At 60.6% G+C, this 52,718-nt stretch carries 44 protein-coding genes; 26 read left to right on the top strand and 18 right to left on the bottom strand.

Annotated elements, in window-relative coordinates; all coding sequences use genetic code 11:
• Positions 1-180 precede the first annotated feature (180 nt).
• Genes aspS through MRX98_RS19055 form a run of 6 tightly spaced genes read left to right on the top strand, consistent with a single transcriptional unit; the run spans position 181 to position 7,638 of the window.
• The gene (aspS, locus tag MRX98_RS19030; protein WP_246913827.1) at positions 181-2,298 is read left to right on the top strand and encodes an aspartate--tRNA ligase; all 2,118 of its coding nucleotides are present in this window, start codon (positions 181-183) and stop codon (positions 2,296-2,298) included.
• Positions 2,299-2,308: 10 nt separating this feature from the next.
• Positions 2,309-3,526, top strand: coding sequence for an amidase family protein (locus tag MRX98_RS19035; RefSeq protein WP_246913832.1), 1,218 nt, complete (start codon positions 2,309-2,311; stop codon positions 3,524-3,526).
• 1 nt (position 3,527) lies between these two features.
• On the top strand, positions 3,528-4,961 hold the full coding sequence (gene gatB / locus MRX98_RS19040; protein ID WP_246913833.1) for an Asp-tRNA(Asn)/Glu-tRNA(Gln) amidotransferase subunit GatB: 1,434 nt from the start codon (positions 3,528-3,530) through the stop codon (positions 4,959-4,961).
• A 14-nt stretch (positions 4,962-4,975) separates the two neighbouring features.
• Complete coding sequence (locus MRX98_RS19045) at positions 4,976-5,971, top strand: P1 family peptidase (RefSeq protein WP_246913835.1); 996 nt, start codon at positions 4,976-4,978, stop codon at positions 5,969-5,971.
• 15 nt (positions 5,972-5,986) lie between these two features.
• Positions 5,987-6,283, top strand: coding sequence for a ribosome assembly RNA-binding protein YhbY (gene yhbY, locus MRX98_RS19050; RefSeq protein WP_246913837.1), 297 nt, complete (start codon positions 5,987-5,989; stop codon positions 6,281-6,283).
• 23 nt (positions 6,284-6,306) lie between these two features.
• Positions 6,307-7,638 (top strand): acyl-CoA dehydrogenase family protein, encoded by a 1,332-nt coding sequence (locus MRX98_RS19055; RefSeq protein ID WP_246913839.1) that lies wholly within the window; start codon positions 6,307-6,309, stop codon positions 7,636-7,638.
• Positions 7,639-8,417: 779 nt separating this feature from the next.
• Here MRX98_RS19055 and MRX98_RS19060 read toward each other — a convergent pair.
• Both MRX98_RS19060 and MRX98_RS19065 read right to left on the bottom strand, forming a co-directional pair.
• Entirely contained in the window at positions 8,418-9,221 is an 804-nt protein-coding gene (locus MRX98_RS19060) for a carbon-nitrogen hydrolase family protein (RefSeq protein ID WP_246913841.1), read from the bottom strand.
• 62 nt (positions 9,222-9,283) lie between these two features.
• Positions 9,284-9,757, bottom strand: coding sequence for a DUF1499 domain-containing protein (locus tag MRX98_RS19065; protein ID WP_246913842.1), 474 nt, complete (start codon positions 9,755-9,757; stop codon positions 9,284-9,286).
• Positions 9,758-9,769: 12 nt separating this feature from the next.
• Between MRX98_RS19065 and MRX98_RS19070 the strand changes: the two genes are divergently transcribed.
• Positions 9,770-10,114 (top strand): P-loop NTPase family protein, encoded by a 345-nt coding sequence (locus MRX98_RS19070; RefSeq protein WP_246913844.1) that lies wholly within the window; start codon positions 9,770-9,772, stop codon positions 10,112-10,114.
• 31 nt (positions 10,115-10,145) lie between these two features.
• Here MRX98_RS19070 and MRX98_RS19075 read toward each other — a convergent pair whose 3' ends face one another.
• The 6 genes from MRX98_RS19075 to MRX98_RS19100 all read right to left on the bottom strand — a co-directional run bounded on the left by MRX98_RS19075 (position 10,146) and on the right by MRX98_RS19100 (position 18,767).
• Complete coding sequence (locus MRX98_RS19075) at positions 10,146-13,757, bottom strand: bifunctional proline dehydrogenase/L-glutamate gamma-semialdehyde dehydrogenase (RefSeq protein WP_246913846.1); 3,612 nt, start codon at positions 13,755-13,757, stop codon at positions 10,146-10,148.
• Between the two features lie 459 nt (positions 13,758-14,216).
• Entirely contained in the window at positions 14,217-14,927 is a 711-nt protein-coding gene (locus MRX98_RS19080) for an ABC transporter ATP-binding protein (RefSeq protein ID WP_246913848.1), read from the bottom strand.
• A 74-nt stretch (positions 14,928-15,001) separates the two neighbouring features.
• On the bottom strand, positions 15,002-15,766 hold the full coding sequence (locus tag MRX98_RS19085; RefSeq protein ID WP_246913850.1) for an ABC transporter ATP-binding protein: 765 nt from the start codon (positions 15,764-15,766) through the stop codon (positions 15,002-15,004).
• Positions 15,763-16,722, bottom strand: a complete 960-nt coding sequence (locus MRX98_RS19090; RefSeq protein ID WP_246913852.1) for a branched-chain amino acid ABC transporter permease — start codon at positions 16,720-16,722, stop codon at positions 15,763-15,765. Before MRX98_RS19090 ends, MRX98_RS19085 begins: the two co-directional genes overlap by 4 nt.
• On the bottom strand, positions 16,719-17,624 hold the full coding sequence (locus tag MRX98_RS19095) for a branched-chain amino acid ABC transporter permease (RefSeq protein ID WP_246913854.1): 906 nt from the start codon (positions 17,622-17,624) through the stop codon (positions 16,719-16,721). The genes MRX98_RS19090 and MRX98_RS19095 overlap by 4 nt, the downstream gene beginning before the upstream one ends.
• Before the next feature lie 21 nt (positions 17,625-17,645).
• Positions 17,646-18,767, bottom strand: coding sequence for a branched-chain amino acid ABC transporter substrate-binding protein (locus MRX98_RS19100; RefSeq protein WP_246913856.1), 1,122 nt, complete (start codon positions 18,765-18,767; stop codon positions 17,646-17,648).
• Between the two features lie 424 nt (positions 18,768-19,191).
• On the opposite strand from MRX98_RS19100, the gene MRX98_RS19105 reads away from it, so the two are divergent.
• From MRX98_RS19105 to MRX98_RS19130, 6 genes are all read left to right on the top strand, one after another.
• The gene (locus tag MRX98_RS19105; RefSeq protein WP_246913858.1) at positions 19,192-20,262 is read left to right on the top strand and encodes a branched-chain amino acid ABC transporter permease; all 1,071 of its coding nucleotides are present in this window, start codon (positions 19,192-19,194) and stop codon (positions 20,260-20,262) included.
• A 59-nt stretch (positions 20,263-20,321) separates the two neighbouring features.
• Positions 20,322-21,197, top strand: coding sequence for a branched-chain amino acid ABC transporter permease (locus MRX98_RS19110; protein ID WP_246913860.1), 876 nt, complete (start codon positions 20,322-20,324; stop codon positions 21,195-21,197).
• 38 nt (positions 21,198-21,235) lie between these two features.
• Complete coding sequence (locus MRX98_RS19115; RefSeq protein ID WP_246913862.1) at positions 21,236-22,426, top strand: ABC transporter substrate-binding protein; 1,191 nt, start codon at positions 21,236-21,238, stop codon at positions 22,424-22,426.
• Positions 22,427-22,595: 169 nt separating this feature from the next.
• A complete protein-coding gene (locus MRX98_RS19120; protein ID WP_246913864.1) occupies positions 22,596-23,375 on the top strand; it encodes an ABC transporter ATP-binding protein in 780 nt (259 codons plus the stop codon).
• Positions 23,375-24,157, top strand: coding sequence for an ABC transporter ATP-binding protein (locus MRX98_RS19125; RefSeq protein WP_246913866.1), 783 nt, complete (start codon positions 23,375-23,377; stop codon positions 24,155-24,157). The genes MRX98_RS19120 and MRX98_RS19125 overlap by 1 nt, the downstream gene beginning before the upstream one ends.
• Before the next feature lie 63 nt (positions 24,158-24,220).
• Positions 24,221-26,023 carry an AMP-dependent synthetase/ligase gene (locus MRX98_RS19130; protein WP_246913868.1) on the top strand — a complete coding sequence of 601 codons (1,803 nt, stop codon included), beginning with the start codon at positions 24,221-24,223 and terminating at the stop codon, positions 26,021-26,023.
• 158 nt (positions 26,024-26,181) lie between these two features.
• Here the strand turns inward: MRX98_RS19130 and MRX98_RS19135 are convergent, their stop codons facing one another.
• Positions 26,182-26,637 (bottom strand): iron-sulfur cluster assembly scaffold protein, encoded by a 456-nt coding sequence (locus MRX98_RS19135; RefSeq protein WP_246913870.1) that lies wholly within the window; start codon positions 26,635-26,637, stop codon positions 26,182-26,184.
• Positions 26,638-27,212: 575 nt separating this feature from the next.
• On the opposite strand from MRX98_RS19135, the gene MRX98_RS19140 reads away from it, so the two are divergent.
• Both MRX98_RS19140 and MRX98_RS19145 read left to right on the top strand, forming a co-directional pair.
• Positions 27,213-27,791 (top strand): hypothetical protein, encoded by a 579-nt coding sequence (locus tag MRX98_RS19140; protein ID WP_246913872.1) that lies wholly within the window; start codon positions 27,213-27,215, stop codon positions 27,789-27,791.
• A 361-nt stretch (positions 27,792-28,152) separates the two neighbouring features.
• A complete protein-coding gene (locus MRX98_RS19145; protein ID WP_246913874.1) occupies positions 28,153-28,911 on the top strand; it encodes an arginase family protein in 759 nt (252 codons plus the stop codon).
• A 275-nt stretch (positions 28,912-29,186) separates the two neighbouring features.
• Here MRX98_RS19145 and MRX98_RS19150 read toward each other — a convergent pair whose 3' ends face one another.
• Positions 29,187-30,431, bottom strand: coding sequence for a lytic murein transglycosylase (locus tag MRX98_RS19150; protein ID WP_246913875.1), 1,245 nt, complete (start codon positions 30,429-30,431; stop codon positions 29,187-29,189).
• Positions 30,432-30,611: 180 nt separating this feature from the next.
• Between MRX98_RS19150 and MRX98_RS19155 the strand changes: the two genes are divergently transcribed.
• On the top strand, positions 30,612-31,202 hold the full coding sequence (locus MRX98_RS19155) for an NUDIX hydrolase (protein ID WP_246913884.1): 591 nt from the start codon (positions 30,612-30,614) through the stop codon (positions 31,200-31,202).
• 188 nt (positions 31,203-31,390) lie between these two features.
• Here the strand turns inward: MRX98_RS19155 and MRX98_RS19160 are convergent, their stop codons facing one another.
• The 3 genes from MRX98_RS19160 to MRX98_RS19170 are packed head-to-tail and all read right to left on the bottom strand — an operon-like array spanning position 31,391 to position 36,093.
• Entirely contained in the window at positions 31,391-32,527 is a 1,137-nt protein-coding gene (locus MRX98_RS19160; RefSeq protein ID WP_246913897.1) for an osmoprotectant NAGGN system M42 family peptidase, read from the bottom strand.
• Positions 32,528-32,551: 24 nt separating this feature from the next.
• Complete coding sequence (gene ngg, locus MRX98_RS19165; RefSeq protein WP_246913914.1) at positions 32,552-34,303, bottom strand: N-acetylglutaminylglutamine synthetase; 1,752 nt, start codon at positions 34,301-34,303, stop codon at positions 32,552-32,554.
• 17 nt (positions 34,304-34,320) lie between these two features.
• Positions 34,321-36,093, bottom strand: a complete 1,773-nt coding sequence (locus MRX98_RS19170) for an N-acetylglutaminylglutamine amidotransferase (RefSeq protein WP_246913916.1) — start codon at positions 36,091-36,093, stop codon at positions 34,321-34,323.
• A gap of 268 nt (positions 36,094-36,361) precedes the next feature.
• Between MRX98_RS19170 and argF the strand changes: the two genes are divergently transcribed.
• Positions 36,362-37,279, top strand: coding sequence for an ornithine carbamoyltransferase (gene argF / locus MRX98_RS19175; protein WP_246913918.1), 918 nt, complete (start codon positions 36,362-36,364; stop codon positions 37,277-37,279).
• Between the two features lie 18 nt (positions 37,280-37,297).
• Here the strand turns inward: argF and MRX98_RS19180 are convergent, their stop codons facing one another.
• From MRX98_RS19180 to MRX98_RS19190, 3 genes are all read right to left on the bottom strand, one after another.
• A complete protein-coding gene (locus MRX98_RS19180; RefSeq protein WP_246913920.1) occupies positions 37,298-38,173 on the bottom strand; it encodes an NUDIX hydrolase in 876 nt (291 codons plus the stop codon).
• Positions 38,174-38,211: 38 nt separating this feature from the next.
• Positions 38,212-39,600, bottom strand: coding sequence for a cysteine--tRNA ligase (cysS, locus tag MRX98_RS19185; RefSeq protein ID WP_246913922.1), 1,389 nt, complete (start codon positions 39,598-39,600; stop codon positions 38,212-38,214).
• Between the two features lie 110 nt (positions 39,601-39,710).
• Positions 39,711-40,214: a dihydrofolate reductase family protein gene (locus MRX98_RS19190; RefSeq protein ID WP_246913930.1), complete on the bottom strand. Its 504-nt coding sequence runs from the start codon at positions 40,212-40,214 to the stop codon at positions 39,711-39,713.
• A 217-nt stretch (positions 40,215-40,431) separates the two neighbouring features.
• Here MRX98_RS19190 and MRX98_RS19195 point away from each other — a divergent pair, with 217 nt between their 5' ends.
• From MRX98_RS19195 to hemW, 3 genes are all read left to right on the top strand, one after another.
• Positions 40,432-41,445 carry an HDOD domain-containing protein gene (locus MRX98_RS19195; protein WP_246913932.1) on the top strand — a complete coding sequence of 338 codons (1,014 nt, stop codon included), beginning with the start codon at positions 40,432-40,434 and terminating at the stop codon, positions 41,443-41,445.
• Positions 41,446-41,582: 137 nt separating this feature from the next.
• A complete protein-coding gene (locus tag MRX98_RS19200; RefSeq protein ID WP_246913933.1) occupies positions 41,583-42,017 on the top strand; it encodes a hypothetical protein in 435 nt (144 codons plus the stop codon).
• A 52-nt stretch (positions 42,018-42,069) separates the two neighbouring features.
• Positions 42,070-43,230 carry a radical SAM family heme chaperone HemW gene (hemW, locus tag MRX98_RS19205; protein ID WP_246913941.1) on the top strand — a complete coding sequence of 387 codons (1,161 nt, stop codon included), beginning with the start codon at positions 42,070-42,072 and terminating at the stop codon, positions 43,228-43,230.
• Here hemW and MRX98_RS19210 read toward each other — a convergent pair.
• On the bottom strand, positions 43,227-43,562 hold the full coding sequence (locus MRX98_RS19210) for an inorganic pyrophosphatase Ppa (protein ID WP_246913943.1): 336 nt from the start codon (positions 43,560-43,562) through the stop codon (positions 43,227-43,229). The two genes, hemW and MRX98_RS19210, sit on opposite strands and share 4 nt — an antisense overlap.
• Positions 43,563-43,662: 100 nt before the next feature.
• On the bottom strand, positions 43,663-44,661 hold the full coding sequence (locus MRX98_RS19215; protein WP_281432442.1) for a peptidylprolyl isomerase: 999 nt from the start codon (positions 44,659-44,661) through the stop codon (positions 43,663-43,665).
• A 173-nt stretch (positions 44,662-44,834) separates the two neighbouring features.
• On the opposite strand from MRX98_RS19215, the gene MRX98_RS19220 reads away from it, so the two are divergent.
• The 6 genes from MRX98_RS19220 (at position 44,835) to MRX98_RS19245 (ending at position 52,174) form a co-directional block, all read left to right on the top strand.
• Entirely contained in the window at positions 44,835-44,972 is a 138-nt protein-coding gene (locus MRX98_RS19220; protein WP_246913945.1) for a hypothetical protein, read from the top strand.
• A 120-nt stretch (positions 44,973-45,092) separates the two neighbouring features.
• On the top strand, positions 45,093-46,139 hold the full coding sequence (locus MRX98_RS19225; RefSeq protein WP_246913947.1) for a 3-deoxy-7-phosphoheptulonate synthase: 1,047 nt from the start codon (positions 45,093-45,095) through the stop codon (positions 46,137-46,139).
• Positions 46,140-46,616: 477 nt separating this feature from the next.
• On the top strand, positions 46,617-47,678 hold the full coding sequence (locus MRX98_RS19230) for a porin (protein WP_246913949.1): 1,062 nt from the start codon (positions 46,617-46,619) through the stop codon (positions 47,676-47,678).
• Between the two features lie 99 nt (positions 47,679-47,777).
• Positions 47,778-48,119 (top strand): hypothetical protein, encoded by a 342-nt coding sequence (locus MRX98_RS19235; RefSeq protein WP_246913951.1) that lies wholly within the window; start codon positions 47,778-47,780, stop codon positions 48,117-48,119.
• A gap of 1,061 nt (positions 48,120-49,180) precedes the next feature.
• Positions 49,181-50,173: an ABC transporter substrate-binding protein gene (locus MRX98_RS19240; protein WP_246913953.1), complete on the top strand. Its 993-nt coding sequence runs from the start codon at positions 49,181-49,183 to the stop codon at positions 50,171-50,173.
• Positions 50,174-50,203: 30 nt separating this feature from the next.
• On the top strand, positions 50,204-52,174 hold the full coding sequence (locus MRX98_RS19245; RefSeq protein ID WP_246913962.1) for a methyl-accepting chemotaxis protein: 1,971 nt from the start codon (positions 50,204-50,206) through the stop codon (positions 52,172-52,174).
• Positions 52,175-52,718: the final 544 nt, after the last annotated feature.

Here is a 52,718-nt window from a genome sequence, read left to right on the forward strand (position 1 = left end):
CTTTAAACTTTAAACTTTAAACTTTAAACTATCTTATGGTAGCTTGCCCATCGCTGTTGAACAGGGACAGGCACCGGACCGGCGGCGGAATTAAAGGACCACCCCCGGCCCCGCGTCAAAAAGCGGTTCACGTTGACTGTCCACCGTCACACAATCCACATGAGCAACGGACAGATCGCTATGACACACCTCAATCGTACCAACTGCGGCGCGCTGCGCCCGGCCGATGCAGGCCGCGATGTCACGCTGGCCGGCTGGGTCGACGCCCTGCGGGACCACGGCGAAGTGCTTTTCATCCATCTACGCGACCGCAGCGGCATCGTCCAGGTGGTCTTCACACCCGAGGCCGCCAGCCGGGCGGTTTGCGACACAGCAGCCACCCTGCGCAGTGAATTTTGCATCCGGATCGGCGGCAAAGTGGTGGCACGGGCGGACGGCACCGAGAATCCGGGCATCGCCACCGGCGCCGTCGAGGTGGTGGCCGACACCCTGACCATTCTGAGCGGTTCGGCGGCCCTGCCCTTTCCCATATCGGAAAAGTCCATGGTGGTCGGCGGCGCCGTCAAGGGGGACGAACCGGTGAACGAAGAGTTGCGCCTGCAGTACCGTTATCTGGACCTGCGGCGACCGACCATGCAGGACCACCTGATCAAACGCCACCGCATCGTCAAAACCATCCGCGATTTTCTGGACGATCAGGGTTTCATCGAAGTGGAAACCCCCATGCTGACCAAGAGCACACCGGAAGGGGCCCGCGATTACCTGGTGCCGAGCCGGCATTTTCCGCAAAATTTCTACGCCCTGCCCCAATCGCCCCAGCTGTTCAAGCAATTGCTGATGGTGAGCGGCCTGGAGCGCTACTTCCAGATCGTGCGCTGCTTCCGGGATGAGGATCTGCGCCCCAACCGGCAGCCGGAGTTCACCCAGTTGGACCTGGAGGCCTCCTTCATCGACGAAGCCTTCATCTACGATTTGATGGAAGCGCTGACCGTGCGCATGTTCCAGGTCGGAGGCATCGATCTGCCGCGGCCCTTTCCCCGCATCACCTGGCTGGATGCCATGAACCGCACCGGCTCGGACCGTCCCGATCTGCGCTTCGACATGACCTTCCGCGATGTGACCGACCTGTTCGGCGAGACCCGCTACGGCATCTTCCGCCGGATCCTCGAACGGGGCGGCTGCATCAAAGGAATCAACGTCAAGGGGCAGTCGGAGCGTTTGAGCAAGAACGTGCTGCAGAACGAATACGCCAAGGAGATCGTGCCGGGTTTCGGCGCCAAGGGCATGACCTGGATGCGGGTGATCGAAGGGGGGCTGGAGTCCAACATCGTACAGTTTTTCAGCGAGGCGGAACGCCAGGGGGTGCCGGCGCGCTTCGAGGCTCAACCGGGCGACGTGCTGCTGTTGATCGCCGACCCCTCCTGGTCCCTGGTCTGTTCCGCCCTGGGGCAATTGCGGCTCCACCTGGCCCACCGCCTGGGGCTGATTCCGCCGGACAGCTACAAACCCATGTGGGTGACCGATTTTCCCCTGTTCGATGAGACCGACGACGGCGTCACCTCCTGCCACCATCCCTTCACCATGCCGGACCGCACCGATTTCGATCCGCAGGACCAAACCGACCTGCTGGCCTTGCGCTCGCGGGCCTACGACCTGGTGATGAACGGCGAGGAGCTGGGGGGCGGCAGCATCCGCATCAATGACATGGACCTGCAGCAGCGCATTTTCCAGGCCCTGGGTCTCAATGACGCCGAAGTGTCTGAGAAGTTCGGCTTTTTCCTCAAGGCCCTGACCTTCGGCGCCCCGCCCCACGGCGGCATCGCCCTGGGCATCGATCGGGTGGTTTCCATGATCCTGGACACCCCTTCCATCCGCGAAGTGATCGCATTCCCCAAGAACCGCAGTGCCTACTGCCCCCTGACCCAGGCGCCATCACCGGTGGCGGCGGCCCAACTGCAGGAACTGGGGCTGCTCGACCTGGGCGGCGCCTGTGATCTGCCCGGCGCCGAAGCCCGGCAGGATCCCCTGGAAAATCTCTCCTGGGTTTCGCGCATCGGCTTCGCTGAAGCCGAACGGCCGGCGCTGACGACTGCCGTGGCCGAAGCCCGCGCCTGTGCCCAACGACTCGGGAAGGAACCCGCCACCGAGGCACCGCTTTTCACCGTGGCCCCCGTCACCAACCACACCCGCCCGGGCGCCGTCGCACGGACCCACCCCTTGGCGGAAAACGGCGCGCTGCTGCAGAATGCGCCCGCCGTCAAAGGCGGCTACTTCAAAGTGGCCGCCGTACTCGATTGAGAGGTTGCGCATGTCCCAAACCCATACCCAACACACGCCGGCCGTGCCGGATAACCCTGCCGCCGGACCGCTGGCCGGCAAGCGGGTGGCCCATCAACCCAATTGGTCCGTGCGGGGCCACCTTTGCAGCGCCGGTTGCCGGGCCCTGGAAGGCTACCGGGCCCTGGAAGATGCCACCCTGATCGCCCGTCTGCAAACAGCGGGCGCCGTCCTGGCCAACCCGGCCGCCATGGCCGAGCTGGGGTTCGGTCTGCACGGCGACACCACCGTCCAACCGGTCGCCCAGGGAGCAGCCGACCTGGCCCTGGTCAACGACACCCTGGGCGAGGCGCGAGTGGCCGCCGCCGCCCACGGTATGTTCGGCTTCAAACCCAGCTATGGTCGCGTCTCGCGATGCGGCATGATCGACCTGGTCCCCTCAATGGCGTGTCCCGGGTTCATCGCTGCCGGACCGCAAGCCATTCTGGACGCCCTTGCCGCCGTGGCCGGCCCCGACCCCGCCGACGTCGCCATGCCCGACGACTGCCGGGAGATCCCGTTCGACGCCAGGCCGTCCGACACCGATCCGTTGCAAAACGCCGGCGTGATCATCCAATCCCTGGCATCCCTGGATGGGACCGCCCGCCGCGCTTTCGAGGCCGCTTTGGCCCGCCTGGCCGCGGCGGGTGTGGCCGTTCAAGAGATCGATCTGCCCGACTACCCCCTTTTCCGCGACACCCATCAGGTCATCGCCGCCGTGGAAGCCTCATCCAGCGCCGGCAAATTCGACGGCGTGCGCTACGGCTACCGCGCGCCGACCGCCAAGCATTGGAACGAGATGTATCTGGAGACCCGCAAGTCGGCCTTCGGACCACTGCTCAAGGCACTGCTATTTCAAGGCGCCTACTTGCAGTTCGACAACTACGCCGCCTTCGAACAGGCCGCGCGCCTGCGCCGCCGCCTTGTCGATGCCCTCGCCGGCCATTTGAAGAAGGTGGATCTGCTGGTCATGCCCACGCGCAATCCGGCGACCGATGCGGCCACGGCCACCACCATCGCCGCCATCTACGACGCCTTCGCCTACACCCTGCCGGCCAATCTCGCCGGCTTGCCGGCCCTTCACCTGCCCGGCCCGCAGACGACGGACGCACAAGACCCCGGCCTGCAGCTCATCGGCCGGCGCCTGGACGATACCCGTCTGCTGGCCCTCGGTGTCCGGATGGCCGATTTTGAAAAGGAGGGCCGGTAAAATGGCATACGAAGCGGTCATCGGCCTTGAGATCCACGTACAGCTCAATGCCGCCACCAAACTGTTCTGCGATTGCCCCAACCGTCCGGGTGACGATCCCAACCGCAACATTTGCCCGGTCTGTCTCTGGCTGCCGGGGGTGGCACCCCAATTGAGCCGGACCGCCCTGGAAAAAGGGGTGCTGGCCTGCCTGGCCCTCAACTGCACCATCCAACCGGAAAGCGCCTTCGATCAGAAGGTGTATTACTATCCCGATCTGCCCAAGGGCTACCAGTTGTCCCAGCACCACCAGCCATTGGCGCGTGATGGCTGGGTGGAAATCATCGACGCGGACAACCAGCTCAAGCGGCTGCGCATCCATCACATCCACCTGGAGGAGGACGTGGCCAAGCTGGTGCACGAAACCGATGGCCGCACGCCCATCAGCCTGGTGGACTTCAACCGTGCCGGAACGCCGCTCATCGAAATCGTCAGCGAACCGGACATGCGCAGCCCCCATGACGCCATGGCGTACGTCAAGACCCTGCGGGCCCAACTGCGCTACACCGGCTGCGCCGAGTGCAGCCTCGAACAGGGAACGCTGCGGGTGGACGCCAACATTTCCGTGCGCCCCCGAGGCAGCGACCAGCTCAACACCAAAGTGGAGGTCAAGAACATGAACTCCATCCGCAACGTGGGCGACGCCATCGCCTATGAAATCGAACGCCAAAGCGCCTGCATGGAAAAGGGCACGCCGATCACCCTGCACACCCGCTTGTGGGACCCGGACAAACGGATGACGGTGCCCATGCGGGCCAAGTTCGAAGGCCCCTGCATCCCCGACCCGTCCGTGGCCCGCATCGTGATCGATGCACCCTGGCTTGCCGAGATCAAGCAACGCCTTCCCGAAATGCCGGCCCAAAAGATCGCGCGCTTCATCAAGGATTTCGGCCTGACCCCCGATGAAGCCGCCGCCATGACCGCCGAGCGCGAATGGGCGACCCTTTTCGAAGCCACCTCGGACCATGGCCTGCCGCCGCGCAAAGTAGCCAACTGGATCTCCACCCGCCTGATCCCCGTGCTGCGGGAACGCCGCCAATCGTTGCAAGAGACCCGTTTGTCCGCAGACCGCTTCGCCGCCCTGCTGGACCTGCTGGAACAAGGGACGATCAACGCCCAAGCCGCAAAAGAGGTCCTGCCGCAACTGCTGGACAGCGACGATCCGCCGGAGACCATCGTCGCGCGCGGTGGCTTCGCCCAGGTCTCCGCCGGCGACGAATTGGAGGCCCTGGTGGATCGCGTCATTGCGCAACACCCCGCCGATGTGCAAGACTTCCGTAATGGCAACCCCAAGGTGCTGGGCTTCCTGATGGGCCAGGCGATGAAGGCTTCGGGGGGCAAAGCCAATCCCAAACGGTTGAAGGAACTGTTGGGGACGAAATTGGGCGCCGCCTGAAAGGGAAACAAGAGATGCTGCAAACGGGCGAAAAGAATGCGATCACCGATGTCGATGGCATCTGGGTGGGCCACTTCAGCGAAATCCGACAGGCCTCCGGCACAACGGTGATCATCTGCCCCGACGGAGCCGTGGGCGGCGTGGATGTGCGGGGATCGGCGCCGGGGACCCGCGAGACCGATCTGCTGGAGCCCCACAATCTGGTGGAGCAGGTCAACGCGGTGGTGTTGTGCGGCGGATCCCTTTACGGCTTGGCCGCGGCCGACGGGGTGGTGCGCTGGTTGGCGCAAAGGGGCTGGGGATTTCCCCTGGAAGGCGGCCATGTGGCCCCCATCGTGCCGGCGGCGGCCCTCTTCGACTTGGGCCGGGGCGCGGCCTTCACCCCCGCCGTGGGTCCCGAATGGGGTCTGGCCGGCTGCCGCGACGCCGGTCCGGACAACACGGCCCGGGGCACGGTGGGCGCCGGCACCGGGGCCGTCAGCGGCGGCATCAAAGGTGGCCTGGGCAGCGCCAGCCAAGTGTTGACAAGCGGTGTCACCGTGGGGGCCATCGTGGCGGTCAACTCCCTGGGCAGCGTCATCGATCCCCGAACCGGCCGTGCCTGGGAACACCGTCTGGAGATCGACGATGAATTCGGCCCGGAGGGACACCGTTCCGTACAATTACCGCCGCCCCCCGCCGGCTCAGCGGCCGCCAACACCACCATCGGACTGGTGGCCACCGATGCCACCCTGACCAAACCCCAGGCCAAGAAGCTGGCCCAAATGGCCCAGGACGGCCTGGCCCGTGCCATCCGGCCGGCCCACACCATGTTCGACGGCGACACCATTTTCTGTCTGGGCACCGGCAAACGCCCTCTGCCCGAAACCCCCGGCTTTTTCAGTGTCCGCCACGCCCAGGCCATCAACGATCTGGGCCACGCCATGGCCGACTGCCTCAGCCGCGCCATCATCCACGCCATCCTGCAAGCCACCGGCTTCGGCCCCTGGAAGGCCCATCGGGACTTGTAGCAAAAAGGAAAAATTATGCCGCTGAAAGGCGCACAACGCAAAATGCTTCGTTCCCTGGCCCACCCCCTGAAGCCGGTGGTTTTGGTCGGCGCCAGGGGGTTGACCGAACAGTTGATCGGCACCGTCGAATCGGCCCTCAACGACCACGAATTGATCAAGGTGAAGTTCGGCGAATTCAAGGAAGAGAAAAAGCATCTCGCCGAACAAATCGCCACCGCAACCCACGGAGAATTGATCGGCATCATCGGCCACATCGCCATCGTCTACCGGCCCCACCCCGATCCTGAAAAGAGAAAAATCCACCTTCCCTAACCAACCCACGAAGGAGGTGCGCAATGCTCGACTTTTCCCTCACACCCGAACAGGAAAAGCTGCAGGCCGAGGCCCGGTCTTTCGCCATGCAAGAGATTCTGCCGGTGGCCTGGTATTATGACGAGATTGACGACACACCCCTGCCGCTGATCCGCAAAGCCTACGATAAGGGCCTGATCAACGGCGACATACCCAAGAAGTATGGCGGCAGGGGATGGGGCCTGATGGAGAGCGTCGTGGTGACCGAGGAGTTCGCCGCGGCCTGTCCCGGCCTGGCCACCTCGCTGTTCGACAACTCCCTGGGCATGGAGCCCCTGATCCTGTGCGAAAACGAGCCTCTCAAGAAGCGGATGCTGGACCAGCTGCAGCAGGAATTCAAACTGATCTGCTTTGCCACCTCCGAGCCCACCATGGGATCGGACGTGGCCGGGATCCGCTGTCGAGCCGAGAAAAAAGGGGATGACTACATTCTCAACGGCACCAAGTTCTGGATCACCAACGCGGGCATCGCCGATTACATGACGATCTTCGCTACCACCGATCCCAAGGCGGGGCACGAAGGCATCGCCGCATTCCTCGTGGAACGGGAGTGGGAAGGGGTCTCCGTCGGCCGCAAAATTCCCAAGATGGGGCAGCGGGGCTCCAACACCGCCGGCATCCATTTCGACAACGTGCGGGTGCCCGCGGAGAATGTGCTGGCGCCGCCCGGCAAGGGGTTTGTGCTGGCCATGCAGACTTTTTCGCGCACCCGGCCGGCGATCGGCGCCTTCGCCATCGGCGCCGCCCGCTCGGCCATGGAATTCGCCATCCACTACGCCAAAAAGCGCCAGGCCTTCGGCGCCGCCATCGCCGACTTCCAGGCCATCCAGCACAAGATCGCCGAGATGTATCAAAAGGTGGAAACGTCCCGCCTGCTGGTCTGGAAAGCAGCCTGGGAGGCCGACCAGGGACGTGATCCCACCATCGCCGCCTCCATCGCCAAGTTTTACGCCACGGAAGCGGCGCTGCAGGTGGCCGACGAAGCATTGCAGGTTTTCGGCGGTTACGGCTACACCAAGATGTTTCCCATCGAAAAATTCCTGCGCGACATTCGCCTCTACCGGATCTACGAAGGCACCAGTGAAGTACAGCGCCACATCGTCGCCGGCTACGTCCTCAACAGCTATGAGCCGGTCATGCCGCCGCTGGAAGAATTACCGCTGCACCGCGAAAAGGATCCCATGGAAGCGGCATCCGAAGCGGGAGACAAGGAAACCGCCTGGCGCTGCCGAATGTGTGGGTATGTGCATTATGGGGAGGAAGCGCCGGAGGAGTGTCCTTATTGCTTCTTTCCGGAGAAAGCGTTTATGAAATAGTATAAAGTTTTAAGTGTTAAGTTTTAAGTTTTAAGTTTTAAGTTTTAAGTTAAGGAATGCTGTCGATTATAGGGTGTTAGAGGGAGGCGAGCGGATGGGGCTTTCCACATATCGTAGGGGCACGGCATGCCGTGCCCAATAAGACCCGATCCTCCCGTAGGGGCATGGCACCCCGTGCCCAATAAGACCCGATCCTCCCGTAGGGGCATGGCACCCCGCGCCCAATAAGACCCGATCCTCCCGCAGGGGCACGGCACGCCGTGCCCAATAAGACCCGATCCTCCCGTAGGGGCACGGCATGCCGTGCCCGAGTAGCCCCGGGGATCTCGCCCGGGCACGGCATGCCGTGCCCCTACGGGTTATTCCTTGGCCGGCCGGCCCGTAGGAGGCCATTGCACATCCCGGCCGAGGTCACGTCTGAAGGGGAATAAAGGGCTTCGATGCGCTTCCTTCGTCAGCACATCCTATGATCTTTGCCCTCAGGGAATACCGACTTTTCGACCCGCTGGAAGAGGAATGATTTGCTTCGATGCGCCTCCTTCGTCAGCACATCCTATGATCTGCGCTACATTGTCGGGTACCCCCGCAGGAGAACGGCGTACGCTTGCCCTTGCGGCGTGATCGGTACTACCCGGGCACGGCGTGCCGTGCCCCTACGGGGGATGCAAGGCACGATTCGGGGAAGAACCCGTTTGCTTGATTGCCCCAACCCCCTATAATCGATAGCATTCCTTAACTTAAAACTTAACACTTAAAACTTAAAACTGCCCGATAGGGCCCTATAACTTTAAACCATCTTTCATTCTCCTATGCCCCAACGCCGGCAATTTCTGCCGCACCGCCGCGATACGCTCCACATCGATCTCACCCACCACCAGGTTCTCGACCTCGCCTGCGGCGGCGATTGGAATGCCGAAGGGGTCGAAGATGGCGCTGCGGCCGCAGAAGGAGGGGCCCACCAGGTTGCAACCGGCAACATAGAGGGTGTTTTCAATGGCCCGCGCTTGCAGCAAGGTCAGCCAGTGGGTCTCCTTGACCGGTCCCTGATACCAGGCCGAGGGGATGACGATCAGTTGGGCATCCGCTTGGGCCAGGTAACGGAAAAACTCCGGAAAGCGAAGGTCGTAGCAAATGGCGAACCCCACCCGGACGCCGTTGATCGCCACCACCGGCGGCAGGTCGTCGCCGGGGGCCATGGTGTCCGACTCGCGTACGCTGAGGGCGTCGAACAGGTGGATTTTGCGGTAGGCGGCCACCCGTTCCCCTTGGGGTGAGAAGGTGATGACCGTATTGTAGACCCGCTGCTCTCCGGGAATCGCCTCCCAACCGCCGGCGGCGATATGGATGCCGGTTACCTTGGCCAGGCGGCCCATGCTTTCCCAGAAGCGCCCCCCATCCCGGTTGGCGATTTCAGCGGGCGGCAGGTCGGGACCCGGGGCGCCCATGAACATTTCGGGCAGCACCAGCAGGTCGGCCCCTCGAGATGCCGCCTGCCGGGCGCAGGCGCCGGCCTTGTCCTGGTTTTGCGCCGGGTCGGATGTGGTTTCCACCTGGGCCAGTGCGACCCGCAACAGGTTTGTCATTTTCGCCTCCCTGCAATCGTATGCTTTTGTTTTTGACCCGTATCCGGAATGATGCCACAATGTCAGGGCGTGTCGCCGGCCGGGGAAGTTGTTTGGAACTGTTGCCGCAATTGTTCCACCCGCTTGCGGTTGACCCCCAGATCGGATCGGCCCACGCGGGATGCGGAGCGCACGTGGATGACCCGATCTTCCTCGTCCAGGCGCAGCTCCAGGTCGTCCACGAAACGAAACAGGCGACTGGTGAAGGTCGCCCAAAGGTGATCCTCGGAGCGCGATTGGATCCGGCCACCGATGGCGACAACGGCTTGGCCGGCGCGCTCCCAGGCGGCGACGGGATCTCCGGAAACGGCCAGGGGTGCAATGGCGGCGGTGGTGCTTTTGCTTTCACTGGACACGCAATTGGGGGTGTCCGGACAGGGCCGCAGCTTGCCCTCCACCAACTGCACCCGGGGCGCCGGGGCGCTGCACGCCATAACCACCAGCGACAGGACGGCGGCCACGACCAAGAGCAGCAGTACCAACACGACGATTTTCATGGCGGCTCCTTTATGATCTACAACGTGATCGGCCCGCCGGGGGCCGGCAAAACCACCTACATCCGCAAGCGTTTCGGGTTTTCACCGCCCATGCGCCATATCGACGACGAGGTGTTCGACACTTTCGTGCAACGTAAGGTGTTCGAACACACCGGCCTCAATCCGCGCATCAATCAATACCTGGCGGGCACCCCGGAGCCGGTCACCACCATCTGGCTGCAACCCGGCGCCTGGCGCTGCATCCAGCGCATCTTGAAGGATGGCTTCAGCGGCAAGGCCACCCTGAAACAGACCTTCAACCGTTTGAAGATTCTCCGATTCTATCACCACCACCGCAAGGAAATCTACCACCCGTGAAAATCCCGCCGGATAGCGTCGCCTCCCCGTCTCAGTTGGTCGGCAGCTCCGCCCGATCCCCCAGATTGCCGTACCGGTGGTAGGTGTCGCAAATGCTCTGGTTCTGCACATAGTGCAGCAGTTCGATGCGGCCTTCCATCAACACCGGCGCGCGGGCGATGTAGAAACCGCTCCGGGCGGCAGCGGCCAGCAGATCGGCGGGCACCCGGTTGGGTGCGGCATAGCGGATGCGGGCCAGATCGGGCAACAGGTCGATCACTGCTTGCTCCGATTGACGCTTTGTCACGGCATCCGCCAGCAGTTGCCGGCCCTCCACGCCGTCCAGGAAGGCGGTCACCTCATTGTCCAGGGCTTCGGGAATGCTCACCAGCACCCGGTTGCCCGTGATCCGGGCTGCGGCGATGCGGGCCAGGGTTTCGAAAAGGGTGTCGTCGGGATGAATCCGGATCATGATCCGTCCCAAGGGCCGGTACCGGTGGCGGTTGTCCTGGCCGCGCAGATGAAAGGAGTCCTTCTCCAGGCCGAACTCCTGCTCCCAGTGATACAGATAACTCTTGACGGCCCGGATGGCGCGGGTCACGTCCGCGCCGGCGGCGGCGAGCCCGCCCCACAGCCGTTTGCGGCGCCACTCCGATATCACGCGCCACAAGCGGTGCTCCCTGTGCAGCGTGCCGATGCGCGGCAGGTCATGCTCCTCGAAATCCATGAACTGACTGACGTAGTTGGGTCCGCCGGCCTTGATGGCGGGCCCCAGGGCCGATTTGCCCGTTCCGCCGAAGGGCTGGCGCAGGGTGATGGCGCCGGTGGTGCCGCGATTGATGTACAGATTGCCGGCCCGAATGGCCTCCTGCCAGCGTGTCTGTTCGCGGATGTCCAGGCTCTCCAGGCCGGCGGTCAGCCCGTAGCCGGTCATGTTGGCCAGCTCAACGGCATGATCCAGGTCGTCGGCCCGCATCACGCCCAGCACCGGCCCGAAGAACTCGGTCAGATGGGTGTAACTGCCCGGTTGAACGCCGTACTTGATGCCCGGCCGCCACAGGTGGGGGTTGTCCGCCACCGGTTCGGGCGGCAGGGCCCAGGACTCGCCGGGCTCCAGGGTGGTCAGGGCCCGCTCCAGGTCGCCCTTGGGCGGACGGATCAACGGCCCCATGCGGCTGCTGAAGTCCCAGGCCGGCCCCACGCGCAAGCTGGCGGCGGCATCCACCAGTTGGCGCTGGAACTCCTTGCTGTCGTACACTTCCCGTTCCAGGATCAGCAGGGAGGTGGCCGAGCACTTCTGCCCGGTATTACCGAAGGCGGAGTAGATGACGTTTTTGATGGCCTGGTCCCGGTCGCACATGGCGGTGACGATGGTGCTGTTTTTGCCGCCGGTTTCGGCGCACAGAAACAGGTCCGGCTTGCGTGCCAGCATGTGCAGGCCGGTTTCGGTGCCCCCGGTGAGGATTACGAAATCCACTTCTGGGTGGGTGACCAGGTGATTGCCGGCCTCACCGCCGGCACACGGCACGAACTGCAGCACATTGCGGGAGATGCCCGCGCGCCAGAAACACTGCACCAACACCCAGGCCGTCAACACGGCATCGGAGGCGGGCTTGAAGATCACCGTGTTGCCGGCGGACAGGGCCGCGACAATGCCGCCGCAGGGAATGGCGATGGGAAAATTCCAGGGGGACACCACGGCCCCCACCCCCTTGCCGCGGGCCGTGACGTTCTCGATGCGCGTGAAGGTGCGCGCCGAGAAGGGGTAGTACTCCGCGAAGTCGATGGCCTCGGACACCTCCACGTCGGCTTCGCTGAACAGCTTGCCGGTTTCGGCCGCCGCGGCGCCGATCAGATCTCCCCGCGCCTCGCGCAGCGCCATGGCCACCTTGGAGAGCATGCGATGGCGTTCATCGGGGGGCATTGAGCGCCAGCCGTCGGGATCGGATCGGGCCACGGCCACCGCCTGCTCGATGTCCGCCGTGCCGGCCAGGCGGTATTCGGCCACCGCCACCTGTTGCGGTTGGCGATTGGGGTCGTAAATGGTGCGCGTTTCCCGTTGCTCCAGGAGGGTGTCACCGGCCACCACCAGTGGAATCTGAATTGTTTCGGCTTCTTCTGCGACCTGCCAGCGGCGGCGAATCGCATCGGCCCAGCGCTGATTGGCCGCCAGGGCCCAGTCGGTGTCCGGCTCGTTGTTGAATTCTCCCTCATGAAAAGTGCCCATGGCCTCGGGAAAACGCTCACTGTTGCGGTCCTGGATGCGATTGGGCCCCAAGGGGGCATCGGGAATGTGGCGGCAGGCGGCGACGAACTGATCCCGCAGCCCCTGCCAGGCGGCCCCGCGGGTGGTCAGTCCCGGGCCGTGGCGCAGGAAATTCTCCGCGCCGGTGTTTTCATCCAAACGCCGCACCAGGTAGGCGATGGCATTAATGAACTCTTCGGCGGTGGCCACCGGCGCATAAAGCAGCACCGCTCCGCTCATCTCGGCGATGGCCCGGCGCACATGGTCGGCCATCCCCTCCAGCATTTCGAAGATCACCCCTTCACTCACCCCCCGGCGCCGCGCCAGGCAATCGGCATAGGCCAATTCAAACAGGTTGTGGGAGGCGATCCCCAGCTGCACCGCCCGGATGTGGTCCGGCTGCATGCCGTAATGAAGCATGCGCTTGAAGTTGGCATCCACGTCCCGCTTGTTGTCGTAGGGGGCCAGGGGCCAGTTGAACAGGGCGGACTCCACCTGTTCCATCTCCAGGTTGGCCCCCTTGACGACACGGATCTTGACAGGGGCGCCGCCGCGCTCCACCCGCTCCATGGCCCAGCGGGTCAGGCGCTCCTGGATGCCAAGACTGTCCGGCAAATAGGCCTGCAGCACGATGCCGGCGCTGTGATCCAGGAAAGGTTCCTGGTCCAGGGCGTGCATGAAGGCGGTGGTGGTGATCTCCAGGTCCCGATACTCCTCCATGTCCAGGTTGACGAATTTGACAACCCGCGTTCCGTCGGCCCGCACGAAGGCATTGGCGGCGGCGGCCTGGTAGAGGCGCGACAGCCGCTCCACCAGCACATCCACCGTATGGTCGAAGGCCAGGGGCTGGATCTGGGAGTAGATGGTGGAAATCTTGACCGAGATGTACTCCACGGCCGGATTCTCCAGGTCCGCCACATAGGTGGCCAACCGCCGCCGGGCCTCGCGTTCGCCCAACACCGCCTCGCCCAGGTGATTGATGTTCACCCGCACGCCCTCGGTCTTGCGTTTGTCCAGGTGAGACAGCAGGGCTTGGCGTTCGCCGGGAATGATCATGCGGCGGCTCTCCTCGCGCATCTTCTCGATCACCTTGGGCACCGTCAAACCAGGCAGGTAACGGCCGGCATTGAGAAACAGCTGCATCAAAAGCCGATCCGTGGTGCCGAAAAACTCGGGTATGCCGTAGCGTCGGAGCAGGTCGTTGATCTGGTCGGCCACCCTGCCGGCGTCCTGGCTGCGAAAACTCTGGTCGATGATCCGCGTCAGGGTCACCTTGTCCCGGGGATGTTCCAGCAGGCGCTGCATCTGCTTGCGGTATTGCTTCTCCTCGGCGGTCAGCAGCTGGTTGGCCCGATCCTGCCAAGCGCGGGCCAGTTCGGCGGCCTCTTGGATGATCCGTTCATCGCATTCCGGTTGCATGGGGCATCCTTTCCGTCAGACAGGGCTTGCATCGTTCGCATGTTTCGACTTGCTTCCGACGTGTGCGCCCGACTGCCCGTAGTAACCCGATGCGCAACGCACACGGAATCCATCTGATATTTGGTTTGAGCGGATTCAAAACCGGAGCCATGGCGCGCTATTCCGAGGGTTTTGAATCTGCTGATCGAACCAAGACGGCCTGAAGCAAGTATGCATAAAATTTGAAGTTATTGTTTTTTTTCGCGAGCCCTTAGCGATTTTGGGTTGGTAAAGTTTGTTGCGTTGGTTCGGTTGGATAATCGAAATCGCTGATGTTGTTTTCGACTATTTTGGAAAACAAACCTAAATTCGATCAACAAAGGGGCGCGCCCACCCCCAAAACCCTATTATCGATAGAATTCATCAACTTAAAACTTAACACTTAAAACTTAAAACTGTGATACAAATCGCAAGGGTGCCTCAACGGGCCCCGCCGAGGTAGGCTTTCTGGACTTCCGGGTCGGCCAGCAGGCGGTCGGCGGTGTCCTCCAGCACAATGCGTCCCACCTCCATCACATAACCGCGGTGCGCCAACTTCAATGCGGCGCGTGCATTCTGCTCCACCAGCACCACCGTCAGTCCGGAACGGTTGATCTCCCGGATGGTTTCGAAAATGGCCTTGACCAGCAAGGGGGCCAGTCCGAGGCTGGGCTCGTCCAGCAGCAGGATTTTGGGGTTGCCCATCAGGGCACGGCCGATGGCCAGCATCTGCTGCTCGCCCCCGGACAAGGTGCCGGCCAATTGATCGACCCGTTCGGCCAGCCGTGGAAACAGCGTGTACACCCGCTGCCGATTGTCGGCCACGCGCGCCTTGTCATTGCAAGTGTAGGCGCCCAGGTTGAGGTTTTCGCGCACGGTCAGGGTGCCGAAGACGCGCCTGCCCTCGGGCACCTGGGCGACACCGCGGGCAACGATCGCGTGGGCCGCAAGGGTGTGGATATCCTCTTTCTCGAACCGGATGGCGCCCTCCGTGGTTTTGAAAATTCCGCAGATGGCATTCAGGGTGGTGGATTTGCCGGCGCCATTGGCACCCAGGATGGTGACGATCTCCCCTTGCCGCACGTCGAGGCTCACCCCATGCAAGGCTTCCACGCGACCATAGCTGACATGAATATTCTCCACCTGCAACATCGGCCTGTCCGTCCTCACCCTTTCCGCGCAATGCAAAATGTGCGACCGAATCCAATCAAAGGTTTACCCCTTCGTCAATCTTCCTCCACGCCCAGATAGGCTTCGATCACCCGTTCATCGGCCTGTATCTGCGCCGGCGTTCCTTCCGCGATATTTGCGCCGTTTTCCAGCACCACCAGATGTTCGCATGCCTCCATGACCAGGTTCATGTCGTGTTCGATCAGCAGCACGGTGATGCCGCGTTCGCGGATCCGCCGGATGATGCGGATCAATGCAGCGGTTTCGAAATCATTCATGCCGCCGGCCGGCTCGTCCAGAATGATGAAACGGGGCCTGCTGGCCAGGGCCCGGGCCACTTCCAGCAAACGCTGGTTGCCGTAGGAGAGATTCTCGGCCACCTGGTCGGCATAGTGCTCGATCCCCGTGAAGGCCAATTCGGCGTGGGCTTCGGCCAGCGCCGCGGCCTCCTCCCGCTTTTGAAAGGGCAGGCGCAGCATGGCGGCGACGGCCCCGGCGTGGGTGCGGCAGTGGCAGCCGGCCAACACATTCTCCAGCACCGACATCTTGGGAAAGAGCCGGATGGTCTGGAAGGTGCGGGCGATGCCCAAGGCCACGATCTTGTGCGTCGGCAGCTTGCGGATGGAGCGCCCTTCGAACAGGATGTCGCCCTGGTCCGGCCGGTAGTTGCCGGTGATCAAGTTGAAAACCGTGGTTTTGCCGGCGCCGTTGGGGCCGATCAGCCCCACGATGGCCCCTTGGGGCACCTCGAAGGAGACGTCGTCCACCGCCACCAGCCCGCCGAACCGTTTGGTCAGGTTTTGCAGCTGCAGCAGGCTCATGACGCCCCCTCCCCGCCCCCGGACGCAGGCGCCGGATAGCGCCGCGGCCTTGGCGGCAGGATCCCTTCGGTGCGGAAGATCATCATGGCGATCATGATGGCGCCGAAAATCAGCATGCGGGCCGAGGCGAATTGCCGGAACAGCTCGGGCAGGCCCGCGATCAGAAAGGCGCCCAGGATCACCCCGGGGATGCTTCCCCGGCCGCCCAGCAGCACGATCATGAACAGGATCACCGACTCCCAGAAGTTGAACGACTCGGGGGCGATGATGGTCATCTTGGCGGCGAAGATGTTGCCGGCCATGCCGGCCCAGACGGCCCCCACCACGAAGGCGATCAGCTTGTAGTGGGCGGTGTTGATACCGCTGCCCTCGGCGGCCGTCTCGTCTTCACGCAGATAGTTGAGGGCCCGGCCGAAACGGGAATTTTCCAGGCGGTGGAACAAAAAGACCGTAACCGCCGCGAACCCCCAAATCAGAAAGAAGAAATGCTCGGGGCGGCGGATCCGGAACCCGAATATCTCGGGGCGCGAAATACCGAAAATGCCGTTGGAACCGCCGGTGATGCCGAAGATGTTGTTGACCAGGGCGATGCGCGTGATCTCCACCAGGCCGATGGTGACGATCAGCAGGTAGTCGCCCCGCAGGTGAATGATGGGCCGGGCGATCACCAGCGCCAGCACCCCGGCCACCAGGCCGCTGATAGGCATCAGCCACAGCACCGGGATCTGGTAGGTGGTGTTGATGATGGCCGTGGTGTAGGCCCCCATGGCGTAGAAGGCGGCATGCCCCATGTGAAACAGACCGGCATGCCCCAGAATGATGTTGAGGCTCAATCCCAGAATGGCATAGAGCCCCACGTTGTTGAGCACGTCCACCCAGTAGGCGTTGAGAAAGAAAGGCGCCAGCAGCAGCAAGACGCAGAAGGCGGCATAGACGACCGGGCGATAATCTTTCATACCTTCTCCGCGACCCGCTCACCGAGCAGTCCGGTGGGCCGAACGATGAGAATGGCGATGAGTACGATGAAGGTGATGGCATCCTTCCAGGCGATGGAGAGATAGGCCGCCCCCATGGCCTCGATCACCCCCAGCAGCAGCCCCCCCACCATGGCGCCGGGGATGTTGCCGATGCCCCCCAGGATGGCGGCGGTGAAGGCCTTTAAACCGTACATCCAGCCCATGGTGAAGTTGATCTGGCCGTAGTAGAGCCCCACCATCAGTCCGGCCGCGCCGCCCAGGGCCGGCCCGATCAGAAAAACGATCATGATCACCCGGTCCACGTTGATACCCATCAGCTTGGCGGCCCGCTGATCGATGGCCGCCGCGCGGATGGCCGTACCGATGCGGGTCTTCTGGATGAACAAATAGAGGGCCACCATCATCAACACGGAGGTCAGCAGCACCAACAGCCGCACCAATGGTACTTCGACCCCCAGAAGGGAGACGACGTTCTTGGGCAGGATGTCATGGGGATAGACTTTGTAGCGGGCGCCGTAGATCAGCATGAGGGCGTTTTGAAAAAAGATCGACGCCCCCATGGCCGATACCACGGCGGAAAGCCGATGGGCCTGGCGCAGGGGCCGGTAGGCCACCCGTTCGAGCACGGCGCCCACCACGGCCACCAGGCCCATCACCATCAAGGCCAACACGATCACCACCCCCAACGGCCCCAGGAAACGGGTGAGGCCGAAGGCGGTCAACAGGGTCAAGCCGAGGTAGGCGCCAATGGCGAACAGATCGCCGTGGGCGAAGTTGATCAGCTTGAGCACCCCGTAGACCATGGTGTACCCGAGGGCGATCAGGGCGTAGATACTGCCCACCGCAAGGCCGTTGGTCAGCTGCTGCAGGAAGAAGTCCAAGGTGGAAGGTTCCTTCTTCGTCTATGGCAGCATGACGAACTTGCCTTCTGCATTCACCTCGTAAACCCGGTACAGGTCGCCCACCCGATCACCCTTCTCGTCGAAGGAGATCTCGCCGGTCAGGCCGGGGAAGTCTTGCATCTCATTTTTCAGGTAGGCCACGATTTTATCGCGATCGGTGCTGTCGGTCGCCTCGATGGCTTTGGTAATGACCCGGAAACCGTCACCGGCCAACACCGCCCAAACCGAACCGGGCTCGGCATTGTACTTGTTGCGGTAGCTCGCCATGAAGGCCTTGGCTTCAGGGGTGTCCAGATCCTGGGGCACGGGCGGGCTCAGAAAACGGTACCCGGCGGCCGCCGTCGGTCCGGCGATCTTGACCAGGTCCGGGTTGTTGGTGGCATCCCCGCCGATAAAGGGCACCGTCCAGTTCATCTCCATTTTTTGACGCAGCAAGAGCCCCGCTTCGCCGTAATAGCCGGTGAAAAAGACCACGTCGGGGTTGGCGGCCCGCATGCGGGTCAGGATGGCGGTGTAATCGTTCTGCTGCGGGGTCAGGGCGTCGAAGAAAACAATATTGGCGCCGTCTTTCTGCAGCAGGGCCCGCGTTTCGTCGGCCAGCCCCTTGGCGTAGCTGGAGTTGTCGTGCAGAATGGCGATGGCCTTGAAACCACCATCCTTCAGGGCCTTGAAACCGACCAGTCCCTGCTCATCGTCCCGCGGGCAGGTGCGCAGAAAATATGGGTTGCCCTTCTCGGTCAGTCGGATGGCAGTAGAGCCGTTGGCCACCTGGATGATGCCGGCCTCGTCGTAAATCCCCTGGGAGGCCTCGGTCACCGCCGAACCGTAGGTGCCGATGACCGCCAGGATGTTCTGGGTCGAGAGCCGCTGGGCCGCCAGGGCGGCGGTGCGCGGGTCGCCGCCGTCATCGGCGATGATCACCCGCACCTGCCGGCCGTTGATCCCGCCGGCCGCATTGAGATCCTCGGCCAGCAACTCGACGATCTGTTTCATGTCCTGCCCCTCGCTGGCCCATGCGCCGGTCAGCGGGGCCATCAGCCCGATGCGAATCGGATCGGCTGCCAACGCGGAACCCACCGTCAACAGTCCGATCAACAGTACCAACAGCAACATCTTTTTCATGATGGAATCCTCCTTCAATATAGGGTTGGCCAAGCCGCTGCCGAAGGTTGCGATCCTCCCCTTCGGACAAGGCCTGCAGATCACAATACGAACGAAATTCAGGCAGTTGCCATTAAGGCAACAGGAGATTAGTGGAATCGGGCAGGTGTGTCAATCCTTTTGACACATGGCACAGGTCGACCAGTTTCGGGAATGTGGGAGGCGCCGGCCGTCCGATCCCTTCTCTATTCTTCTATCCAGGCGACATAAAAATGCAAGCACAAAATGACCCGCCTTCACTGGCTGCTGGTTGTTCATTCGCTTTTGCCTTGACAACCTCCTGAAGCTCCATTAATTAGCGCAGTTCATTCTCGTTTTTCGAATCGGCGCGGTTCGGCAGTGGCCCTTGATCTCGATATGACGATGCTCGCGAGGTGCAGTTGAAATGGACATGAAGCGTTCCTATTACGAGGATATCGAACTGTTCGGCAGCGGCACGGTTCTATTTTGGGCCATCATACTGCTTGCCGGTCTCCTGGCGGCGCCCTTCTTCGCCACCCAGTACCATGTTTACCTGTTCAACCTGATCTTGGTGCACATCATCGTCGCCGTTGGGCTTAACATCCTGGTCGGGTCCACCGGCCAGATCGCCTTGGGCCACGGCGGTTTTTTCGCCATCGGCGCCTTCGTCACCGTGCTGCTGATGACCAAGCTGCAACTTCCCTTTTTCGTCGCCCTGCTGGGGTCGGCCTTCATCGCCGCCTTCTTCGGTTTTCTGCTCGGTTTGCCCGCCCTGCGCCTGGAAGGCCCTTATTTGGCCATCGCCACCCTGGCTTTCGGCCTGGCCATCATGCATATCATCGGTCACATGGAGCTGTTCGGCGGCCGCACCGGCCTTTCGGCGCCGCCGCTGGATATCGGCATACCGCAACTGGGCTTCAGTTGGGTGCTCCACTCCCAGGTGAGCAAATACTACCTGATCCTGGCCATCACCGTCGGCATGGTGCTTTTCGCTATCAACATTTTGAAAACCAAGGCGGGGCGTGCCTTTGTCGCCATTCGCGACAGCGAGATCGCCGCCGAGGTGATCGGCATCAACCTGGCGGTCTACAAAACCCTCGCCTTTGCCGTCAGCGCCTTTTATGCCGGCATTGCCGGCGGCCTTTACGCCTTCGTGCTGGGTTTCTTCGATCCGTTCACCTTCAACCTGATCCTGTCGGTGATTTTCCTGGTGATGGTGGTGGTGGGCGGACTGGGCTCGGTGATGGGGGCCATCGCCGGCGCCACCTTGATCACCTACCTGATGTACGATCTGTTCAAGAACGTCGGCGAGGTGCCCGTCGTGGGCGACCTGCTGGTTTCCTTCTCGCGGCAATGGCTGACGGTCAGCGGTATCGACAACTTCAACCTGATCGCACTGGGGCTGGTGATGATCGGCATCATCATCTTCGAACCGCTGGGCATTTTCGGCGCCTGGATCCGAGTCAAAAAATATTGGAAGACCTGGCCCTTTTGAGGGCCCGCGCAAGCCTCACTACCCAACATATTTCTAATCGCGCAATGCATGGGGGAACGATGCCGTTCGGACAGTTGTTGATCGAAGGATTGGCCATGGGGGCGTGCTACGGCCTTTTCGGATTGGCGGTGGTGATCATCTACAAAACTTCGGAGGTGGTCAATTTCGCCGCCGGCGACATGGCCATGTTCTCCACCTTTGTCTCCTTTCATGTATTGACGGTCTACGGCGCGCCCTTTTGGGTCTCCTTTCTCGCCGCCCTGGCCTTTGCCGCACTGCTGGGGGTTTTCATCGAGTTTTTCTTTCTGCGGCCGGCCAAGAACCCGAGCCTGTTGGGTCTGATCGTGATCACCATCGGCACCCAACTGCTGCTGGCGGGCGTGGCCAGCTGGAAATGGGGCGCCGAGCAGCAAGCCTTCTCCATTCCCTTCTCCTATCAGGTGACCTACGAAATTATGCCGGGCTTCGTGATCAGTCAATGGGCCATCGCCGTGTTCATCATCGCCGCCTTGATCATGGCCTTTCTCTATTTCTTCTTCAAACACACCAAGCTGGGCACCGCCATGCGCGCTACCCAGCAGAACAAGCACGCCGCCAAGATCATGGGCATCAAGACCAACCGGGTCTTCGCCTTCGCCTGGGCCTTCAGTTCGGTCATCGGCGTCACGGCGGCGGTCCTCCTGTCCGCCCGCACCATCCTGGATCCCCAGTTCATGATGGAGCCTTTTCTGCGCGCCTTCGCCGCCGCCGTGCTGGGCGGCCTGATGAGCATCCCCGGAGTGCTCATCGGTGGCGGCATCATGGGGTTGATCGAGAACTTTTTCGGCTACGCCTGGCCCACCTGGAAACCGATCACGGCCTTCGTGGTCATCGTTCTGGTGCTCTGCATCCGCCCGGCGGGGCTTTTCGGCAAGCATTACGTCAAAAAGGTGTAACGGCAATGGATCAATTCACCACAAAAAGGAGAATGGCAATGAAGATGAAACGCATCTTGACGGCACTGGCAGTTCCGCTGCTGGCCTTGTTCCTCCTGGCCGATACCGGTTTTGCACAACGCGAGCGCGGCTTCGACGACAAGGAGATCCGCATCGGCCAATGGGGGCCGCAGACCGGTCCGGCCGCTCCTTGGGGCGCCGTGGCCAGGGGCAGCAAGCTGGTTTTCGACATGGTCAACGAAAAGGGCGGCATCCACGGGCGCCAGATTCGTTACTTCATCCGTGACGATCAGTACAACCCGTCCCAGACCATGGCCGGCGTGCGCGAATTGGTGGATCGCCGCGGCGTCCTGGCCTTCGTGGGCGGCGTGGGCACCGCGCCGGGCATGGCGGTGCAATCCTACCTGCGCCAGAACGAGATCATCTGGGTGGGCGTCTGCTCCGGCGCCGAGGCCTTCCAGGACAACCCCTGGCAATGGAACATGTGGCCCTCCTATTTCGACGACGGCAGCCTGCTGGCCAAGTTCGCCGTGGAGAACAAAGGCTACAAGAAGATCGCCCTTTTCTATCAAAATGACGATTGGGGCATGGACGCCATGAAAGGGATCAACCGCCGCCTGAAAGAGCACAACATGGAACTTGTAGCCGCGGTTCCCGTGGAACCCATCGAGCGGGATCTCTCCTCCCAGATCGCCCGGCTGCAATCTTCCGGCGCCGAGGCGATCATCGGCATCGTGGCGCCCACCCAGGCGGCCATCGCACTGCGCACTGCGGTTTCCGTCGGTTTCCAGCCCCAGTGGTTGCACTCCTACAACCTGTGCGACTTCGCCCTGATGAACCACATCACCGACGGGCTGTGGGCAAGGGAAGGGGTGATCACCTCCGCCTTCACCGATGATCCCAATGCCGACACCCCCCTGATGAACAGCTACCGCGAGGCCGTCAAAAAGCTCGCCCCCGAGGAGCGCTGGGGCATCTTCTACATGGCCGGCATCGTAGTGGCCGAACCTTTGGTGCATGCCCTGGAAAAGGCCGGCCCCGACCTGAGCACCGCCGCCCTGCGCGATGCCCTGGACAGCATCGCCGACTTCAAGGGCATCGGCCCCCGCATTACCTGGAGCAAAGAGAGCCATCGGCCGCCCAGGGAACTGCAGATCTGGCAGTGCGGCCCCAACGGGGAAACCATCGTGGTGCAGGACTGGATCGAGAACGAACTGTCCATGGAGTAAATCGGCCTTAAGCCGGCGGGGTCTGAATCTGCTTTACCCGCCGGCTTGCAGCCCCGATTGCGGCGCGTTGGTACGACAGCCGCACCAACGGGCGAACCCAAGGGTGTTTGATCAATCTCCGCGACGGCCACCGGAATCGGCGGCCGTCGCCATCGAAAGCGGTAGGTTCATGGCTTTTTTCAATGTCGCCCATCTGCACATCAGCTTCGGTGGGCTCAAAGCGGTCAACAACATCAGTTTCGATGTGCAACGCAACGAGATTTTCTCCATCATCGGCCCCAACGGTTCGGGCAAGACCACCATCTTCAATCTCATCAGCGGCATCTACCGACCCGACGAGGGACGGATCGTGCTGGAGGGCGAGAACATGGTGGGCAAAACACCGGACCGCATCGCCCGCAAGGGCATCGCCCGCACTTTCCAGAACATCGAGCTGTTCGCCAATGCCACGGTGATGGACAACCTGATGCTCGGCCGTCACATCCACATGCGCACGGGCATCTTCGGCGGCGCCTTCATGTTCGGCAGCCGCTCCCGGGCGGCCCGCGAGGAGGTGGCGCACCGGGAGAAGGTAGAGCGGATCATCGACTTTCTCGAATTGCAATCGGTACGCGACCAGTTCGTCGGCGGCCTGGCCTACGGCAAACGCAAACTGGTGGAACTGGGCCGCGCCCTGGCCATGGAACCCAAGGTGATGCTGCTCGACGAGCCGTCGGCCGGAATGAACACCGAGGAGAAGGACGATCTGACCATCTGGATCAAGGACATCCGGGACGACTTCCAGGTGACCATTTTATTGATCGAACACGATATGAACATGATCATGGGCATTTCCGACCGGGTGCTGGCCATGAACCAAGGCCGGGAGATCATCCAGGGCGCGCCCGGCGAGGTGCAACGCCACCCGGAAGTGATCAAGGCCTATCTGGGAGAGGAGGCGATCGCCTGATGCTCAAGGTGAACAACATCGAAACCTGGTACGACCTGATCCGGGCGCTGCACGGCATCTCCTTTGAAATCAACCAGGGGGACGTGGTGGCCCTGTTGGGTTCCAACGGCGCCGGCAAGACCACGGTGCTCAAAACCATCATGCGCCTGTTCTACGACGCCAAGACGGAGCAGCCCGAAAAGGGTACCATCGAATTTCTCGGCACGCCCATCCAGCGCCGCGACACCAGCGCCATCGTCAAAATGGGCATCGGCTACGTACCCGAGGGCCGGGAAGTGTTTCCCGAGCTGAACGTCCTGGAAAACCTGCTCATGGGCGCCTACACCCGCAACGACAAGGACGGCATCCAGGCGGACCTGGAAAACGTCTTCCGCCACTTTCCCATCCTCAGGGAGCGCACCAAGCAGCAGGCGGGCCTGATGAGCGGCGGCGAGCAGCAGATGCTGGCCATCGGCCGGGCGCTGATGAGCCGCCCCAAGCTGCTCATGCTGGACGAACCCTCCCTGGGGCTCTCCCCCCTGCTGACCCATGAAATTTTCCAGATCATAAAGAACATCAACGAGCAGGACGGGGTGACCATTTTTCTGGTGGAACAAAACGTCAATATGGCGCTCAAATACGCCCATTTCGCCTACCTGCTGGAAAACGGCCGCATCGTCAGGGCCGACACGCCGGCGGTGCTGCGCGAGGACGAGGACATCAAGGAGTTCTACCTGGGCATCGCCAGGGAACAGTCGGTCAAAGGGTACAAACGATATCGCCGCAAAGTGCGCTTCCGTTGAGAGGTGTCCGTTCAACCGGTTCCGCAATATGGCTGCTGAAGATCGATCTGAAGAGGAAAAGGGATGACCATCGAAACATTGCCCAAAGCGCTGCTGCACATCGCGTCCACTCAACCCGAACGCGTGGCCCTGCGTCGCAAGGAGTTCGGTATCTGGCGGGACATCACCTGGGCTGAATATCTGCGCAAGGTAAAGTATACGGCCCTCGGGCTGCACGCCCTGGGGCTCTCCTATGGCGAGCATGTATCGATCATCGGTGAAAACCGCCCCGAATGGCTCTATTCAGCCCTCGGCGCGGTGTGCGCCGGCGGCGCCTGGGTGGGCATCTACACCACCAATCCGGCGCCGGAGTGCGAATATGTGGTCACCCATTCCGATGCCGTGTTCTACATCTGCGAAGACGAGGAGCAGTTGGACAAGGCGTTGGTGTTCCGGGAGAAAACCCCCAAGCTGCGTCGGCTGATCGTCTGGGAAATGGAAGGTCTGAAGCACTTCCAGGATCCCATGCTGATGAGCTTCGCCCAGCTGCTGGAGCTGGGCGAAGCTACGGACAAGGCCCAACCGGAACTGTTTCAACAATTGATCGAACAGGTGAAACCCCAAGACACCGCCGGCATCATCTACACCTCCGGCACCACCGGTCCGCCCAAGGGCGCCATGCTGAGCCACGAAAACTACCTGTGGGTCGGCCAGGCGGCGCGCCAGGTGATGTACACCACCCGCGACGACGAAACCATCTCCTTTCTGCCCCTGAACCACGTCTACGAGCAGATCTTCGACATCATGTTCCACCTGACCGTGGGCCACACGGTCAACTTCACCGAGAGCACCGACACGGTGATGGCCGACATGCGGGATGTTTCCCCCACCGTTTTTCACGCGGTGCCGCGCATCTGGGAAAAATACTACTCGGCCATCGTGCTCAAGATGGCCGACGCCACCTGGATCAAACGAACCCTTTACAACATGGCCATCAAGATCGGCACCCAATACAACAACAAGGCCCTTGCCAAGCAATCCATACCCGTGCACCTGACACTGGCCTACCATCTGTTCTATTTCGTCGTCTTCCGCAAACTCAAAAAGCGGCTGGGCTTCGATCGCATCCGCTTCGGCGGCTCCGGTGCCGCGCCCATTTCCCATGAAATCCTGAAGTTCTTCCAGAGCATCGGCATCCCCATCCGGGAGGGCTACGGCATGACCGAGACCACGGGCGTGACCCACATGTCGGACGAGCGCAACTTCAAGGTGGGCACCGTCGGCCGCGCCCTGCCGGAGACCGAGGTGCGCATCGCCGAGGACGGTGAAATCGTAGTCCGCCACAAAGGCATTTTCAAGGGCTACTACAAGGATCCGGAGAAAACCGCCGAAGTCCTCAACGACGGATGGCTGCACACCGGCGATGTCGGTGAAATCGACGACGAAGGCTATCTCAAGCTGACGGACCGCAAAAAAGACCTGATCATCACTGCCGGCGGCAAGAACATCGCACCCCAGTTCCTGGAAAACCTGCTCAAGTTCTCCCCTTACATCAACGACGCGGTGGTGATCGGCGACCGGCGCAAATACCTGACCGCCATCATCGTCATCGACGAGGAGAATGTCACCAAGTACGCCCAGGACCAGAAGGTGCAGTTCACCACCTTCGCCACCATGACCAAAGCCCCCGAGATCGTCGATTTGATCCAGCAGGAGGTGGACAAAGTCAACCGCCAGGTGGCCCGCGTGGAAAACATCCGCAAATTCCGCATCCTGGACAAGAAACTTTACACCGAAGACGGCGAAGTGACCCCCACCATGAAGGTCAAACGCAAATCGATCAACGAGCAGTACAAAGATTTGATTGAATCGATGTACGCGGCGTGATGCGATTCGTAAGTTGAACAACCGACGGAAAATAGTTCAAAGTTGAAAATTTGTGGTCGACATGCGCTCCGTTCACCACTGAGGATAGTGTCGCGCTGCGGCACCCCTACCGACCATTCATCGCAAATTTGCGACGCAACCCTTCGTCTTCCTTCGCATCACTTTATCCGGGAATCGGCATCCAGTATGGTGTGTCGCATATAATCGCTGAGGGCTTCCTGCAGGGTGGCCGCGGCAAGAAAGGCGCAGTGGCGGTCCTCTTCGGGAAAAACACCCAATAATTCCAGTATTGTTTCACCCGTGATGTCGGCGATGGCCTCGGGCGTGCATCCATGGGCCATCTCGGCGGCCAATGATCCGCATACGGTGCTGGCGCCGCAACCGTCGGTCAAATAGGATGCAGACACGACCCGGCCCTGTTCGAATTTCAGAAACAGTTGCATCGTATCGCCGCAAGTGCCTTTAAGGCGCGCGCGGCCATGGGCGTCCTGCATGGCGCCCTGGTACAACGGGTTGCGCCAGCGTTCAAACCCCAGCTCACCATAGGCCGCTCGTGTCTCTTCGAATATACGGCCTTGCAAATCGTTGACGAAATCATCCAGCTTGTCGCTCATGTTTGCCTATCGCTCCTGTAACGGTATCTATTGCCGATGAATCTCATCGAAGTCGGCGCGCGGGGAGTGAAACAAAGGATTTCACCCCCCGCCACCTTGGCAAAACCGATACACCCGGTTGGGTTGACAGCAAAGCTTGTGCCGGGAGCGCGAAAGTATCCTAAGGATTATCATAAGTCCCTGTAATGATTTCCATTGCAGGATTAGGTGTTCCGGCCCCACGGAAAAGATGGATACGGAAGATAGCACGGGTGCGACACTCTCATGGCGAGATGTCCCTGGAAAAACGCATTCAGGCAGGCGCATGCATGCATATAGCCGGGATGGTTGTTTGCCACCGACCGCATCTACGGCCTGTCCGGCGATCTGCAAAAATGCATGCCACGCAAAACGTCGAAGGAGGCCTAAATTGAGCCGACAACGTTCTATTGAGCTTGATCACCGGCACCTGTCGCGGGGCGATGTGACATAAGTTGTTTTTCTATAACTCTAAGCATCTGTTGAGGATTAATCGGTCAGGAAATATAACACCAGGAGATCCACCTGGCGGTGATTTGTATCCCGGTGCGGCCAAGTTGCTGGTGAAGTTCGGCTATGTGTTGTCGATTGCGGACGTACAGGGACTGTATGCCTCCTACGGCAGCGCCTTGAACCACCTGGCGCGGGCCAACCGGTCTTACTGGATGCCGCCGGCATTCTGGGGCGCCTACGATTTGAAGGAAGATATGGAACCCCTCACCCCCGGCAGGCAACACCGACTGGACTTCGCCCTCGGGCCGCTCTCTTATATCTTCAAATTAGATCACCGCATTCGCCTGACCATTACCTGTGTCCAACCGGAGGTCACGCCCGAGATTTTCCCTGAACCGCAGGTGTTTGTCTGGTTCGATGCCATCAGACGCTCCAGCCTCGATCTGCCCGTTATCGATACGTCACCCATCAAGGCGACGGTGAAGGTGGCCACGCCGCAACACAGGCACGGCAAGAAGGGTTTGGTCTTTAGGGCTCGCGAAAAAACAATTTCCCCGACCGCCTGGCCGGAGGCTACATCGCCGACATCGCTCTCGACACCGTCCGGTGCAATGGCGCGCCCGCCAGGGATACCTATGTGGAAAGGGGCGCCTTGTTCGTGCAATGCAGTGAGAAAGATTTGACCAAAAAGGGACGGGGCGTTACAATCACCGGAAATTTCGGCGCCCGATACGATTACGGCGACACATCCTTCGAAGCCTCGAACAAGGCAGCGCAAATCGCCGACCGTATAAAAGGCATGATGGAGAAAAAACGCGCCACCAGATGATACGCCCGACAATCCCCGTTGGGGCACCACATGCCGTGGTCCAACACCACAGGCAACCCCTGTAGGGACGGCATGCCGTGCCCCTACGACAGCGGCGGTGCCGTTTGCCGCAGGGTACGCTTGGGTGGCACCACTGGGCCCATCGGCAAATTCCGCATAAACCCTTTAAACCTGCACAAGCCTTTTAAACAGGCATTTTCGCGAAAGAAACCAAGATGATCAAAGTGGTGTTCGACCAAGCCTTCTACCAAGTGTACGACCACGACCCGGCCGCCGCGGCAGGTCGCATGGAAGCCATCATGCAAGTCATCGAGGGCGAGGTGACCTTCGTCCCCGCAGTTGAAGCCACCGAAGCACAAATCGCCGCCGTACACGGCCCAAGCCACATCACGGCGGTTCGCCGGGAAGGCCTCTACGAGATCGCCGCCTTGGCGGCCGGCGCCGCCATTCAAGCCGCCGTAATCGGCCTCGCGGAGCCCTGCATGGCCCTGGTGCGCCCTCCCGGCCACCACGCCTCCGCCGATGACGCCTGGGGTTTCTGCCATTTCAACAACATGGCCGTCGCCCTGCACCACCTGCACAGCCAAGGCAAAATCGGCAGCGCCCTGGTGCTGGACATCGACCTGCATTACGGCGACGGTAGCGTCGACATCCTCGGCAACCGCCCCTGGGTGACCATCGAAAACCCCACCGCCACCAACCGCAAATCCTATCTGCAGACCGTGGAACGCTGCCTGGCCGCCGCACCCTTCGATATCGTGGGTATCTCCGCGGGATTCGATCACCACCAGCAGGATTGGGGCGGGCTGCTGGCTACGGAAGACTACGAAGCCATCGGCCGCATGGCCGTTGAAGCCGTGCGCCCCCGCGCTGCCGGCTGCTTTGCGGTGTTCGAGGGAGGGTACAACCACAAGGTGCTGGGTTACAATGTGCAAGCCCTACTCAGGGGAATGGCGCGCGGCCGGCTCAGTTGATCACCCGGATAACGACGCCTTCTCAACCCATGGCAGCCACAGCGAGATGGTTGTGGCCATGAATGATTGCGGGCGCGCACCGAGATGGCCACGGCGACCCTTGCAGGGTACAGGTTCAAACGCGAAGGGGCACGGCATGCCGTGCCCCTTGTTCGACCGGCTAAAATGGCACCTATTGCCCTGCCCTTCTGCAACCTTCCAATAGACCAGGGCATACGTCCGGGGCATACGGTGCCCCTGCGCAACCGTCCACCAGGGCACGGCATGCCGTGCCCCTACGACAGAGGCGGTGCCGATTGCCGGAGACGTTGCAGGAGGGCGGGCGAGGGATAACCGTCTGGCGGTAGTGCATGCTGTTTCTGAAAATCGCGGATGGCCGATTGTGTGCTCGGGCCCGGCAAGCCGTCGGCAGCCCCCGCCACGAAACCGAGTTGGTTGAGCAGTTGTTGCAGTTCCATGATCTCGCTGCGTGTCAGTGGCGCGTGATCCGCCTCGCGTCCGTTCGCTAATGGCGGCATACCGACAATGCGGTCGGCCAAATGACCGACGGTGACGGCATAGTTGACCGAACGGTTCCAACGCATGATCACCCGGAAATTGTCGTAGACCAAAAAAGCGGGGCCGCTTTGGCCCTGGGGCATGACAATGGCGCCTTCCATGTCCGCCGGCGGCAGTGGGCCGCCTGCGGCCCGCCGCACACCGAGGGCCGACCACTGCGCAATCGTCTTACGGGTGCGGATATCGGCCAGAGCCAGGTCGAAACGGGCGGGCAACCGCACCTCCCGACCCCATAGTTCCCCAGCTTGCCAGCCCGAATTGGCCAGAAAATTGGCCGCCGAGGAGAAGGCATCCGGCAGGCTGCCCCATATATCCTTGCGGCCGTCACCGGTGTGGTCCACGGCATACCCCATGAATGTGGAGGGCATGAATTGCATGTGCCCCATGGCACCGGCCCAGGAACCCATCATGCCGTCCGGTGTGATGTGACCCTGGTCGATGATCTTCAGCGCTTGCAAGAGCTCCGCCCGAAAAAAGCGGGCCCGGCGTTGATCGTAGGCCAGGGTCACCAGCGCATCGATGACGCGGTTGTTGCCCATATAGTCACCGAAATTGGTCTCCAAGCCCCACAGGGCAATCAAGTAGCGCGCCGGCACGCCGTAGCTGGCCTGAATTTCATTCAACAAAAGACCATGCTTTTCCAACAGCATCCGACCGCGTTCAACCCGGGTATCGGTGACCCGGCGGTCCAGATATTGCCAGAACGTCTGCGTAAACTCCGGCTGGCGACGGTCCAGCTCGATTACGCGCACCAGGAGCGCTACATCTTGCAGGGCGGCGTCCAGGGTGGCCTCCGAGATGCCACTGTCGCGCGCCTCTTCGCGCAGGGATGCCAGCCAGGTCGCAAAGGCCGGATCGGGGGCATCCGCCGATGCGGCCTTTGCCTGTGTCTCCGCACTTACCTGCGCCGTGCCGCCGCAGAGGACCGACAGCAAAATCAAAGCCGCTACTGCAGCCGGCACCCATGCGCTCCAATGGATTATTGATCGCGGAACCATCATCGTCTCCTTCTTTCAACCGAAACGCAGCTTGTCCCATTGCGACATGCCACAACCATTCTGACAGAAATGCGGCAAAGGATGCAATCTTTATCCATCTGTGGTAACGCAAAGTGTGGACAGCGAAGCCATTCGAGGACCCACGTGAAGATATTAAACGCAACCATCCTGGCCAAGGTAAAATACGCAACCCTTTTTGCCATCTCCTACCTGGACCGCAAAGGCAATGCCAAACGCTGGCACCTGGTCAGCCGGGGCGATCAGCCCAAATGCATCACCGGCGAACGCCGGCGCCCCGATGCGGCGATCATCGTTCCCTATCACCGCAACATGGACAAACTGGTGGTGATCAAGGAGTTCCGCATCCCCGTCGGTGATTACCTGTACGGTTTTCCCGCCGGCCTGCTGGACCCTAACGAAACGGTGGCGAAAGCGGCGGGCCGCGAACTGCGCGAGGAGACAGGCCTGGACCTGGTGCGCGTGTACCGTCACAGCCCGGCGCTTTTCTCCTCCGCGGGCATCACCGATGAAACCATCGCCATGGTCTTTGCCGAAGTCGAAGGCACGCCCACCGCGCGCCACAACGCCGATTCCGAGGAAATCGAGATTTGCCTGATGGACCGCCAGGAGATTCGCGCCCTGCTCAACCGCACCGAAATCGTTTTCAGCGCCCGCGCCTGGCTGGCCATGGATGCCTTTGCGCAGCAGGGCAAAGCCTACCTGATTGGAGATTGATTGGAGGTTCGGATGCATGTAGCCGTAAATGGGACATCGCCTGTTCTCGCACGGAGGCGCCTCTAATCTTCCACTCTTACGCAGATTTGAGAAGTTGAAGCTTGTTTAGCTGCACGGCCCAGCATCAACTGTCATTGGCGCGAAGAATGGGCGCCCCGTTCATCCGTTTGTGAATGGCCATCGACAGATCAGGTCGTGATCTTGATCGCTTTGCGTGACGGTTGATGGGGGAAACCTTCCAGGCTTGAGATGTCGTCCTTGTCCCGCATGAAGGTGGGAGGGCTTTGCATGTAAAGTCCCAACAATTGTCCCACTGCCGCCAGGGAATCGAGGTGGGTGCGCTCGTTGCCGTGTGAGCCGTCCAGGCCGAAGCCGATCAGCGCGGTGCGGGTGTCGTTGCCGGCTTCCAGGGCCGAGGCTGAATCGCTGCGGTAGTAGCGGAACACATCGGTGCAGTACGGCACTTCATGGGCCTCGCACAAATCGATCAACTTGTGGCTCAAATGGTAGTCGAAGGGACCGGTCTGGTCCATCATGCAGATGGTGGTGCTGTGTTCGCTGGAGTTTTGCCCTTCGGCCACCGGTGCGTGATCGATGACCACCATTTCCGCCACATCACCGTAGAGAATGGATGAGGCGCCGGATCCCACCTCTTCCGAGATGGTGAACAGCAGGTAGCAATCGGTGGGCAGGCGGATCTCGCCGGACCGGATGGCCAGGGCCGTGGCCAGCAGGGTGGCGACCCCCGCCTTGTCGTCCAGGTGACGGGCGCAAACATAGCCGCCGGGGGTGATTTCGGGGGCCGCGTCGAAGGCGATGAAATCCCCAACCCTGTAGCCGACGGATTTCAAATCCGCGATGGTGTGGCACTTTTCGTCCACGCGCACTTCGACGTGGTCCCAGTCAATGGGCTGGGTGTCGACTTTGTCATTGTAGACGTGCCCGGAGGCCATCAGGGGCATCACGGTGCCGCGGGCGGCCTCGCCGTTGCTTTTGAAAATGGTGACCCGGCCCCCTTCGGCAAAACGGCTGGACCAGGTGCCCACCGGCGCCGGCGCGAGGCGGCCGTTGGGTTTGAGCATGCGGGTCATGGCGCCCAGGGTGTCCAGATGAACGCACACCGCCCGTTCCACTTTGCTGTTGCTGCCGGCCAGGCAGGCGCGAATGGCGCCGCGGCGCGTGACGCTGAACGGTATGTCCAGGTGGGTCAGCGCTTCGCCGACGTAATGGACCACCTGGTCCGAATAGCCGGAAGGGCTGGGGATGTTGAGCAGATCGATCAAGGTCTTCCGAAGGTATTGCATGTCGATATTCACAGGAACCATGTTGAGCTGAATCGCCTCCTTTGATTAAGCTTTTTTGCCGAGCGGCAGCGTTTCGGGGAAGAGCAAGTCGATGAACCGCTCGACCACCGGTTGGGGTTCGTGATTGGCCAGCCCGGGCCGCTCGTTGGCTTCGATGATATGGTAGTCGGGCGCCTGCAGGTCCGGCACACATAAATCGAGGCCGGTGACCGGTATGTTCAGCGCCACGGCGGCCTTTTCCGCCGCCTCGACAAGGGCGGGATGGATCTCTTCGGTGACATCGTGAATGGTGCCACCGGTGTGCAGATTGGCCGCCTTGCGCAGCACGATGGTCTGCCCGTCGGGGGGCGTGTCCTCCATGGCGAATCCGGCCTCCGCCACGCAGCGGGCGGTTTCCTCGTCCAGGGGCACGCTGCTTTCGCCACCCGTGGCGGCCATGCGGCGGCGGTTGTACTTCTCGATCAATTGGGCCACGGTGTGTTGCCCGGTACCGGTCACCTGGGGCGGCCGGCGCACCGCGGCGGCGACGAATTTATATCCCAGAACGATCACCCGCAGGTCTTGGCCCTCCACATAGGCCTCGATGATGACATCCGGGCAGACTGCCTCGGCCGCTTGGATGGCTTTGGCCAGCGCCGCACCGTCGCGGATGTCCACGCTGATGCCGCGGCCCTGCTCGCCCCGGGCCGGTTTGACCACCACGCGGCTCAACCGGTCGAGCACGGCCTGGTTTTCCTCATCGCTGCCGGGGGCGAACTGTTGCGGCACGTGCAGCCCGGCACGCGCCAGGGCGCGGTGGGTCAGACGCTTGTCGTCGCAGCGCATCATGGCGATTGCGGAAGTCAAATCGGTGAGCGATTCGCGGCAATGGATGGTGCGTCCCCCCAGGGTGAGGGTGAAAATAGCGGCCTCCTGGTCGACCACCTCCACCCCGATGCCCCTGCGCCGCGCTTCGTCGATGATGATCCGGGCGTAGGGGTTGAGCTCGCTGTCGGGTGCCTGGGGCATGAAGAGCTTCTCGTTGATCGGGTTCTTGCGTTTGACGCAGAAGACCGGCACGCGTTGAAATCCGATCTTCTCGTAGAGATGGATCGCCTCCTGGTTGTCGTGCATCACCGACAGATCCACGTAGTTGCGCCCGCGGGTGAAGTAGTGCTCCACCAGGTGGCGCACCAGTGCTTCGCCCACACCCGGTGCGTCGGCCGTCGGATCCACGGCCAGAGACCATAGGCTGGCGCCGTTTTCCGGGTCGTTGAAGGCCTCCACGTGATCGACCCCGGTCACCGTGCCGATGATGCTTTGGTCGTGCAGGGTCTCGGCCACCATGTAGGTGCGCAGTTTGGTGGCATGGTAGTCCAGAATGAAATCGGGATCGCAGGTGACCATCCGGCGGCAACGGTAGATTCTGTTCATCCCTTCCACATGTTCCCGGGTGGAGACGCGGCGCACCGTGAAGATCTGGCTTCTGGCCTTGAGCGGCCGGTAATCGTGGGCCCAGATCCGGTAGGTGTGGGAGGGGTCCAGAAAGAAGCGATCCGGTGCCATGGCCAGCAGCACATGGGGATCGCGCAAGTAGAACGTGACGTCCCGCCGGCCCGGCGCTTCGCTGTTCATGGCCGCGAACAAACTGTCCGCGTCGGCGAAGGTTTGGCCGAAGATGATGCGTCCCCAACCCATGTCCACGCTGGTGTCGGGCCGCATGCGATCATAGGCCGGACTGCGCGGGGGCTCCCAATTTTTCAAGGAAGGCGAATGCATGCGATCCATTCGTCCGCCGGGGCGTTGATGCTTGTCCATGGATGGCCTCCAGGAAGTTAAACCCCGTGCAACGTCAACCAACGCTCCAGCAGGGCGACCTGCCACAGCTTGGAACCCCGCAGGGGTGTGTGATGTGCTTCCGGGTCATCGAGCAACATCTTTACGTAGGCCGGCTCGAAAAGGTTGCGCTGCCGGGCGCTGGTGCTGGTCAGCGTATCCCTCACATAATCCAGGTATTCGCCTTGCAGGTACTTGAGCGCCGGCACCGGAAAGTAGCCTTTGGGGCGATCGATCACGTCTGCGGGAATGATTTCACGGGCCATTTCCTTGAGGATGTACTTCCCGCCGTGATCCACCTTGAGGGCGGCCGGCATGCGGGCGGCCAGCTCCACCAGCTCGTGATCCAGAAAAGGCACCCTGGCTTCCAGCCCCCAGGCCATGGTCATATTGTCCACGCGCTTGACCGGGTCGTCCACCAGCATGACCGTGGTGTCGATCTTCAAAGCCTTGTCCACCGGCGACATGTGCGGATCTTTTTCGAACAGCCGGCGCACCAGGTTGCGGCTCCAATCTCCCTGGTGATAATCGGGGTGAACCATGCTTTTGTACTCTTCGTAACCACGGTCGAAGAACTCACGGGCATAGTCCTCCACCGGGTCTTCACTGGCCATCATCGGCGGATACCAGTAGTAGCCGCCGAAGACTTCATCGGCGCCCTGGCCGCTTTGGACAACCTTGGCGTGGCGGGCCACTTCCCGGCTCAGGAGGTAAAAGCCGATGCAGTCGTGGCTCACCATGGGCTCGCTCATGGCCCGGATGCAGGGATCGAGGGACGGCAGCACCTGGCCGGTGTCCACCTCGATCTTGTGATGAAACGTGCCGAAATGGTCGGCGATCAGGTCGGAGTAGCGGAACTCGTCGCCCGCCTCCCCGCCGGCGGCCTCGAAACCGATGGAGAAAGTGTTCAAATCGTGAGCCCCGGCCCGGGCCAGCAACCCCACCAGCAGGCTCGAATCCAGGCCGCCCGACAGCAGCACACCCACGGGCACGTCGGCCGTCAAGCGTCGCTGCACCGCCGCTTCCAGCGATTCCCGCAACAATCGCCCCCAATCCTCGAGGCTGTACTGTTGCCGCGCCTCATCGCGATCGAAAGAGAGCTCCCAGTAGGTGTTGAACCGTGTTTGCCCGTCGGGCGTCACCGTCATGGTGGTGGCCGGCGGCAGTTTGCGAATCCCCTGCAGGATGGTGTGGGGTGGCGGCACCACGGCATGAAAGCTCAAGTAATGGTTGAGGGCCACCGGATCGATCCGCGTGTCGATCCCGCCGCCTGCCAGCAGGGCGGGCAGGGTCGAGGCGAAGGCGAACCGCCGTGCATTCTGAGTGTAGTAAAGGGGCTTGATGCCCAGGCGATCTCGGGCCAGAAAGAGACGCCCCTCATCACGGTGCAGGATGCAGAAGGCGAACATCCCGTTGAAACGGGTGACGCACTGTTCGCCCCAGTGGTGATAGGCTTTGAGAATCACTTCCGTGTCGCCGCTGGAGAAAAAAGTGTATCCCTTACCCTCCAATTCTTCACGCAACGCTTTGTAGTTGTATATGGCGCCGTTGTAGACGATGGTCAGCCCCAAAAAGGCATCCACCATCGGCTGCTGCGCCTTGTCGCTCAAATCGATAATTTTCAAACGCCGATGCCCCAGCGCCACCGTGTTTTGCATGACGAGCCCGGCGCCATCGGGTCCCCGGGAGGCCATCGCATCCATCATCCGTGTCAAGCCGGACGCATCGACCGTCGATGGGTTGAAGGCTGCAATGCCGCATATGCCGCACATGTCATTTCTCCTTCCTGAGGCATCCAAGTGATTTTCGAATCCCTCGTAGAAATTCAATAATAGATGGTATCCATTTCAGCCGAACAATTCAAGGTGCGCTGCAATCGCTGACGGCACCATTGAATCCTTGACGCAGACACCGAGATTTGATTTATGTATTTTTTTTCCGCTGATCGACCATCATTACGGGGTATTGGATGCGCAGAAACCATGATCGCGATTCGATCCGGAGGCGGAAAACCATGCGGAGGCCGCAAAGGAGCGCACCATGAAACAAAATTTTCTGCATGTGGACGACTGGTCCACGGACCAGATCCTGGAAGCCATGGAATTGGCCTTGGCAGTCAAGGCCAAGCTGAAAAAGCGGGAACCTTTTCAGCCGTTCAAGGATCACAGTCTGGCCATGGTGTTTGCCAAACCGTCGGCGCGCACGCGAGCTTCATTTGAAACCGGTTTTTGCCGTCTCGGCGGACACGCCCTGTATCTGGGGCCGGCCGATGTGGATGTGGGCAACCGGGAGCCGGCCAAGGATGTGGCCCGTGTTCTCAGTGGGTACAACGACATGATCATGGCGCGCCTGTTCGATCATGAACACATGCTGGAGCTGGCCCGCTACGCCACGGTACCGGTGGTCAACGGCCTTACCGACTACAACCATCCCTGCCAGATCATGGCCGATATCCTCACGATCCGGGAACACCGGGGCCACCTGGACGATCTGAAAATCGCCTATGTGGGCGACGGCAACAACATCGTCCACAGCTGGCTGCGGCTGGCCACCCGCTTGCCCTTCCATTTCGTCTGTGCCTGCCCCCTGAACTATCCGCCGGAGCAAGCCACCTTGGCCATGGCCGAAGCAGCCGGTGTGGGCACCGTGGAGATCACCAACGATCCCCTGAAGGCCGTTACGGATGCCGATGTGGTGTACACCGACGTGTGGGCTTCCATGGGCAAAAAACATGAACTGCGCGAACGCAAACGTCATTTCCAGGGATTCACCGTCACGCCCGACCTGATGGCGGCCGCCAAACCCACGGCGGTTTTCATGCACTGCCTTCCGGCCCAAAGGGGCTTGGAGGTGACCGATGCGGTGATGGAATCCCCGGCCTCCATCATCTTCCAACAGGCGGAAAATCGCATGCACATGCAAAATGCCATCATGTTGATACTGGCCGGCAAGGCTTGATGGGCTGTGTGCGGCGCCCTACCAGTCCCGGACGTCGTTGCGTTGTGCGGTTGTCGGATCCCAACGCGAGCCGTTGAGGTAGTTGGGGTCCAGGCGGCGATGCACCAGCGGCAATCGATCCACCTCCGGCGGCTGGAAGTCGAACACCCGCGCGAGGAAACTCAAGGTGATGCGGTAGGTGGCGCCCCATAGCATTTCCCGGCCGTGATCATCCTCGTGGATGAAACAGGGAAAGTCCTCATGGCGCAGGCGTTGCCGCTCGTTGTCGTTCTCCGGTATCACCATGGGCCGGAAACGGCCGTATCGCGCCGGATCGAGCAAGTGGCGCAGGGGAATGGGAACGATCCGCGCCACCTCCCAGTTGGGCCTGAGCCGTTGGGCCGGGGCCCATCCCACCATGGGGTGGATCACCCGCTTGAACATCACCAGATGTTGTTGGGGCAGCATGCCGAGAAAGCGCACCCCCAAGGGGTTGAGGCGCATCTCCTCCCACGCTTCGCGCAGACCGGCGGACAGCAGCAAGGCCAGGCGCCGCGTCCGGGGGTTGTGACGGCCACGCCAACCGGTCCACCGTTTGAGCGGAGAGCCCGGCAGGTCCATCAGGCGCGCCAACAACCGATCGGCGGGCAACGAAAAACCACCGCCGGGGCAGCACAAGTCGCCGGCCTGCCGCACCCGGGGCGAACGCTTGTTCAAGATGAGGCATGGCTCCCCTGCGTCCGCGCCGCCGGCAAATTGGCTGAGCACGAAAAGCACCACCGAATCCCTTTTGAGGGATGTCGGATCGGTGTCCGCCGGCCCCCGGGACAACGGCTCGATGCCCACCGTGCGGTCGATGTGGGCCCGCAAGGCGGACGGGTCCCGCAGCAGGTCGTTTTGCCATGCACTTCCCATATACGATGCCTCAAGGGGGTGTTCCCCCGGCTTGCGCCTCAGGCCTTGAACACCTTCATGCCCTGGGGGGTGTCTTGCACAACGTAGCCCTTGGCTTGCAGTTCGTCCCGCAGCTGGTCGGACAAGGCCCACTGTTTTTCCTTGCGCGCCCGGCGCCGGGCATCGGCCAGGGCACGGATCTCGTCGGGTAGCGCTTCGCCTGCGTCCAAGCCCTGCAGATCGAACCCCAACACCTGATCGAAATCGAACAAGGTGGCTAATTTGATCGGCGCCGGCAGATCGGATTTGAGCATCTCCTGCACCACGGCCATCGCCTGGGGCATATTGAGATCATTGTTGACGGCCTGGCGAAACTTCTCTTGATATTGGCTATCGATCACGGCGGGCGAAGCGCCATCCAGCAGGGCGCGCACTTGGTTGCGCAAATGCTGCAGCCCGTTCTGGGCGGCCGCCAACCCCTCTTCGCTGAACTCCATGGGCTTGCGGTAGTGGGTCTGAAAGGCGGCGAAACGGAAGGCCAGGGGCTCCACCCGGTTGCGTGCCACGGTCACATCCAAGGTGAGGAAGTTGTCCTCGCTCTTGGCCATCTTTTTACCGCCGGCAATAATCAAAAAGGCGCCGTGCATCCAGAAATTGAAAAATTTGCGGTCGGTGGCCGCCTCCGACTGGGCGATCTCGTTGGTGTGGTGCACATCGATGTGGTCGGTGCCGCCGCAATGGATGTCCAGCATTTCGCCCAGGTACTTCATGCTCATGGCCGAACACTCGATGTGCCAACCGGGAAACCCCGTTCCCCAGGGCGACGGCCACTCCATCTGCCGCTGCACATCGGGTGGTGAGAATTTCCAGAGGGCGAAATCGGTGGCATTGCGCTTTTCCGGGTTCCTTTCCACCCTGGCACCCTCCTGCAGGGCCTCCAGGTTCTGATGGGACAATTTGGTGTAACCGGCGAAGCGGGCGGTGTCGAAATAGATGCCGTCGCTGGTGCGGTAGGTGTACCCTTTTTGCTCCAGAATACGGATCAGTTGGATCTGTTCGGGAATGGTTTCGGTGGCCTTGCACCACACCGTCGGCGACAGGATGTTGAGCCGTTCGATGTCCTTCTTGAACGCTTCGGTGTAGTGCGCGGCGATCTCCCAGGCGCTTTTGCCTTCCCGTTGGGCCCCCTGCTCCAGTTTGTCCTCACCCATGTCGCGATCACCGGTCAGGTGCCCCACATCGGTGATATTCATCACATGGCGCACCTTGTAGCCGTTGTAGGCCAGCACCCGCTTGAGCACATCGGAGAAGATGTAGGTCCGCAAATTGCCGATATGGGCGTAATTGTAGACCGTCGGTCCGCAAGTATAAAGGCCCACCTGCGGTGGCTGGATGGGGCGAAAGAGCTCTTTTCGCCGCGTCAGGGTATTGTACAACATCAGATCCATGGGGCACATCCTCGATGGAAAGAAGTTTTATTTATAAATCGGCAATTTTATGCCTCAAGGACCGCTATCCTGTCAAACAAACAATGGCGGACCGGCGATCCGAAAAGCGGCTAGAAGCGACAACGGTAGTGCAGCACCAGGGTGCCGGGATCCAGCTCGCGCCGGTCCAGCAGCTCCAGGTCCATCTCCAGCGGCTCGGCAAAAAGGGAGAGCCCTTGGCCGAAGAGTCTGGGGGTGACCGTCAACACCATTTCGTGGATCAGACCGGCGCGTGCAAAAAGGGTGTTGATGGTCGCGCCGCCTGTCAAGGCGGCCTGCGAATAACCCCGCTCCGCCAGGCGACCGACAATGGCCTCGGGCGGATCGTCACTGAACACCAGGTTCTGAGCGGCGCTGAAGTGTTGCGGCCGGCGGGTCATCACCCAGTTGAGACGCTCGGGCAAGGGCTTGCCGATGGTGGCATAGGTGCGCGAGCCCATGATAATCACCCCGGCGTTTCGGGTCAGCTGTTTGAACATGCGCTTGTCCGCTTTACCGGTCCAGTCCGGATAGTGGGTATGATGTCGTGCGATCTTGCCGTCGACGGTCATTGCCATGACCAGCGTGATTTTCATGGATTTCGTCTTCCCCTCTTTTAAGGCTCAACATTTTTTAATGCTCAACTTTCCTTGGCTTGCAACCGATAATATGGCAGTATGCCCCCCCGGTGCCGATGGGCGGTCGGCCGCCCCGCGGCGCCGCTGCCACTGAGGGGCGGTAGCGGGAAAAGAACATGGGGGAATGTCAAATGTCAAGTGAGGCGATTTCATGAAAGTGTCCTGTTCGTCATGTATGAAAAGCTATACCCTGCCCGATGACCGGCTGCCCCACGGCAGATTGGTGAGCTTCCCCTGCCCGTCCTGCAAGGCCAAGATCACCATCGACCTTCGCCCCGAAGCGGATGATGGGAACCGCCTGGTCTTCAAGCCGCTGTCCGAATCAGCGGATACCGAATTGAGCAGTGAAGATATTAAAAACCGTATCATCAAGCGTGTCAACGACCTGCCCCCCATGCCCAAGGTGTTGATCAAGGCGCGGGGCGTGTTGTCCGATCCCAATTCCAGTTTCAAGGACATCGCCGGCATCATCGAATCGGACCAGGCCATCGCCGCCAAAGTGCTCAAGGTGGCCAATTCGGCGTATTACGGATTGAGCGGCATGGTCAGCTCCATCCACCAGGCATCGGTGGTGTTGGGATATAAAACCCTGGAGCAGGTCATTACCATGGCCTCCTCCAGCGCCCTGCTGGGACAACAGCTCAAAGGATACGGGCTCAACGCCGGCGGCCTGTGGAAACACAGCCTGGCCACCGCCATGGCATCGCGCCTGATCGCCCAAAAAAGGGCGCCGAGCCTGGAAAACGACGCCTTTTCCGTCGGCCTGATTCACGATGCCGGCAAACTCGCCCTCGACCCCCACGTCCTCAAGCAGAGAGACGCCTTCGATGCTTTCCTGCGGGACCGTTCCCCCTCCTTCCTGCTGGCCGAACGCCATATCCTCGGCTTCGACCATACGGAAATCGCCTACGATCTGTGTAAAAAGTGGAAACTGCCGGAAAATCAAGCCGACGCCATGCGCTATCACCACTGCCCGGAAGGTTCGAACGGCAACCAGTTGGCCCACATCGTACATCTTGCCAACCACATCGCGGGTCTGGCCGGCTTCGGCGGCGGACCGGGCTTCCAGGAGCTGCCGTTGAGTCCGGACAGCCTGGAGATTTTGCGCCTCAAGCCGGAAAACGCGGAAGAGATGGCCGGTCAGGTCAGCGGCGCCGTCAACGAGTTGACCGCCACGCTGGCCGGATAGAGGTGATTGCCGTTTGACAATGGACGTGTCCTTTTATTAAACAAGGGGACGCCTTCATTTGTCATTGAACGTTTACACCTGTTGTTCAATGCCCGTCGGAGGCCCCCTTCTCCAAGGAAAAGAAAGGATTGCATGCCATGGCACATATAGACAAAGGGCATTTTGCGGCCAAACACCCGGCCGGCACAACGGTGGCGCCGGCACTGGCCGAGGCCATCGTCCGGCGCATGACCGGCAAAACCATCACCTGCAGCACGGCCCACGCCATCGCCCAAGAGCAGGGGGTTTCTCCCCGTGAAGCGGGCGTGGCCATCGACTTACAGGAAGGGCAAATTCAAAAATGCCAGCTCGGCCTGTTCGGTTACGGCAAAGGCCGCAAGGCCATCGTACCCGCCGAATCGGTGACGCCCGACCTGCAGTCCGCCATCGAGGCGGCCCTGGTGGACGGACGCCTGCCGTGCGCCGCGGCCTGGCACATCGCCGACACCACGGGCATGCCCCGCATGGCGGTAGCCAACGCCTGCGAGAAACTGGGCATCCGCATCAACAGGTGTCAACTGGGCGCTTTCTGAACCATGTCCCAAACGATCCACATCCCGATACAGCCCCCTACAGGATACGGTAATGGCACTTGAAAGCACGGCCGCCGCGCAACCGGTCGGCATCTACATTCACATCCCCTTTTGCCGCGGCAAATGCCCCTACTGCGATTTTTACTCCATCTCCGCACTGGACCGCATCCCGGCCTATCTGGACGCCCTGCAATGGGAAATGCAGCAAGCCGCAGAGCAGGGGCTGCGGGCCGACACCCTCTACATCGGCGGCGGAACGCCGTCCGTGTTGACCCCCCGCCAAATGGGACGGATAGTGGATACTGCGGCGGTCTGTTTCAATCTGACCCCCACGACCGAAATGACCCTGGAGGTCAATCCGGCTTCCATCACCACCCGGGATCTGCAGGATTACGCCGCTTTCGGCTTCAACCGACTCAACATCGGCGTACAATCCTTCGACGACCGCAACCTCGCCTTCCTGGGTCGCCGCCATTCCGCCGAGCAAGCTCTAACCGCCGTGCAGGCCGGCGTGGCTGCGGGCTTCAACAACATCGGATTGGACCTGATCTTCGGCCTGCCGGACCAGACACCGGGCACTTGGAAAAAAGACCTTTTGCAAGCCATCCGGCTGGGGCCCAAACATTTGGCCTGCTACATGCTCTCCTATGAGCCCGGGACCCGGCTGCACGACGATTTGCAGACCGGGCGCTTCGCCCCGCTCTCCGAGCTGCGCGTGGCCGATCTGTTCCGCATGACCCATGATTTCCTGGGTGCCGCCGGTTACGATCACTACGAAGTGTCCAACTATGCCCGCGGCAGCCGCTGGCGCTCCAAGCACAACCAGAAATATTGGAACGGCCACCCGTATATCGGCTTCGGGCCGTCGGCCCATGGGTGCCGCCTGCCCCATCGCTGGTGGAACCATCGCTCCCTGGACGCCTATCTGGAATCCATCGGCCGCGGCACGCCCCCACTGGCCGACGAAGAGGTGTTGTCTGAAGAGCAGCAGATGATGGAGGCCCTGTTTCTGGGATTGCGGCAATCGGACGGCATCGACCTGGCCGGCTTTCAAAACCGTTTCCAGATCGACTTCAAACTGTTTTTTCACACCGCCCTGGACCGCTGCTCCGCCGAAGGCTGGATCGACATGGACGACCGCCGCTGCCGCCTGACCGTTGAGGGCATGCTGTTCCTGGACCGGATTGTGGATGAGTTGGTGGAGCTGATCTAGACCGTTTCCTCAACGATGAAGGGTGTGCAGCGCAGCGCCAGGCTGCGTTTTTTGACCCACACCCGCACCATGGGAATCACCTCCTCGTCGGGACTGACGATATTGGGCAGGTCCTGCACGAAGGCGATGTCGGCGATGCGGAATTCGTAATAAAAAGTACTTCGGCTGTAGGGATCGGCCACCAGGATCACTTTCGCCGGATCCGTCCAATGTTGCCGCGGTGAGCCGCTGAAGGCCACGTGGTTTTCCTTCAGGCGCCGCATGTCGGCGGGCCGCTGGAAGGTTTGGATCTCCATGTGAACGGTGTCTTTGATTAACAGCGATGTGCTCATAGCGCCCTCATTGTTCCAAAACCCGAGTGGCGACGGCCGGCGGAGCGGACGGCCCATGTGGCGCCATCCGTCCCCTCCGTCCGCCGGGCAAAAATATCGATTACGGCACGAACTTCTCGATTTTAGCGGTATCCCGCAATTTTTCCAAGTACGCGACCAATTCCTTTTGGATTTTTTCGTTGCGCAGATTGTCGGCGATCCGGGACTTGACCTCCTCAAACCCCATGGTGCCGGCATCGCGCTGCTCCTCGACCTTGATCAGGTGGTAGCCGAAATCGGTCTCCACGATGTCGCTGACCGTACCCGGCGCCAATGCAAAGGCCGCCGCTTCGAAGGCCGGCACCATCTTACCCTTGCCGAAGAATCCCAGGTCGCCGCCGTTCTGGCTGCTGGGACACTCGGAATGGGCCTCGGCCAGCTCGGCGAAATCCGCCCCGCCGTCCAGCTTCTCCTTGATCCCGACCAGCTTCTGCCGCGCCTCGGCCTTGGCCTCCGCTTCGGCATCCGGCGCCACCTTGATCAGAACGTGGCGCGCGCGCACCTCCTCGGGCCGTTCGAACATCTCCGGATGGTCGTCGTAGTACGCCTTGACCTCCGTAGCGCCCACATCCACCTTGGTAACGATCTCCTTTTCGAGCAAGGCGGTGATGGCGGAGCGTTGCGCGATCTGACCCTTGAGCTTCTCCTCGCTCATTTTCATGCTTTGCAAAATTGTGTCGAACTGCTTGGGATCCGGGTAGCGCTGCTTGATGGCCGCCAACTCCCGATCGACATCCTCGTCCGTTACGGCGATCCCCTGCTTCACGCTCTCTTGAAAAATCAGTTCGCGATTGATCAGATCATTGAGCACCTCCTGGCGCACCTGCACCTGGAGATGCTCGGGAATTTGCATCCCCTGCGCCTGAAGCCGCTGGACATAAAGATCGAGCTCCCACTCGAAATCCTTGTAGGAAATCTCCGTGCCGTTGACCACCGCCGCATTTTCGGGCTTCCCATCCTCTTTTGCCGCCTCCTCGGCGACAACCATCAGTGGCATCAACAGGATGCCGCAAACGATGACCAGCGCCACCGTCGTTGACCAAATGCTTACATGTTTCATGGGAATTTCTCCTTTGAAGAATGAACTGGATCGGCGGCTTTGCAACCAAGACCGTCCGCAAAAACGCATACGGGACCCTCACTTACGGTCCCGCCACAGATTATCGGTCCGCCAACCCAATGTAAATAAAAAATTGACATCCACACCCGATCACCATATAGAAGTGCAAAAATATGACTTTACCGATAGCAACAGAGAACCGAATCAACATGTTCACCCCCGAAACGACCCACTCACTGCCGCCATTCGCCATGCGCGATCTCTATTACTATTATTATTTTTACGGCAGCGGTCGACCCGGGGTGCGCTGAAGCCTTTATAACCAGCAAAAAGCCGCGGGCCGACCGGTCCCGCGGCTTTTTGCGTTCCGCCGCAAAGGGATTACCGGCACGCCTCACGACTTTTTGCACCAACAAGAGAGGAATTGGATCATGAAAACCTATGATGTTCGCGTCCGGGAGTTCACCCCCCTCATCGCGCCCGATGCCTTGAAAGAGGAGCTGCCCATCAACGAGGCATCGGCCGAAACCGTCATGCAGGGCCGCAAAGTGATCCAGGAGATCATCACCCGCAAGGACCCGCGCCTGATGGTGATCACCGGCCCCTGCTCCATTCACGACGAAACGGCCGCCATGGAATATGCCGAGCGGCTGGCCGCGCTGCAGCGCAAGGTGGCGGACCGCCTCTACCTGGTCATGCGGGTCTATTTCGAAAAGCCGCGTACCACGGTGGGCTGGAAAGGGCTGATCAACGACCCCCACCTGGACGGCTCCTACGACATGGTCACCGGTCTCAAAAGGGCCCGCAAGTTGTTGAGCGACATCACCGCCCTGGGGCTGCCCACGGCCACCGAACTGCTGGACCCCTTCATTCCCCAGTACATCGCCGGCCTGGTCTGCTGGGCGGCCATCGGAGCGCGCACCACCGAGTCCCAGACCCACCGCGAAATGGCCAGCGGCCTCTCCATGCCCGTGGGTTTCAAGAACGGCACCGACGGCAATCTGTCCGTGGCCATCAACGCCATGATCGCCGCCGCCTCCCCACAGCATTTCCTGGGCATCGACCACAACGGCAAGGCCTGCCTGGTCACCACCACCGGCAATGCCTACGCCCACCTGGTCCTGCGCGGTGGCCGGCGCCCCAACTACGACTCGTGCAGCATCCGCGAAGTGCTGGACATGCTCAACGCCAAAAAGCGCGCCGAAGCCGTGGTGGTGGACTGCTCCCACGCCAACTCCCACAAACGGTTCGAGGAGCAGGCCCTGGTCTGGAAGGACGTCATCAACCAACGGGCCGCCGGTTGCGACGCCATCGTCGGCGCCATGCTGGAAAGCAACCTCAATGAAGGCCAACAAAAAAACACCGGCGACCTGCGCACCATGGCCTACGGCGTCTCCATCACCGACGCCTGCATCTCCTGGGAAACCACCGAAGAGCTGATCCTCTGGGCCGATGACCGCCTGCGCCCCGGCAGCTGACCCACACCCGGAACGCCGCCGGCCATCGCCAGCGGCGCCCCTCTCACACAAATCTCACCATTTCCTCACACAACGCTAACACATCCGATATACAAACCATATCAATAACGAAGACAGACACAAACAGGGTTCACTATATATTTAGAAATCATAAAAAAAATGGTTTTCTTGCATATTGGAATCTGCTATTAGCCCTAACTATGGTTTTGGAGCGGGCACCAGGGCCCGTTCAGGTCACAAAAACACTCGCAAACACTCGAGCCGTAAAGACCTGAAGCGCGGTGGCGGTTCCCATGAACGATGTTTGGCGGACATTTCACCCGGACACACCACGAACCTACGCCGAAAGCGTGTTCGCATCCGGGTGCCGTTCAATGGCTGCCACCCCTTAACGATGCCCTGACCCGAAAGACGTACCGGCCATTTCAGGCCAAGAAGTATTCATTCACTTTTTTAATCTCCCAAAGGAGGGAAACAATGAAACAGATCAGAAGCAAGTTCGGCTATGGCGTACTGGCAGTGCTCCTCATCCTACCCTTCCTGGCAACACCGGCGGCGGCCCTCGAAGCCAAACTGTCCGGCCAGGTCAACCAACTGTTCATGTGGGCGGATGACGGGGATCGCACCGACGTCTTCGTGGCTGACAACGCCAACTCCTCCACCCGTTTCCGCTTCACCGCGTCCGAGGATTTCGGCAAGGTGAAGATCGGAACGCATTTGGAGTTCGACGCTCAACGCAACAGTTCTTTCGCTCTCTCCATGGATCAGAACAACGACGGTGCATTCAACTGGAACGATCGTTGGATGAATATCTACTTCGATACCGCCTTCGGTAAGTTCGAAATCGGCAAGGGCTCCGGCGCGGCCGACACCACCTCCGAATCGGATCTTTCCGGCACCGGCGTGATCAACTATTCCGGTGTAGCCGATACTGCCGGCGGTTTCATGTTCAAGCAGGGCAACGGTGTCGACTTCGGTGCAAGAGTCGGCCAAGTTCGGAGCAATTTTGATGGTATTGGTCGCAGCGAGCGGATTCGCTATAATACTCCGAGCTTTGGCGGTCTGAAATTGGCCACCAGCTTCACAAATGGAGAAGCTTATGAATTCGGCGCTTTTTATGCCGCTGATTTCGCCGGCAACAAATTAGCTGCTTCAGTTGGCTATGTCGATGGTAATCAAAGAAATAATTTCAAACAGTTTAGTGGCTCGTTGTCATGGTTGATGCCTTTCGGCCTGAACATCACCGGCGCATACGGTGAAAGAGACATCGATCAACCAAACCGGCTCAAAGCCTACCACTATTATTTTAAACTTGGATACAAATTCGACATCCATGCACTCTCCGTTGAATACGGCTGGAACGAAAACCTGCGGATCAATAACGAGGACTCTTCCAACTGGGGTGTGGCTTATGTGATCACCCCTTGGAAACCGGTTGAATTTTTTGTTTCCTACCGTCAGTACATGCTGCAGGCCGCCAGTGGCCCCGATCCTGACGATATCCGCCAAGCCATGGTGGGTTCCCGGGTCAAGTTCTAAATCAAAAGATAAGGTTGAACGATGAAACACTGCAAGTCCAGATGGTCACTGTTGATTTCGATGCTAACGGTTTCGATGTTGGCAATCGGTTGTGGCGGCATGAAACCCAAACCGTTCGAGTATGAATCGGCCAACGAAATCCCCAGCGGCCCCGGCCTCTTGACAGGGAAATCGGGGGAATACACGGTGTACGATTCCAACAAGCGCAAAACCGACCAGCAGCCGTCTGCCGGTGTCGCGCCAACCTCCGAAACCCTCACCCCTGCCGACAGCGAGGAGTTCCGCCGCTTTCAGCAGTGGCAACAAGAGAAAGAGGAGTTCGAGGAGTTCCAGGAGTGGAAACGCTCCAAGGAGGGGCGTGAAGCCTACGACGAATTCCTGGAGTGGAAGCGTTGGCAGTCCTTCAAACGGTGGCAGGAGTCGCAGTCCAAGTCCGAGTGATGGACCTGTTTCATCGATCTTGATGTAGCACAAAATACCGGTCGCAGGTATCTTCCCTTAGGGGGGTGTATCTGCGGCCGGTTTTTTTTAGAAGATAGTTGGGCCCTGGCGGGCAGTTTTAAGTTTTAAGTGTTAAGTTTTAAGCTAATGAATTCTATCGATTTTATTGGCTTGAGGGTGGACGAGCAGATGGGTCCTGCCACGCATCCAACCCGTAGGGGCACGGCACGCCGTGCCCAATAAGACCCGATCCTCTTGCACGCCGTGCCCGGGTTCCCCCCAACATCCAGCAAGGGCAGGGCATGCCGTGCCCCTACGGGAGGTACAATAGCCATCGCTATCAATATTATCCGGCGCCCCATAATCGAACAAATGCATCTCTATTGGACAGGGTTGTATTTAAGAAAAAGGGATTTGCCCAACCGCAAAAGTGACATCGCCTGTTCTCCCACGGAGGCGGGTGGGGCGGGGGGCTGGGTGCTGCAATGCGTGAAGACGCGTAGGGGCCGTTATGGGGTGGGCGCAGGGCGTTCGGCCCGCACCTGTTTGAGCGCAGCGAGTTGTGCGGGCCGCCCGGAGCCACCCCATTACGGCCCCTTGGCGTCAAAACGCGCAGCACCCAGCCCCCCGGCCCACCCGCCGGCGGTCGTTCAACGCTCTCAACATCAGCAATTCAAGCCATCACACAACGGTCGCTCAACGCTCTCTACATCCTTAATTAAAGCCACCCCACAACGGACTTCAATGCTCTCCACATCTGCAATTCAGGCCACCACAAAAGGCCGCCGACTTGCAAAACAGTTCCCATTTCCAAATCGAAAACAATTTCCACCCGCAATTGATGAACACAACAATTCACAGTGAACCGCGCTCAGAAAAAATGTTCGGAATTACTGGTAGTAATCACCTGCCACTCATCTTCTTTTCCTAAAGCTCCAGCGCCCCCGGTCGATATAGAGTGCGTCGAACATCAAATTGCTGCGTCCGATAACCAACCACACGGAACAGCAACGTGGTTCACAATATGAAAATTCTATAATTTCGGTAAAGGAGCCAAACAAATGAATACCAAGCGCATCGTATTATGTCTTATTTGTCTTATCGTCATCTCCCTGACCGCCGGTCAAGCCCTGGCGGCCGCCAAAGTGGCGGTGATTTCGGGCGTGAGCAAGGCCAGCGCCCCCGGCATCGGATACGATCTGGTCTATGAAGGAATCAACAAAGTGTTTCAATCCGCCGGCATCGTTCCCGATTACCATTGGGTGGAACTGGACAGCCTGGAAACTCCTGAGGCCAAGACGGCCGCTGGAGCCGCCGCTCTCGAGAAGGTGCGCGCCAACAATCCGGATCTGATCATCACCCTCAACGACGACTGCATCCGTCACATCGGCCTTCAGGTGGACGATATCCCTGTGGTGTTCGCCTGGGTGTTCGGCACCCCCGACACGCTGGGGCTGCCCAAGGCCAATGTCACCGGAGTGCTGCGGCGCAGTTACGCCGTGGACATATGGGTGATGGCCAAAAGCCTCCTCAATGTCGAAACCGTCGCCCTGATCAGCAAACAGAGCAACTCCATGGCCGGGGTGAAGCGCTATCTCGTTGCCGGCGCCGACAAGTTGGCCGAGGCCACGGGCGTCCGCTTCATGGACATGTTCTTGGTGGACACCTTCGAGGAGTGGTCCGGTGTCGTGAACAATTTTCCGGCCGACTTCATCTACCTGGCCGACACCAGCCGCATCGCCAAGGGCGACAAAGTGTTCAGCCGTTCGGAAATGACCCGTTGGACAGTGGACAACGCCAAAGTACCGGTCATCGCCGCCTCCGAAGGAGATGTGGAAGCCGGCGCGCTGTTCAGCATCGTCACCTCCGAAGTCGGCATCGGTGAAAATGCCGCCGAAGTGGCTCTCAAGATTCTCGACGGCACCGCCCCGGCCGACATTCCCTATGTCTCCAGTGCACGCGGCAAACTGGTGATCAATGCCGCCACCGCCGAAAAGATGGGGGTAACGATTCCCTACGACATCCTTTCCACCGCCGAAGCGATCTACGAATAAGGCGGAAAGGCTATAAGGAAGGACGCACCCATGCGAAAGCTCTGGCACAAATTGAGACTGCGCAATAAATTTCTCATTCCCACGGTCCTGTTGATATTGCTTGGGATGGGGGTTTCGTCGACCATATCCTACAACGCCTCAAGCGAGACGTTGAGCCGCACCCAGGCGGATGACCTTAAAAAAACGGCGGACTTGACCGCCCGCATGCTGGACGGCTGGTTCCGCGACCGGCAGTTGGATGTACAAAGCTGGGCACAACAGCGGGTCTATCTGCAGGCGGTGCAGGACTCGTTCATGGGGCGCGCGGCGCGGGTTGCCGCCAGCGAACAACTTACCGGGCTTTCGGAAAGCTACGGCTATTACCGCAACATCTGCCTGGCCGATGAAAAAGGACGGATCGTGGCCGCCGCCGACATGGCGGCCGTCGACGATGTCGACATCCAAGATGAGCCCTTTTTCCGCTCCATCACAGAAGAAAACCCCTTCGCCTTAACCGTTCAAAAATACCAGGGCGACGGCCCGCCCATCGTGTTGATGGGCGCGCGCATGCACGATAAGGATCAATCCTCCGGGGTGCTGTTCGCCGTGATCACCGTCGAGCGCATCAACGCCCTGTTCATGGACCGGATCCGTTTCGGCGAAACCGGATTCGCCTATCTATACCAGCGTTCCGGATTGATCATCACCCACCCCGAACGGGGTATGCAACTCAACTTCGACATGAGCACCACTCCCGGTTTCGAAAAGTACGCCGGCATCACAGAGGGGCAATACACCTACAGTTTCGATGGCGAGGAGAAGTGGGCCGCATTCAACCACATCCCTTCCATGGACTGGCTGGTGGCGGTCACCGTCTCCGCCGATGAAGTACTGGCCCCGGTCAAAAAGATGGGGCGCGTGAACATGATGGTCACCGTCTTGGTCGTAATTGCGGCCGGCGCCATCATCTTCTTCATCGCCAACTCGGTGGTCCGGCCGATCAACGGAGTCGTGGCAGGGCTGAAAGACGCCGCCGAAGGTGAAGGCGATTTGACCAAACGGCTGGCGGTAACCGGCCGGGATGAGGTGGGCGCCCTGGCCGAGTGGTTCAACGTGTTCATCGGCAAAATGCAGGACCTGATCAAAGAGGTGGCCGACAACTCGGGTAAACTAAAAAACGCCAGCGGAGAACTTTACGAAATCTCGGCCGCCCTCTCCACCGGGGCCGAACACACCACCGGCCGAGCCCAATCGGTGGCCTCCGCCTCGGAAGAGATGAGCGCCAACATGGGCTCGGTGGCCGCAACCATGGATCAGGCGGCCAACAACATCCACATGGTCGCCTCGGCCACCGAAGAGATGAGCGTCACCATCGCCGAGATCGCCCAAAGCACCGAAAAGGCCCGCAACGTCACCCACGATGCGGTGACCCATGCCGACGGCGCCTCGGGCCAGGTGGATGAACTGGGGCGCGCAGCCCAGGAGATCGGCAAGGTGGTGGAAACCATCACCGACATCTCCGAACAGGTCAACCTACTGGCCCTGAACGCCACCATCGAAGCGGCCCGCGCCGGAGACGCAGGCAAGGGGTTTGCCGTTGTGGCCAACGAAATCAAGGAGCTGGCCAAACAGACGGCCGCAGCCACCGGGGAAATCAAACGCAAGGTGGCGGCCATTCAATCCTCGACCCAGGTGACGGTGGTCCAGATCAACAACATCACCGGCGTGGTCAACGAAGTCAACGACATCGTGGCCAAGATCGCGGCCGCGGTGGAAGAGCAGTCCACCACCACCAAGGAGATCGCCGGCAACGTTGCCCAGGCCTCCCAAGGCATCGGCGACGTCAACAGCAACGTCGGCCAGAGCAATGCGGTTGCGTCCGACATCGCCAAGGAGATCGCCGAAGTGACCGATGCCGCCGGCAACATGTCCAATAGCAGCGCCCAGGTCAATCTGAACGCGGAACAGCTGGCCCAATTGGCCGAAGAACTGAACAGCACAGTGCAACGCTTCAAAATATGACACAAAGGGGGGGCATGCGTTTGCGCCTGCCCCCCTCCCATTCCAATCGACCAAAGTCACCAACAATTCAAAATGAATTCCGTCGGTTTTATGTGGTTGGGGGTGGTCGAGCAAATCGATCCTGCCGTGCCCCTACGGGAGGAACAATAGCCATCGGTATCAATATTCTCCGGCGCCCCATAATCGGGCAAATGCTTCTCTATTGGACAGGGTTGTGTTTAATAAAAGGGATTTGCCCAACCGTAAAAGTGACATCGCCTGTTCTCCCACGGAGGCGGGTGGAGAGCCCTGGCGGGCAGTTTTAAGTTTTAAGTGTTAAGTTTTAAGTTAATGTATTCTATCTATTTTATTAGTTGAGGGAGATAGAAGTGTTTGAGTGTTTGAGTTGAAAGATTGCTTCAATCCATCGTGATGCTGATCATGCGGAACCCTCTACAGCCGATGGGAGCGCCGTCCACAAAGGCTTTTTTAACCGTAAAAGTGACATCGCCTGTTCTCCCACGGAGGCGGGTGGGTCGGGGGGCTGGGTGCTGCAATGCGTGCA

Source organism: Desulfatitalea alkaliphila, from assembly GCF_022968795.1.
GTDB classification, from domain to species: Bacteria; Desulfobacterota; Desulfobacteria; order Desulfobacterales; family Desulfosarcinaceae; genus Desulfatitalea; species Desulfatitalea alkaliphila.

Excerpts from the sequence above, each read along its gene's own strand:
- aspS (WP_246913827.1), top strand. The coding sequence starts at position 181 with ATGACACACCTCAATCGTACCAACTGCGGCGCGCTGCGCCCGGCCGAT.
- MRX98_RS19035 (WP_246913832.1), top strand. The coding sequence starts at position 2,309 with ATGTCCCAAACCCATACCCAACACACGCCGGCCGTGCCGGATAACCCT.
- gatB (WP_246913833.1), top strand. The coding sequence starts at position 3,528 with ATGGCATACGAAGCGGTCATCGGCCTTGAGATCCACGTACAGCTCAAT.
- MRX98_RS19045 (WP_246913835.1), top strand. The coding sequence starts at position 4,976 with ATGCTGCAAACGGGCGAAAAGAATGCGATCACCGATGTCGATGGCATC.
- yhbY (WP_246913837.1), top strand. The coding sequence starts at position 5,987 with ATGCCGCTGAAAGGCGCACAACGCAAAATGCTTCGTTCCCTGGCCCAC.
- MRX98_RS19055 (WP_246913839.1), top strand. The coding sequence starts at position 6,307 with ATGCTCGACTTTTCCCTCACACCCGAACAGGAAAAGCTGCAGGCCGAG.
- MRX98_RS19060 (WP_246913841.1), bottom strand. The coding sequence starts at position 9,221 with ATGACAAACCTGTTGCGGGTCGCACTGGCCCAGGTGGAAACCACATCC.
- MRX98_RS19065 (WP_246913842.1), bottom strand. The coding sequence starts at position 9,757 with ATGAAAATCGTCGTGTTGGTACTGCTGCTCTTGGTCGTGGCCGCCGTC.
- MRX98_RS19070 (WP_246913844.1), top strand. The coding sequence starts at position 9,770 with ATGATCTACAACGTGATCGGCCCGCCGGGGGCCGGCAAAACCACCTAC.
- MRX98_RS19075 (WP_246913846.1), bottom strand. The coding sequence starts at position 13,757 with ATGCAACCGGAATGCGATGAACGGATCATCCAAGAGGCCGCCGAACTG.
- MRX98_RS19080 (WP_246913848.1), bottom strand. The coding sequence starts at position 14,927 with ATGTTGCAGGTGGAGAATATTCATGTCAGCTATGGTCGCGTGGAAGCC.
- MRX98_RS19085 (WP_246913850.1), bottom strand. The coding sequence starts at position 15,766 with ATGAGCCTGCTGCAGCTGCAAAACCTGACCAAACGGTTCGGCGGGCTG.
- MRX98_RS19090 (WP_246913852.1), bottom strand. The coding sequence starts at position 16,722 with ATGAAAGATTATCGCCCGGTCGTCTATGCCGCCTTCTGCGTCTTGCTG.
- MRX98_RS19100 (WP_246913856.1), bottom strand. The coding sequence starts at position 18,767 with ATGAAAAAGATGTTGCTGTTGGTACTGTTGATCGGACTGTTGACGGTG.
- MRX98_RS19105 (WP_246913858.1), top strand. The coding sequence starts at position 19,192 with ATGGACATGAAGCGTTCCTATTACGAGGATATCGAACTGTTCGGCAGC.
- MRX98_RS19110 (WP_246913860.1), top strand. The coding sequence starts at position 20,322 with ATGCCGTTCGGACAGTTGTTGATCGAAGGATTGGCCATGGGGGCGTGC.
- MRX98_RS19115 (WP_246913862.1), top strand. The coding sequence starts at position 21,236 with ATGAAGATGAAACGCATCTTGACGGCACTGGCAGTTCCGCTGCTGGCC.
- MRX98_RS19120 (WP_246913864.1), top strand. The coding sequence starts at position 22,596 with ATGGCTTTTTTCAATGTCGCCCATCTGCACATCAGCTTCGGTGGGCTC.
- MRX98_RS19125 (WP_246913866.1), top strand. The coding sequence starts at position 23,375 with ATGCTCAAGGTGAACAACATCGAAACCTGGTACGACCTGATCCGGGCG.
- MRX98_RS19130 (WP_246913868.1), top strand. The coding sequence starts at position 24,221 with ATGACCATCGAAACATTGCCCAAAGCGCTGCTGCACATCGCGTCCACT.
- MRX98_RS19135 (WP_246913870.1), bottom strand. The coding sequence starts at position 26,637 with ATGAGCGACAAGCTGGATGATTTCGTCAACGATTTGCAAGGCCGTATA.
- MRX98_RS19145 (WP_246913874.1), top strand. The coding sequence starts at position 28,153 with ATGATCAAAGTGGTGTTCGACCAAGCCTTCTACCAAGTGTACGACCAC.
- MRX98_RS19160 (WP_246913897.1), bottom strand. The coding sequence starts at position 32,527 with ATGGTTCCTGTGAATATCGACATGCAATACCTTCGGAAGACCTTGATC.
- ngg (WP_246913914.1), bottom strand. The coding sequence starts at position 34,303 with ATGGACAAGCATCAACGCCCCGGCGGACGAATGGATCGCATGCATTCG.
- MRX98_RS19170 (WP_246913916.1), bottom strand. The coding sequence starts at position 36,093 with ATGTGCGGCATATGCGGCATTGCAGCCTTCAACCCATCGACGGTCGAT.
- argF (WP_246913918.1), top strand. The coding sequence starts at position 36,362 with ATGAAACAAAATTTTCTGCATGTGGACGACTGGTCCACGGACCAGATC.
- MRX98_RS19180 (WP_246913920.1), bottom strand. The coding sequence starts at position 38,173 with ATGGGAAGTGCATGGCAAAACGACCTGCTGCGGGACCCGTCCGCCTTG.
- cysS (WP_246913922.1), bottom strand. The coding sequence starts at position 39,600 with ATGGATCTGATGTTGTACAATACCCTGACGCGGCGAAAAGAGCTCTTT.
- MRX98_RS19190 (WP_246913930.1), bottom strand. The coding sequence starts at position 40,214 with ATGAAAATCACGCTGGTCATGGCAATGACCGTCGACGGCAAGATCGCA.
- MRX98_RS19195 (WP_246913932.1), top strand. The coding sequence starts at position 40,432 with ATGAAAAGCTATACCCTGCCCGATGACCGGCTGCCCCACGGCAGATTG.
- MRX98_RS19200 (WP_246913933.1), top strand. The coding sequence starts at position 41,583 with ATGGCACATATAGACAAAGGGCATTTTGCGGCCAAACACCCGGCCGGC.
- hemW (WP_246913941.1), top strand. The coding sequence starts at position 42,070 with ATGGCACTTGAAAGCACGGCCGCCGCGCAACCGGTCGGCATCTACATT.
- MRX98_RS19210 (WP_246913943.1), bottom strand. The coding sequence starts at position 43,562 with ATGAGCACATCGCTGTTAATCAAAGACACCGTTCACATGGAGATCCAA.
- MRX98_RS19215 (WP_281432442.1), bottom strand. The coding sequence starts at position 44,661 with ATGAAACATGTAAGCATTTGGTCAACGACGGTGGCGCTGGTCATCGTT.
- MRX98_RS19220 (WP_246913945.1), top strand. The coding sequence starts at position 44,835 with ATGACTTTACCGATAGCAACAGAGAACCGAATCAACATGTTCACCCCC.
- MRX98_RS19225 (WP_246913947.1), top strand. The coding sequence starts at position 45,093 with ATGAAAACCTATGATGTTCGCGTCCGGGAGTTCACCCCCCTCATCGCG.
- MRX98_RS19230 (WP_246913949.1), top strand. The coding sequence starts at position 46,617 with ATGAAACAGATCAGAAGCAAGTTCGGCTATGGCGTACTGGCAGTGCTC.
- MRX98_RS19235 (WP_246913951.1), top strand. The coding sequence starts at position 47,778 with ATGAAACCCAAACCGTTCGAGTATGAATCGGCCAACGAAATCCCCAGC.
- MRX98_RS19240 (WP_246913953.1), top strand. The coding sequence starts at position 49,181 with ATGAATACCAAGCGCATCGTATTATGTCTTATTTGTCTTATCGTCATC.
- MRX98_RS19245 (WP_246913962.1), top strand. The coding sequence starts at position 50,204 with ATGCGAAAGCTCTGGCACAAATTGAGACTGCGCAATAAATTTCTCATT.